This is a genomic window from Amycolatopsis sp. NPDC050768, from assembly GCF_040654155.1.
In the GTDB taxonomy this organism is placed as follows: Bacteria; Actinomycetota; Actinomycetes; order Mycobacteriales; family Pseudonocardiaceae; genus Amycolatopsis.
In genome coordinates this window covers 56,113-110,687 of record NZ_JBFAHL010000005.1, presented here as the reverse complement: position 1 = coordinate 110,687, position 54,575 = coordinate 56,113, and the positions used below count along the sequence as shown (strand labels likewise).

Genomic DNA, 54,575 nt, shown 5'->3' with positions numbered 1-54,575 from the left:
GAACGGGAGGACACATCATGACCGCACCCGGAAAGTCACCCGTCGTCGTGGCCGTGGACGCCTCGAAGGCCGCGACCGCGGCGGCGGTGTGGGCAGTCGGGGAAGCAGCGCGGCGGCACGCTCCGCTGGTCGTGCTCACCGCTTACGGGTTCGACGACACCTGGTTCGGCAGCGCAGCAGACATGCCATCGGATTGGATAGCCGTCAAGCGCGCGGAGGCAGAAGCATTGCTGCGCCGGACGCGCGAGACGCTCGAAGCCGTCGTGCCCGGGCTCGACGTCTCGACCGAAGCGACAGACCGAGGCCGTGTGCCCGCCCTCCTCATCGCGTCGGAACGCGCGAGGATCCTTGTGGTCGGCGAACCGATCGGGCCGCTGCTCGGCCTGTTCAGCGGCTCGCCGGGTGTCGATCTGGCCGCAAAGGCTCACTGCCCGGTGGTCGCTGTCCGCGGCCAGGAAACTGTTGACGGCCAGGTCGTTGTCGGCGTCGACGGCAGCCCGCTCAGCGAAGCGGCGATCGGCTGGGCCTTCGAGGAGGCCTCGTTGCGCAAAACTGACCTCATCGCCCTCCACACCTGGCACGACGGCGACCTCTCCCACACCGGCGTCGGCAGTGGCATGTTCCAGGGCGAGAGCCTCCAGGAGACCGGCCACCGCCTGCTCGCCCAACGCCTCGCCGGCTGGCAGGAGAAGTACCCCGACGTCTACGTCGAACGCCAAGTTGACCACGACAAGCCCCGCCATCGGTTGCTCGCGTTGGGCCACAACGCCCAGCTGCTCGTCGTCGGCAGCCGTGGCCGCGGCGGCTTCGCCGGGCTGGTGCTCGGGTCGACGAGCCAGGCCTTGCTGCACCACGCGGACTGCCCGGTCATGGTGGTGCGCTCGGAAAAGGGCTGAGATGTGGAGGCACCCCAGAGCGGGCCGGTGCGGGGGCTGCCGTAACGACGTTTCCCCACCGCCTGCAGCGAAACGCCAGCGCCAAGCCAGAACGACGAGGCGACCGGATACCCAGCGCGAACACGGCGAGCCCGCCGACGATCAAGTTTCACGGCAGGGTGGCCACCAGCGCCAGGTATCCGACGAGACAGCGATGTCAAGCCAGCGGAGCCAATAGCCAGCAGCGCGTCCGCGCGCTGCTACCGCAAGCTGTCTGTCAAGCCCCGGGTTTCATGGAGAGTGGATTAGTTGGTTTCCTGGGTTGCGGTGACCGGGTGGGTCATCGCGTGGAGCGTCTCGTATTCGGTGGGTGGGAGGTGTCCGAGCTCGCCGTGCAGGCGCCGGTTGTTGTACCAGTCGATGTACTCCACGGTCGCGATTTCCAGGTCGTCGAGGCCGCGCCAGGGGCCGCTGTTGCGGACGAGTTCGGCCTTGTAGAGCGAGTTGAACGCCTCGGCCATCGCGTTGTCGTAGCTGTCGCCTCGGGACCCGACCGAGGCGACGGCGTCGGCCTCGGCCAGGTGCTGGGTGTAGCGGATCGCTCGGTATTGCACTCCGCGGTCGCTGTGGTGGACCAGCCCGGTCAGGTCGGCGCGGTCGGCCTGGCGGCGCCAGATCGCCATCTGCAGCGCGTCCAGCGCCAGATCCGTGTAGAGACTGGTGGCGACCTGCCAGCCGACGATCAGGCGGGAGAACACGTCCAGCACGAACGCGGCGTAGGCCCAGCCCGCGGCCGTGCGCACGTAAGTGATGTCCGCGACCCACAACTCGTTCACCCGCGTCGCCGTGAAGTCACGTTCCACCAGGTCAGTCGGCCTTCCGGTCTCCGGCGCCGGCCGTGTCGTGCGAGGAGACTTGTCGCGGAGCAGGCCGCGTAACCCGGCCTCGCGCATAAGCCGCTCGACCGTGCACCGGGCCACCTCGACGCCGTGGCGGTTCAGCTCAGCCCAGACCTTCCTGGCTCCGTAGACGCTGTAGTTCGCCTCATGCACCCGTTTGATCTTCTCAGTCAGCTCCCGGTCCCGCGCCGCGCGGGCGGATTCGGGACGGGACTTGGCGGCGTAGTAGGTCGACGGTGCGATCTGGGCAGGCGTGCCCTCAAGCACCTGCAGGACCGGCTGGACACCGTGCTCCTTCCGTTGCGAGTCAACGAATTCGACCCCTCATCGCGACGGACGGTCCAGCTCCGCTGCGAAGAAAGACGCCTTAGATTCAACCCGTCAAGGCAACACACTCGGCCGGTGTGCGGTAACCCAGGCATTTTCGGGGTCGGTTGTTGAGTCGATCGGCGATCGCGTCGAGTTCGGTCTGGCTGTAGGCGGCGAGGTTGGTGCCCTTCGGTAGATATTGGCGCAGCAGCTTGTTCGTGTTCTCGTTCGTGCCGCGTTGCCATGGACTGCGGGGCGCGGCGAAAAACACGTCAACGCCTGTGGCGGTGGTGAATACGCGGTGGTCGGCCAGTTCCATCCCGCGGTCCCAGGTCAAGCTGCGGTGCAGCGTCTCGGGCATCGTGGCGTATCGCTCGATGAGCCCTGCGACGACAGTCTCGGTGCGCCGGTCAGCCAGCTGAACCACTGTGAGGTAGCGGGTTTTGCGGTCTACGAGCGTCGCTACCTGACTGCTCGTACCGCCGACGATCAGATCGCCCTCAAGGTGCCCGATGACGCTGCGGTCTTCGGCCTCGGCCGGCCGGTCGGTGATCGGGCGTGCATCGATGATCTGCGAGCGCCACTGCCCTTTCACACTGTGCCGCTTGTTCTTGCGGATCGGACGCCCGGTCCGCAGCTTCTTCGACATCGCCTTCGGGATGAGCTTCCAACGGCTGGTGTAGACGCTGCGGTAGATCGTCTCGTGGCTGACCATCATGTCCGGATCGCCCTCGTGTTCCAACCGCAGCCGCCGCGCGATCTGCTGGGGCGACCATTCTTGCTCGAGCCAGTCCACGACGCGGTTGCGCAGGATCGGATTCCTTGCCAGCAAGGATTGTTTAGGGCGCTTGCGCTGATCATCGGCACGCTCCTGGGCCGCGACGGCGCGATAGACGTCGCGGCCGCCATTGCGCCGGACCTCCCGGCTCACCGTCGATGCCGACCGCCCGAGACTCGCCGCGATCGCCCGGAATGACAACTGAGCGCTGATACCACGCGAAATCACCTCGCGCTCATCGACACTGAGGTGGTCCGCTCGGGAAACCGGCCGCTTGGGGGCGATCCCGCCATGATGCTTGAGCACGGTGAACACCGACCCAGGCGGCTTGTCCAGTGCACGTCCGATCACGCTGATCGACTCTCCGGCCCTCCACCGCCCCCACAACTCCTCCTTCATCGGATCCGACATGCCCGGCCGACCCAGACGCGCCACAAACCCCTCCTCAACCAGCCCCGATGCACCGACCGGTTGAATCTAAGGCCGCTGACTTCAGGATCTGGTTCGCCCGGCGCAGCTCACGCACCTCACGTTCCAGCTCGGCGATCCTGGCCGCCTCTGCCGAGGTCGTGCCCGGCCGTGCCCCTTCGTCGGTCTCGGCCTGCTTCACCCACGTCCGCAACGCCTCCGGGTGCACACCGAGCTGGTCGGCGATCCGCTTGATCGCACCACCAGCCGACGCAGGGTCTCGCCTAGCCTCGACTGCCAGCCGCGTTGCCCGCTCCCGCAACTCCTCGGGGTACTTCCGTGGTGCCGCCATGACCGTGAATCCTCCGGGTGTTCGATACCTCCATCAAACCCGGGGCGGGACAGTCGACGGGCCTGAGTACACCCTGTGCCCCTCGACGTCCGCCCGGCGGAGAGCTCACAGCTGAAGCTTGGTTGCCGGGGTATCCGCCGCGCATGGCCCAGCGCTGAATGCGGGGTGCAGAATGACAAGCCTGTCCACTGACCTGGTTGTCGGAGTCGACGGATCCGAGGCGTCAATCACGGCGCTGATATGGACCGCGCGGATGGCGGGGGAGTACCACCGCAGTCTCCGCGTCGTGTACGCCGTCGACGAGGTCCCGGTGGCCTATCCGCATGCTGTGTCGATGTACGCCGACGTGCAGCGACTCACCCGTGAGTGCGGGCGCCGCGTGCTCCAGCAGGCGCAGGAGGCGGCGGCTGAAGTGGCTCCGGGGTTGACCGTGAAAGTCGTGTTCCGGCCGGAGCGTCCGGCGGTGGCGTTGCGCGACGAATCCGCTTACGCCGGCCTGCTGATCCTCGGCACGCCCGGGCTTCGTCGTCTGGGCCGGATCCTGCTGGGATCGGTGTCGGTCGCGCTCGCGGCGCAGGGCGAGTGCCCGGCCGCGTTCGTCCGGCCACACGCCGGCGACGACGCGCCGCCAGTTGACGGGCCGGTGGTGGTCGGCGTTGACGCCACGCCGGTTGGTGAGGAGGCGATCGTTCTCGCTTTCGAGGAGGCATCGTGGCGCCGGGCTCCGCTCGTCGCGGTGCACTGCTGGCGGGAAGCGTTCTTGCCCTCGGTTTTCAAGGAGGGTGGCTGGACCATGGACACGCAGGCGATCGAGGAGCACGAGCGGGAACTGCTGGCCCAGTGACTGGCCTGCCTGCAGGAGAAGTATCCGGACATCGAAGTCACCCGCGTGGTGGCGAAGGGACGGCCATCGGAGGGCTTGCTCGTCTACCCCGACCGCGCACAGCTGCTGGTCGTAGGCAGGCGGGGCAGGGCACCGGGTTTGGCACTCGGCTCGACGAGCCAGAGCCTGATCTCCTACGCGCTCTGCCCGGTCATCGCCGCGCGTGGAACGCCTTCGGCTGACAGCGACGTTCGCAGCCGGGTCGGCATTCGGCCCGGCGAGTCTCGGGTGCGCGCGTTCAGCGGCGGCGAACAGACGTCGGCCGGACCGGGGTCCCGAACTCGAGCTCGCCGCGGAGGGCCGCCGGCAGAAGTGTGAAGACGTGCTCGAGCTGGCCTGGGGAGCAGAGTGAATCCAGCGCCGCCGAAACCGCGCTTGCGGCCGCCGGGACGTCGTTCGGACTGATCGTCGCTCCTTCGGCGAACAAAACGGTGAACGTGGCGGCGTCGTAGCGCACGGGGACTCTGCTCGGTTTCCAGCCGTCGAAGTAGACGCCGCGCAGCAGCTCGGGCAGTTGGGCCGCGAAATGTGCGGCGCTCTGGACGGTGAGCCGGTCGCGGACCAGGTGCAACCACGTTCGCAGCACCCGGTAGACGTAGTGGTGGTCTTCGGTACCCAGCTGCTCGGCGATGGCGGTCAGCCAGCGGCGGGCCGTCTGATAGGCGGGTGCGAGCGGATCGGAGTGCGTCGTCATCGGTTTTCCTTTCGAGTCGGGGGTTCTGCGCATTCGTCAATGGGCTGCGGGTGCAAGGCGTCGACGGGTCATTCGCCGGGGCGCACGAACCGGCTCGGGTCACCGGCGGCCCGCGCTCCGCTGTCCAGCCATTTCGCGAACCCCTGCCGGTCGCGCCGCTCCAACTCGTCGAGGTAGGCCTGCCGGGCGGAGACGACGATGTGCCGCCCGCGCTCGTCACCTGCGTGTTGCAGCTGCACGAAGCTCCGCCGCCACGCCAGGCAGAGCTCGTCGAGCGAGAGGGCGCTGACCGGCATCGGGCAGGGCACGCCTGTGTGCGACGCCGATGTCGTCTGTCGACTCCGGCTGCCTCGCTGCGGCGCTCTGAAGAGAGTTCGCCACCCGGACCAGGCTCCCGCTAACAGCAGAACAGCGGTCGTCGTGAAAGCCGGCCCCGGACCGGCGATCACTGCGATCGTGGCGGCGAAGACACCTACGACCATCAGACCCAGCGCCAATGCCATCGCTGCGCGCCGGGACGCGTGGTGGGGGCCGAACGCACGTTCCACCCAACGCACCCCGTCCGCGCACAGCCAGACGAGCGAGGCCAGTGCCAGTGCCATCGAGGCTATGGCGATGACCGCCGCGGCCGGCACGACCAGGACACCGAGCGCGCACACCAGACTCGTGAAGCAGATCGTCGACCACCACGCGACGTGAGCGAACACGGCACACCTCGGAAGTCTGTTGGGTTCCTGGGATCGGGAGGGGCGAAGCCGGTTCCTCGCGGGCCGTCCTGGGTGTCCGCGAGCGGTGTGTCTCCTCACAGGTATTCCGCAATGTTCACGCCCAGCTTGAGTTGGCTGGGGAATTCGCGGATAGGGTCCTATGTCTTTTCGCCCGGGCCTTACGTCAGTGTCGCGAGCGTGCACCGTGCCGGGCCCTTGGTCCTCGGCACCGGTGTCCACCGGCCGTTTCCCCCACCGGAGGGAACCGCTGTCCTTGAGTCGGCAACTGTGCCTCGGCGGAAGGTCACGGCAATGGCAGAAGTCAACGATCGGCTGGTGGTGGGTCTCGACGGATCGGATGCCGCCGACGTTCAAGCCGTGACGGCGTGGGTGTACGACCCGATGCTCGACGACGAGTCGGTGAACCGGAAGGCGGCTGAGGCGAGGGAAGAACACCTGCGGCAACTCGAGGAGTACGTGGCCTCGGCTTGCGCGGGCCGGCCAGGCGTGGAGGTGCGGTGCGTGGCTGCCGAGGGCGATCCCGCTGATGTGCTCGTGGAGTGCTCGCGTGACGCGCTGATGCTGGTGGTCGGCAGCCACGGCTGGGGAAAGTGGCGCGGCCTGCTGGCCGGCTCCGTGAGCGGTTCCTGTCTACGGCACGCGCACTGTCCGGTGGTGGTGATCCCTCCGCGGGCGTGGTTGCCGGGCAGCGCGGTGGGGCGGCTGGCGCCGTCCAGGCACTGGCGGGGGTCGATCTCGATGTTCCAGCCGGGCAAGTCACCGCGCTCGTCGGGGACAACGGGGCGGGGAAGTCCGTGCTGATCAAGTGCATCGCGGGGATCCACTCGCTGGACAGCGGTGAGTTCCGGTGGCAGGGACGACCGGTGCGTCGGCCGCGAACTCGTATGCCACGGCGTGTTGGACGAAGACACGATGCAGCTCTCGACGCGCAAGACGCTTGCCGAGCTCGGCGTGACGACGGTGCCTTCGGTGCGCCAGCCCGTCGGCCTGCTGACCGGCGGGCAGCGCCAGGCGGTCGCGATCGCGAAATCCCTGCTGTGGAAGTTGAGGCTGGTGCTCATGGACGAGCCGACGGCGGCGCTCGGCGTGCAGCAGACCGAAGTCGTGCTGCGGCTGGTGCGGACGCCGGCCGACCGCGGACCGGCGGTGATCGCGATCTCTCACAACATGAACGGGGTCCTGCACGTCGCGGACCGGGTCGCTGTCTTGTATCTGGGCCGGCTGGCGGTGGGGCACCCGGCCAGCGACGTCGACAAGGAAACCCTCATCGAGCTCATGACCACGGGCCGGTCCTCCCGGATCGAGCCACAAGGAACGGAGTAACGCCATGAACCCTTGGATCATCACCGGGATCGCCGTGGCGGTCCTGCTTGTGCTGGGCCTTTCGATCAGGATCGTCAAGCAGTACGAGAAGGGGGTGCAGTTCCGGCTCGGGCGAGTGATCGGAGTACGCGAGCCAGGGCTACGGCTGATCATCCCTGTGGTCGATGTGCTGCGCCGGGTGTCCCTGCGGATCGTCACCATGCCGATCCAGTCGCAGGGCATCATCACTCGGGACAACGTGAGCGTGGACGTCTCGGCGGTCGCGTACTTCCGAGTGGTCGACGTGGTGAAGTCGGTCGTGGCGATCGAGAACGTGCACGCGGCGATCAATCAGATCGCGCAGACGACTCTGCGGAAGGTGATCGGGCAGCACACGCTCGACGAAACCCTGTCGGAAACGGACGCGATCAACTCCGACATCCGGCGGATCCTCGACGACACCACGACCGAGTGGGGTGTCGACGTGACGTTGGTGGAGCTGAGGGACATTCAGCTGCCGGAAGCGATGAAGCGTGCGATGGCCAAGGAGGCCGAAGCCGAACGGGAGAAGCGGGGGAAGATCATCAACGCCGAGGGTGAGGCGCTGGCGGCGACGAAGCTCGGCGAGGCGTCGGACACGATGATGGCGCACCCACTTTCGCTGCAGCTGCGCAACTTGCAGAGTTTGGTCGAGATCGCGGTCGATCACAACAGCACTGTCGTGTTCCCGGCTCCGTTGATGAGCACCATCGGCGAGCTCGGGTCGTTCCTCGCGCACGAGGCGGCCGCGGCCAAGCCGCCCATGCCGCAGGCCGCCGAACCGAATGGAAAACCCGCCGTCTCCGTGGGTCCCTGAACCCGCCGTACCGGAAAGGACATCCGTCATGACACCACGTCCACCGCTGGCCGAGCTGGGGCTGAACACCGGCAAGAAAACTCGGCTGCACCGGATCCTGCACGAACACGGCCTGCGCAACGGGACCGCCTTCTTCCTGCCGTATGACCAGGGGCTCGAGCACGGGCCGCGGGACTTCTTCGCCAATCCGCGGGCCGGTGACCCGAAGTACATCCTGAAGCTGGCTGTCGAGGGCGGCTTCAACGGGATCGCCATCCAGATCGGGCTCGCCGAGAAGTTCTACTGGGACTACGCGGGCGAGCTCCCGCTGGTGCTGAAGCTCAACGGGAAGACCGAGATCCCCTCTGATGCCGAGGCGCTGTCGCCGCTGCACGGCAGCGTCGAGGAAGCCGTGCGGCTCGGCGCTGACGCTGTCGGCTACACCCTCTACGTCGGCACGCCCGCACAGGAACACGATTTCGCGCAGCTACGCCAGGTCCGCGTGGACGCCCACCGGCTCGGCATGCCGCTGATCGTGTGGGCCTACCCGCGCGGCGCGGCGATCGAGGCCAAAGGCGGGCGGGATTCCTTCTACGCCGTGGACTACGCCGCGCGGACGGCCACCGAACTCGGTGCCGACGTCGTGAAGGTGAACTTCCCGCACCCGGACAAGAATTCGCACGTGCCACGGGCCTACGACGCCGAGTTCACGAGCCAGCAGGCCATTGACGCCGTCGTGCGCTCGGCCGGGCGGACCCTGCTGCTCGTCTCCGGCGGGTCCAGAGCGGGCGACGACGCGATGCTCGAGAAGGCGCAGCAGGCGATGGAAGCCGGGGCGACCGGCCTGATCTTCGGCCGCAACGTCTGGCAGCGCGAACACGACGAATCGCTGCGGTTTGTCTCCGCGCTGCGCGAAATCCTCGCCAAGTATCCCAGCGTCTGATCCGAAGCAGGCGGTTGGGCGGGAGAAGCCACTGGCTGGTAGGCATCTTCATCGGCGAGGACGGCACGCCCGGACCCGTGCGGCCGCTCGGCCGCAACCGGCTCGCCGGGAGGCCGCGACTCGAAAGCTGAGGAGGCGTGATGCGGACCAGGGTCTTGCGTGAACGGAACCAGCTCGTCGGTGCGACGGCAATCCACCGCGGCGACGCTTGATGGCCGCGCCGAGCACCGGAGCGCTCGACGCACCGCACGCGATCCCGTTGGAGGTGCTGGTCGAGAAGCTTCGGACCGACCCGGCAGCCGGGCTGGACGCTGGTGAGGCTGCTGCCCGGCTGGTCAGTCACGGGCCGAACCAGCTCGAGACGGCGCAGGGACCGGGACTCCTGAGGCGGGTGCTGGCTCAGCTTCGTGACCCGCTGATCTACGTGCTGCTGGCCGCAGGCCTCGTCACACTGGCGTTCGGCGGCTACGTCGACGCCGCTGTCATCGGTGGGGTGGTCCTGCTCAACGCACTGATCGGGTATGTGCAGGAGTCTCGCGCTGTGCACGCGCTCGACGCGCTGGCCCGGTTGGTGCCGGTGGAAGCGACGGTGGTTCGCGGCGGTCGCGGGCAGCGGGTGCCGGCCGAGGAACTCGTGCCCGGCGACATTGTGGAGCTCGCGGGTGGTGACCGGGTCCCGGCCGATGTCCGGTTCGCCGAACTGCACGCGCTGGAAGTCGACGAGTCGGCACTGACGGGCGAGTCGGTACCGGTGTCGAAGACCGTGGCGGTCCTGCCCGATGACACCATCGTCGCCGATCGGACGAATACCGCGTACTCCGGGACGGTCGTCACACGTGGCTCGGCGCGCGCCTTGGTCGTGGCCACCGGCGCGGCGACGCAGCTCGGCGGCATCCAGCGGATGGTCAGCGGTGCCGGCACGGTCGTCACCCCGCTGACCCGCAAGCTCACCGGATTCTCCCGGCAACTGACCATCGGGATTGTGGCCGTGACTGTGGCCGCGTTCACGGTCGGCCTGGTGCGGGGGATGTCGGTGGCCGAGATTTTCACCGCCGCCGTCGCACTTGCCGTGGGCGCGATCCCGGAGGGGCTGCCTGCGGCGGTGACCATCGTGCTGGCCATCGGCGTCGTGCGGATGTCACGGCGCGGTGCGATCGTGCGCCATCTGCCCGCGGTGGAAACCCTCGGGTCGACCACAGTGATCTGCACCGACAAGACCGGAACTCTGACGCGCAACCGCATGACCGTCGTCGCGATCGCAGCGGGCGGACGGGTAGCTCCGCCGCAGGATGCCGGTCTGGATCCCGCGCTGCGGGAGTGCCTGATCGCGGGCGTGCTTTGCAACGACGCTGAACCCGAGGAAGGTGACCCGACGGAACGTGCGTTGCTCGCCGCTGCGGCCGCCGCGGGTTTGGACGTGTCGGCGCTGCGCGCGACCGCACCGCGGACCGATGTGGTGCCGTTCGAGCCGGAGCGGCGGCTGATGACCACAGTGCACGGCGATCGGGGGTACGTGAAAGGCGCGGTGGAGGAGGTGCTCGCCCTGTGTCGCGAAGGACTGGATACTGACGGAGCCGACCGAGTCGTGCGCACACACCACGAGTTGGCCGCGCGTGGGCTGCGAGTGCTGGCGTTCGCTTGGTTCAGCTCGGCGGCGAGCCCACGACCGGCTTTTCTCGGCCTGCAGGCGATGCAGGATCCCCCGCGCCCGGAGGCAGGGGAGGCCGTGGCGGCGTGTCACGAGGCCGGTATCGACGTAAAGATGATCACCGGCGACCACCCCGGAACGGCACGTGCGATCGCATCCTCCGTCGGGCTGGGTGCGGAGCCAGTGGTGATGACCGGCGCCGAGCTGGATCGGGTCGCCGGGGACCGCTTCGACTCCGAGGTGGCGCGCACGCAGGTGTTCGCCCGGGTGTCACCGGGTCAGAAGTTGCGCCTGGTGCAAGCGTTGCAGCGCCGCGGCGAGATCGTGGCCATGACCGGCGACGGCGTGAACGACGCACCCGCGCTGCGCCGCGCGGACATCGGCGTCGCGATGGGCCGGACCGGCACGGACGCCGCCCGCCAGGCTGCCGACATGGTGCTGACCGATGACGACTTCGCCTCGATCGCCGCCGCTGTGCGGGAAGGACGAGGCGTCTTCGACAACCTGCGCAAGTTCATCGCCTGGACGTTGCCCGCGAACATCGGCGAGGGCGTGGTCGTCCTCACCGCGGTCCTGCTGGGTGTGGCCCTGCCGATCGTGCCGGTGCAGATCCTGTGGATCAACATGACCACGGCGGTGTTCCTCGGGCTCACCTTGGCGTTCGAGCCGCAAGAGCCGAACTTGATGCGCCGCCCGCCGCTCTCGCCGCGGCAACCGTTGTTCACTGCTGCCCTGCTGCGGCGGGTCGTCCTGCTCTCGATCCTGCTGGTGGCCGCCGCGTTCTGGGCCTACCGCGGTGAACTCGCTGCCGGCGCAGCGATCGCGGAGGCGCGTACCAGCGCGATGAACGTGTTCGTCGGGGTGCAGATCGCCTACCTGATCAGCTGCCGTTCGCTGAACCGGCTCGTCGTGCTCGCGTGGCCCCGACACAGCGGAATACTGGCCCTCGGCATCGGAGCCACCGCGGCGCTCCAGCTGGTGCTCACCTACGTGCCGGTGATGAATACGCTGTTCCACACCGCGCCGGTCGGAGCCGGGACGTGGTTTCGGGTCCTGGTCGCTGGGGCGGTCACCTTCGTGGCGGTCGAGGCCGACAAGGTCGTCTGGCGCGGTTGAGCGAATCCACCCTTGACGGTCAATGCGGCGGTCGACCGGGACCGGTCCTTCGGGCCCTTCCCGGGTCAAGGGGCCGATGCGAACCTTGAGATCCTCGTCCGCAGGAGGCCACGATGTCCGACCCCTTTGCACACGCGGAAAGCACCGCGCACGACTGGCTGGCCGTGGTCCGTGACCACCTCGGCGCGAAAGACGACCGGGACGCGTACCGGATGCTCCGTGCCTGGCTGCACACGGTGCGCGATCGGCTGACTGTCGAGGGCGCCGCGAGGTTCGCGGCCCAGCTGCCAGAGCTGCTGCGCGGCTTGTTCTACGAGGGCTGGCATCCGGCCTTCGTACCGACCCGGTACGCCGTCCCCGGTTTTGTGGCCCGGTTCGCTGGGTCCGCCGACTCCACGCGCGCCGAGGTACCGGCGGCGGCCGCGGCGGTGACGGCGGCGGTCGGGAGCCTTTGCCGCCTCGACGGCGTTCTGGAACTGCTGCCCGCGTCGGTGGTCGAGCTGCTCGGCGGTGGGCCCGGGGCAAGAAGGCCCCTCGCGAGATGACCGACGCCGCGGAACAAGCTCGACATTCTCACGGTCCGTGCTGCCGCTGTTGCTGCTGTGCGGGCTTTTCGTGGCACGGACAAGACGGGCTGGTGCCTGTCGCGGCTCTCGTGCCGCCCGGACGGCGGTGCTCGCGCCTGCCGATGCCGGCCGCCGCAATGCTGCGCCGCAGGACGCGCTGAGGCCGTTCGTCACCCGGACGGGGGCCGTACGGCCACATCGGCGCACCGGTCGGCCGAGGTGTGCTGGGGACGAGACGGGTAGGCGAAGGAGAAACGAATGGCTGCACTTGGCCGAGTGCATCGGAGCGAAGTGGCGACGGAAGGCGGAGGGGCACCGTGACCCACCCGCTCGGAGATGATTCGGATCGGGAATACGCGTTCCTGTGCGGTCTGTCGGGCTACGTCGCCGCCGTGAGTGCCGCGATGGGCGTGGGCGAGGAGTCGTGTACCACCGACGTGAATCCGCCCTTCTCGGCGTACATCGCGCTGGAGACGCGCCTGCCCCAACACCCCGATCGGGACGTCGCGCTGTTGTGGGACGAGCATCACGGCTGGGCGGTGGCGATCGAGACACACTCGGGCGAAGATCTCTTCATCGTCGCCTACGCCGGCGTGCAGCTTGTACCGGAGCCTGCGCGCCTGTCGCGGTTCCTCGCGGAGCTCAGTGGCGGCGATGTGCCGGTCCTCACCACAGCACCCGAACTGGGAGGTCCGGAGGAACGCTTGCTCACCTGCCTGCAGCGTTATCGCCGCGACCTGTGGACCGCGGGTGCAGGTCGGCTCAGCCGGAAGGGGTGAGTGCCGTGGAGACTGGTGTCTGGACGAGCGCCGAGACCGAGCACCTCGCCCGGGCCGTGCTCGGCGCACCGTCGGTGCACAACCTCCAGCCGTGGCTGCTGGACCTCGCACCGGGACGGGCGTGGCTGCGTGAACGGGGCGACCTCGTTCTGCCGCACCACGACCCGGACGGTCGGGATCGCGCCGCGTCGTGCGGTGCAGCCGTCGTGAACCTCGAGCTCGCGGTCCGAACGCTGGGCCGGGCAGCTGACGTCGTCCTGCTGCCGAACGAGCACCGCCCCGAGATTGTTGCCCGGGTGGATGCCCACCGGTCGTCGGCGCCCACGCACGAAGAGGTCCGGCTGCACCGCGCGATCGCCCACCGAACGAGCCATCGGAGGCCGTTCGGCCTGCAACCGGTGCGCGACAGCGCGGCCCGGCGGGTTGTCTCGGCCGCCAGGACGTTGGGCGTCGATGCCCGGCTCGTCACCCGTGAGCCCGACATCGCGGCCGTCGCAAAGCTGCTGCACGTCGCCGCGGAGAAGTTTCAAGCAGACAGCGGGTACCAGCGTGAGCTGTCGTTGTGGACGATCCGGGACGAGGCGACGCACCGCCACGGCGTCGGCATTCCCGCGGGTCGCATCCCGGCCGGTGCGGTGCCGTGGGCGGGACTGGTCCGCCGGGCGACCGAGGTCCCGCACTGGACCGAGATCGAAGAGCGGCTGGCGGCCGGCGTCCTGGTCGTTCTCGTGACGCCCGGCGATACCCGCCTGGACCACTTGCGGGCCGGATACGCCTTGGAACTCGCGTGGCTCACGGCAGTCGACCTCGGCCTGGTGGGCGCCGTGCTGACTCAGCCCCTGCACCTCGAAACGGTGCGCGCGAAACTCGGTGAAGAGCTCTCGTTGACAGGCGTACCGCAGGTGCTCGTGCGGATCGGACACAGCTCGGAATCGGAACCGCCGCGGGTGCGGCGGTCGACCGAAGAGCTCGTGCAGCACGTCGAGGACTGACGGCCCGGCTGTCAGCTCGGGTCGTGCGCGACCTTGACCCCGCCGAGCACGGCTGTGGCGTTGACCTTCAGGACGGGTGCGTTGTCCGGCAGAGCTGTGTCGTCGGAAGTTTTGTCCTCGTAGCCGCCGAGGATCGGCAGCCCGCCGACCTGGACGCGCCAGTCTTCGGGCACCAGCACGTCGACGCCGCCGAAGAGCGCGAACGCGTCGACCGTCGCCCGGTCGTCGATGTGGGCGTGACGCAGGTCAAGGGTGGATCCGCCCAGGACCGCCGCGACGTCAGCATGGGTGAAGTGCCCGGACCGGTCAACGGTCTTCGCCCCGCCCAGCAGCGCCAGCGATACGGTGCGCGGCTGGGAGCGGGACCGGCTTGGCCGCAAGCCCGGCGAGTGCCACGGCGCCTGCGAGGAGCAGCAGCGACGGCCAGAACAACGTCTTTTGCGTCCACTGCAGCTGCCCCGCGAGCAGCACCAGCCCGACGACGGTCAGCAGGCCCGGACCGAACGAGACCCGTCGCTGCGACCACATCGCTGCGAGACCCAATCCGATGATCGCCAGCGGCCACCACCGCCCGGCAGTGACGCTCCATTCCGCGACGCCGACGGTGTCCAGGATTCCCAGCACGCCCAGGGCCACCAAAACGAGCCCGAACCACATGCGGACCAGTTTCATGATGACCTCCTTGTGCCGGTGGGGTTACCAGCTTTCGCCGGATGCAGGGGCGCGACGAGGGCTGGACCGCCTTCGTCGGCGGGGCGAATGGCCGCGCGTGATCTTCTCGACGCGCACCGCATCGCGGTGGCGTCACGACCGAGACTCGAAGCACAGAAGTCCCCGGCCGTCGAAGGCGGCAACTGTGTGGCCAGGTCGTCGACCACGCACACCACCGCGGGCAGCTCGCGCCGACGACGAGTGAGCACAGCTCTCCCAGGGGCTTGACCGCCGTCAGCGATGTGCTTCGCCGAGGAAGTCGGCGGCTGAGTCCAGGGTGGCCAGGTGGTCGTAGTCGTCCTCCTCGATGCGGCGTCCGAGCTGTTCCGACAGCCGTTCCACGAAGGTCAGGAAGTCCATCGAATCGAGTTCGAGGGCTTCGCGGAGGTTTTCCGACGGTGACAGTTGCTCGAGTTCGGCTTCGCTGGCGAAGCCGGCCAGCGCGGCGTGGAGCGCGCTTTTCGCTTCGGCACGGGTGAGTGGCGGGGTCATAGTTCCTCCGGTTGCTGCAGCAGGGCGGCGATGCGACTCAGGAAGCGCGCACCGGTCGCGCCGTCGCTGGCGCGGTGGTCGGCCGACAGCGTCGCGGTGACAAGAGGGCGGACGCCGAGCAGGCCGTCGACTGCCCACGGGCGCGAGGTGATCGTGCCGAACCCCACGAGGGCGACCTGCGGCGGGTAGATGACGCCGTGAACCGACTCGACGCCGTTGTCGCCGAGATTGGTCACGGTGATGGTGCCTGCCGTGAGGTCCGTGGAGCGCAAGGCCCCCGTCCTCGCCCGGGTCACAGCGGCACGCAGTTCGGCCATCAGCTCCGATGCGGAGCGATCCGCCGCGTCGAGAATCACGGGCGTGAGGAGTCCACCTCCGCGCAGGGCGACTGCCGTCCCGAGGTGCACGGAGTCCGCCGGGTGGAAGCTGTTGTCGACCCAGTGTCCATTGAGCTGAGGTGCGCGCCGGGCGGCCAGCGCGGTCGCCTTGAGCAGGAGCGCCGCGGGCAGGATCCGCTCGGGTATCGGAACGTGCAAGTTGTGCTCGCGCAGCCACTCCACCGCGGTGTGCAGGTCGATCGTGGTGGACAGGTAGTAGTGCGGGATCTCGCGCTTGGCCCGCGCCATCAGGGCGCCGATCGCCCGGCGCATGGCTTCCGCGTCCTGGCCGTGGCGCGCCGGCGCTCGTTCCGCCCGGCGCTGGGCCGCTGCTCGTACATCGCGAGCGTGGATCGCCCGGCCCGCCTGCGCCGGGAGGAGGGAGGACACGGCCACTCCCAGTTTGACCGCCAGCTTCCTGGCGTAGGGGGAAATGCGGACGCGGCCTGCCGGCAGCGGGGTCCGTGCGGCGATGGCCCGTGCGACGTCGGCGTGAGTCACTCGTCCGTCGCGGCCCGAGCCGTGCACGGTCGCGAGGTCGACTCCGGACTGTGCGGCGAACTTGCGGGTCGGCGGTGTCGCGAGCGCCACTTCGGCTGGAGGACCTGGCTCTACGTGCGGAACGGTCTCAGGAGCAGGTTCACGCTCGTCCTGCGTAGTTGGTCCGACTTCAGTCATGCCGGGACCCGCGGCGAGTACAGCCAGCGGTGTCCCCACCGGAACGCGCGTGCCCACAGGCACGAGAACCTCGCTCACGGTGCCGCTGGTGAAGCACTCGACCTCGATCGCGGCTTTGTCGGTGTCCACTACAGCAACGATGTCACCCTTGCGCACGGTGTCCCCGGCTTTCACCAGCCATTCCAGGATGGTGCCCTCGGTCATGTCCGCGCCGAGCGCGGGCATCAGGAATTCAGCCACCTCAGCCCACCGCCCGCCGGGCTGCTGCCACGACGTCCGCCGGCTGCGGCAGGGCGGCGTACTCGAGTTGCTGCGCGTAGGGAATCGGCACCTCGGCGGTGCACACGCGTTCGATCGGGGCGTCGAGCTCGTAGAGCGCCTTTTCCGCGGCCCGTGCTGCGATCTCGGCGGACAGGCTGCCGCTGCGCCAGCCTTCGTCGACGACGACCAGCCGGTGCGTGCGGGCGATCGAGTCGAGGATCGTGGGCTCGTCGAGAGGTCGCAGCGTACGCAGGTCGAGGACTTCGGCGTCGACGCCCGAATCGGCGAGTTCGCCGGCGGCGTCGAGTGCGGTGCGCAGTGTGCCGCCGTAGGCGATCAAGGTGACGTCGGTGCCGGGACGCCGGATCACCGCGTGGTCGATGTCCACCGCGCCTGCGTCCGGCGCCAGCTCACCGGACACGTTGTACAGCGTGCCGTGTTCGAACAGCAGGACCGGGTCCGGATCCTGCACCGCGGTCCACAGCATCCCACGGGCGTCCTCCATCGTCGCGGGGGCGACGATCCGCAGGCCCGGGATGTGGGCGTACCAGCCTTCGAGGCTGTGGGAATGCTGCGCCGCGAGTTGCCGGCCGGCACCGGTTGTCATCCGGATCACCAGCGGCACGTTGAGCTGACCGCCGGACATGTGCAGCAGCGTCGCGGCGTTGTTGAGGATCTGGTCCAGCGCCAGCAGGCTGAAGTTGACCGTCATGATCTCGACGATTGGCCGCATCCCGCCGAGTGCGGCGCCGATCCCGGCGCCGACGAACGCGGACTCCGACAGCGGGGTGTCGCGGACGCGCTCGGGCCCGAACTCTTCCAGCAGGCCGAGGCTGACCGCGAAGCACCCGCCGTAGCGGCCGACGTCCTCGCCCATGAGGAACGTGCGCTCGTCGTGTTCGAGGGCGTCGCGCAGGCCGGCCCGCAACGCTTCGCGATAGGTGGTCATGGCTGCTCCGAGTAGACGAACCGCGTGAGGTCCTCGACCGGCTCGAGCGGGCCGGCCTCGGCCGCTTCGATCGCGGCGGCGATCTCCCGGTCCACGTCGGCCTCGATCGCCGTCGCCCGGCGGCCGGTCAGTTCGCCGTCCTCGGTCATCCGGTGCATGAGGCGGGGGATGGGGTCGGCTTCCTTCCAGTGCTCGATTTCCGATTTGTCGCGGTACCGGTCCGGGTCGTACATCGAGTGCGCGCGGAAGCGGTAGGTGCGCAGCTCGAGGAACTGCGGGCAGGGTTCGGTGCGGATCTTCTCGACGGCCTGATCGGCGGCTTCGGCGACGGCGAGCACGTCCATGCCGTCAACTGCGCGAGCCTGCATGCCGTAGGAGGCGGCGCGGGCGGCGAGATCGACCTCCGCCTGGGCCCGGTCCAGCCGCGTGCCCATCGCGTACAGGTTGTTCTCGCAGCAGAACAGCACCGGCAATCGCCAGAGCGCGGCGAGGTTGAGGCATTCGTGGAACTCGCCTTCGGCCACGGCGCCGTCGCCGAACAGGCAGACGGTGACCTGGGGTCGGCCGCGCATCGCGTCGGCGAGCGCCAGGCCCACGGCGACCGGCAGTCCACCGCCGACGATCGCGTTGCCGCCGTAGAATCGCCGGGACGCGTCGAACAGGTGCATCGAGCCGCCTCGGCCGCGGCTGCACCCGGTGGTGCGCCCGTACATCTCGGCGAGCACCGAGTCCATCGGCAGTCCGCGTGCGAGCGCGTGCCCGTGTTCGCGGTAGGTCGACACCACGGCGTCGTCGGGACCGACGGCCTGCAGAATTCCGGCCGCCACCGCTTCCTCGCCGATGTAGAGGTGCATGAAGCCGCGGATCCGCGCCGTGCTGTACAGCTCGACGCAACGTTCTTCGAACCGCCGGATCCGGATCATCTGGCGCAGCAGTTCCGTGCGGTGTTTCGCGCGAGCGCTCTGCGCGGCCTGTCGTCTGCTCATCCCGGGACCTCCAAGGTGGACACGTCGCCCTCGGGGAGTCCCAGCTCCCTGGCTTTGAGCAGGCGGCGCATCACTTTGCCGCTTCGGGTGTGCGGTAGCCACTGGTCGAACACGAGCTCCTTGGGTGCGACCGCGCCGAGCGCGTGTCGCCCGAAAGTCAGCAGTTCCCATCGGAGCGCGTCGGTGGGTTCGTAGCCGGGGCGCAGCGTCACGAACGCCTTGACGAGTTCGCCGGCCACCGGATCCGGTTTGCCGATCACCCCGGCCTCGGCGACTGCTGGGTGCGCCAGCAGCGCGTTCTCGACTTCGAACGGGCCTACGAGGTGGCCCGCGGATTTGATGACGTCGTCCGCGCGGCCGACGAACCAGTAATAGCCGTCTTGGTCCCGCCGGGCGATGTCGCCGGTGAGGTACCAGCCGTCGGCGAATGCGCGCGCGTAGCGCTCGGAGTCGTGCCAGTAGGCCCGGAACATCGACGGCCAGCCGGGTCGCAGGGCGAGCTCGCCTTCCATCCCCGGCGCGGTGATCTCCCGAACCCGGCCACCGGTGACGAGGGCGCGTCCGTCCGGTCCTCGTTCGAGCAGACCGGCCGTGACGCCGGGGAGGGGCCGCCCCATGGAGCCTGGCCGGATCTCCGCCGCGGCGAGGTTGGCGATCATGATCGCGCCTGTCTCGGTCTGCCACCAGTTGTCGTGTACCGGCAGGCCCAGTGCCTCCTGGCCCCACACCACGACCTCCGGGTTCAACGGCTCGCCGACACTGGCGACGAACCGTAGTGCAGCCAGATCGAAACCTCCGGGCTTTCGCGCGTCGCGCATCAGCATCCGCAGCGCGGTCGGAGCGGTGTACCAGACGGTGACGCGCTGCGCGGCGAGGATTCGGTACCAGCGAAAGGCGTCGAATTCTCCTTCGTCGCTGATCAGCGTGGCGCCGTGCGTCAGCGGAGCGATGACACCGTAGGACATCCCGGTCACCCAGCCGGGATCGGCGGTGCACCAGAACACGTCGTCCGGCCGCAGGTCAAGGGCGTAGCGGGCGGTGACGTGGTGCGCGAGCACGGATTCGTGGACGTGGAGGGCACCTTTCGGCGTGCCGGTCGTGCCGCTCGTGAAGTGCAGCAGCGCGGGGTCTTCCGGTTTCGTGGGTACGGTGTCGAACTCGGAATCCGCTGCGGACAAAGCAGGACCGAGCGCGATCGTCCCGGGTTCGGCGTCGCCGCCGACGAGGAGTACGTGGCTGAGTGACGGCAAGGAGTTCCGGATTCCGCGTACCTTCCGCCGGTACAGCGCAGGCGTGGTGACCAGTACGGAACCTTCGCCGAGGCGCAGCCTCTCGCGGATCGGTTCGGGACCGAACGCGGAGAACAGCGGCGACACCACGCATCCGGCCTTCAGCGTGCCCAGGGCCGCTACGTACAGTTCGGGTACGCGGCCGAGGAGGGTGAACACCCGGTCGCCGCGGCGCACCCCGAGTTCGCGCAGCAGGTTCGCGAACCGGTTGGTTCGCTTGCGGAGTTCGCTGTAGCTGAGATCGTGCGCACGGTCGTGGCGGTCGATCCAGCGGATCGCCGTCTGCCCTCGCCTCGGTTCGGCGGCGTGGCGGTCGACCGCCACGCAGGCGATGTTGAGGCTGTTCCCGCTCGGCAGACCGGATAGCTCCCGACGCGCTTCGTCCCAGCGGAACTCGCGGCGCGCCCGTGCGTAGTCGCGCAGGTTGGCCGCAGCCTGGACCTGTTCGGGCTTTCCGATCCGTGCCCAGGTCACGGCCGGCCCCGACCATGGCGCGGCGGCGTCTCGGTGGTGTATGTGGGCTCCGCGGTGCTGAACCCCATCAGTTTCTCCTCGTGTCCGGGTGCTCAGACTCTCTCCGCGCGCCGGTCGCCGTGAGAGGCGTTGGTCCCCGCACGGGGGACTTTCGGACGCCGTGTGGCTGGTGCCGGGACGCTGTGGGCTTTCGTCCCTAGCAGGTTCGCCGCGCGGCGCGACCTTGGTTTCGCGTTGCTCAGTGCGGCAGAGCGATGGGTGGTCAGGGTTCACGCTTCCGCACGACGTGGCCTGATGACCCTCGTATGGCCCGTCGGGTGGTTGCCGCGCACGTTCTACGAGACGGAGCTCGCACGGCTGCAGATCGAGCTGGTGGACCTGCCGGAGGCAAAGGGAGCACGCTCAAACGCTTCTCCGAGCACCTCAACCCCCGTGCGGTGAAGATCGAGGCGTTGCCGAAGCGCACCGAGCGCGGGCGCGCGGGTGGTACTTCTAGCGGTACGTGGAACTGCTGACCGCCGCGGGGAAGGTCCTGCTGTTCGACCGCAGCTAGTACAACCTGCGCCGGCGCGGAGGACATGTTGGCGTTCTGCAACCCCGAGGAGTACCCGCAGGTTCCTGCAGGCGTACCCGATCTTCGAGCGATTGTTGGTCGGCGCCGACAACCTGCTGCGGAAGTACCGGTTCCAGGTTTCGAAGTCGGACGACTGCTCTCGCCGGTGAAGAACGGCACGGCCGTGCACACCGGTATTCCCGAGGCGCCGTGGTACGTCGATAGCGCCCAGCAGCGGCGCGGGCGGATCAACATGATCGCGACCTGCTCGCGCGTGCCCCTACCCCGCTCTCCTGCGGGAGGCCTGACGCTGCCGCCCAGGACACGGGACAGTGGTTACACCCCGCACCGACCGGCGCCTGCAGCGTGAGGTGCCTGTCTACTCGGCCACGGTGCTGAAGGGTTCCGCGCTTTCGTCCCACGGGGAAGGGACTTCGGCCCCTGACTGGTCTGGTCGCCACTGGGAGACCGTGGGATCACCGCCGGAACCGCAGGCGGGGAACGGAGGCAGGACGTGATCGGAAGGGTAGCCCGCCCACCAGTGGTGGCGGGAGTCGACGAATCGGAGGTGGCGCTGGCCGCCGTCCGGTGGGCGGCGGAGGAAGCCGCGCGTCGCGGTTGCGCGCTGCAGCTGTTTCACGCCGGGCTGTTCGAGACGGCGGACCTCACCGCACGGCAACGGTCGCCGGAAGTCCCCCTGCTACTCGAGCGGGCCCACCGCTGGATGCGGCGGGCCGCGCAGGTCGCGGAAGAGACGGCGCCGGGCGTTAGGACGGAGTACTTGGTGCGCCTCGGCCTCGCCGCCGACCTGCTGATCGAGCACTCGGCGGAAGCCTCGCTCGTCGTCGTCGGCTCGCACGGCGTTGGCGGGTTGCGCGGCGTCGCCATCGGTTCGGTCGCGCTCCGGGTGGCCGCCGGCGCTCACTGTCCGGTGGTAGTGGTGCGCGGGCGGGTGAATCCGGACGGCCCGGTGGTCGCCGGCGTCAACGAGGACGACTGCGCGCTCCAGTTCGCCTTCGAGGCCGCTCTGAGCCGGGGCGTGCCGGTGATCGCCGCGCACGCGTGGCACGAGGGCCTTCTGGATGAACAGGAGATCGTCGAAGCGGAGTCGCAGACCGAAGAAGAGGAGCTTCGCCGGCTGGTCGGCACCTTGGCGCGAAAGTACCCCGAGGTGCAGGTGCGGAGCCGATTGGTCCGCGACCGCTCTGCCGCGCGGGCACTCATGGGGTTCGACGATGCACAGCTGATCGTCATCGGCACTCGTGGCCGGGGCCCCGTATCCGGCGGGCTCTTCGGCTCTACCGGCAACCGGCTGCTCGCGCAAGCGGCGTGTCCAGTCGCGGTCGTCCACTGAGTCGGAGGAGGGACCTCGTGCGCGCACGGGACATCATGAGCCGCCCTGTGGTGCGGGTCGGGCCCACTACTCCGGGGCGGGAAGCGATCGCGTTGCTGACCGGGCACGGCATCGCCGCGCTGCACGTGGTCGATGACAATAATCGCGTCCTCGGTCTTTTCACGGAGTCGGATGCCCTGATCGGGGTGTTGACGGGCGAGCCCGGTCGGGCCGGGTCTGCGCGTGGAGTCGGTGATTACCAAGCCGGTCGAGGTCGTGGGCCTCGACATCGAGGTCAGCGACATCGCCGTCGGGATGCTCGTCGCCCGGCTCCGCAGTGTCCCGGTAGTGGACGGCGGGGGGCTCGTGGGCATTGTGAGCCGGTGCGACCTGCTCCGCCGGCTCGTGAGCCACGACGACGCCATCGCATCGAAGGTACGCAGCCTGTTCAGCGACTACACCGGACACCGAGACCTTTGGTCGGTGTCCGTCACGGGCGGGCTGGTGACTGTCTCCGGGACTTTCGCCGACGAAGCCGAATGGCGACTCGTCATCGCGCTCGCGAAGACAGTCGACGGAGTGACGGGGGTGGAACTGTCGGGACCGGCGGCGGTCGCCGGCGCAGATCTCGAGGAGGAGTGACTGATGCACGCACAACCGGGCGACTGGCTCATCGTGAAGGGGGTTCGGGTAGACCTACCCGAACAGCGGGGCCGGATCCTCGCTGTCGGCGGGCCGGACGGGACACCGCCCTTCACCGTCCGCTGGCTCGCCGACGACCACGTGTCGACGGTATTTCCCGGACCGGACGGCGTCGTCCTGACCGAAGCCGAGATCACCGAGCGCGACGAACAGGACCGGCTCCGGTTCGAGCGCCTGCGCGCCCTGCGGCGGGCGGGAGGTGCACGCAATGTCCGGGCGTGACGAACGCGTGGTGCTGGCCGGGATCGATGGCTCCGATTCGGCGCTGCACGCCGCAGAGTGGGCCGCGGCGGTGGCCGCGCGCCGGGGCGCCGTGCTGCGCCTGGTGCAGGCCTACATCGTTCCTCCACCAGGGGTGTCGGGGATGGCAGTTCGCGCCGTCAGGGCCGGGTTCCGGGCCCAGGCCGAGTCCTGCCTCGCCGAGGCCGAAGGCGCCGTGCTCGCACGCTGGCCTTCGCTGAAGATCCAGCAGACCGCCGTCGAGGGCAGCGCGGTGGGCATCTTGCTGCGGGAGTGCGCGAGTGCCGAACTGGTGGCGTTGGGTTCCCGCGGTCTCGGCGGGTTCACCGGGCTGCTCCTCGGCTCTACAGCGGTCTCGCTCGCCGCCCACGCGCCTTGCCCCGTCGTCGTGGTTCGTGGCCGGAAGCCGGACGACCCGCCGCCGGCGGGTGGTCCCGTTCTGGTGGGGCTCGACGGCTCTTCCGACAGCACCGATGCGCTCGGCTATGCCTGCGAAGAAGCCGCCGCACGGGAAACCACTCTCGTGGCGATCCACACCTGGAGCGAGATCACTCCGGACGGGTCGCTGCGGAAACGGGACTTCGACCCGGAGGCCGATGCCGCCGCCGAGCGCCGGCTGGTGAACGAGCAGTTGGCTCCGTGGCGCGAGAAGTTCCCTGATCTGCCGGTTGAGATGGTGGTCGTGCGCGGCAGGCCGGTCCGGACGCTGCTGGAACGCGGCGCCGAGGCCCAGCTGATCGTCGTCGGAAGCCGCGGGCGCGGCGGATTCACCGGGATGCTGCTCGGCTCCACGAGTAAGGCACTGCTGGTGCACTCCGCGTGCCCGGTCGCGGTGGTCCGGCCGGGAAGCAGGAAATGATCGCGAAGCTTCCGTCCCTCGCGAGTGACGCGCGCTTGCGCGTGCCCTTCGACAGCATCTTCCGCGATACCCCGCATTGCGGTTGCCGTGTCACGACCTCGTGCTGAGGCAAGTCGGAACGTGGTGGCGGCTCGGTCGCAGTGACGGCGCGGGGTGCCGGGTCGAAGCGCCGCCTGCGGGCGGGAACTCCGAGAAACTGCGGTGGATTGTCCGCGCGAGCAGCCGCGACTCGGAGCTCGTTCGTTGGCCGTCCGGGTGCTGCCCGTGTGTGCCAAGAGAGCGTCGGCAAAACGGCCTGGGGTGGGTGCTCGGTCACCGAGCTGAGGACGTTGGTCCTTCGCGCCGGTGACTCCGGACCGGAGTGCCGGATGCCGGGTGTTGCCTATTTTCGGTGTAGCACAACGAAAGGGAGAACCCGATGCGTGCACGAGACCTGATGTCCGCGCCGGTGGTGACGGTCCATCCATGGGCGCCGGCAAAAGAGGCCGCGGAGGTGCTGTCCGAGCACGGATTCACCGCACTGCCGGTGGTCGACGACGACGAACGTCTCATCGGCATCGTCACCGAAGCCGACCTGATCCGCGGCCGGATCCCGGCCGACACCCGGTCGGCGCATCTGCGTCCCGAACCTTCTGCGCCGGTCGACACGACCGTGGAGCAGGTGATGAGCACGCCGGTCACCGCGATGTCTTCCGGCACCGACGTGGCCGATCTCTGCCAGGCCCTGGTCGACGCGAAGATCCGGGCGATGCCGATCGTCGACGGCAGCCGCGTGGTGGGCATCGTCACCCGGGGAGACGTGGTCCGGGTGCTGGCGCGCGAGGACGCCGCGATCGCGGTGGACGTGCGTCACCGGCTCGAAATCTACGGCGGGACGGGCCGCTGGAAGGTCGAGGTCCACGACGGGCTCGTGCGCATTGTCGACCGCTACGACGACACAACCGACCGTCACGTTGCCACCCTGCTCGCGCTCGCGGTGCCCGGCGTAGTCGGCGCCGAAACAGTTTCGTCCGGAGAGGACCCTTGGTCATGACAACACGCAACAGCACCACCGTGGTCGTGGGCGTCGACGGTTCCCCCGGCGCCGACGAGGCGGTCCACTGGGCCGCGCGGCTCGTGTCAGGTCGGGCCCTCGAGCTGGAAATCGTGCACTGCCTGCAGGTGGCGGCTCTCTACTACGGCGGTGCGTCGGCCGGCAGCGACGTGTTGTTCGACCAGCTCCGGCAAGAAGGTGACCGGATCGTCGCGAAGGCCCGGGAACAGGCGCTCTTCGTCGACGCGGCTCTCACCGTGCGCACAGAGGTGCTCACCGACGCCGCGCCCGCCAGTTTGATCGAGCGGTCGCGGCGCGTGCGGATGATCGTGGTCGGCCGGAGTGGGACCGGCGGGTTCGCCGGCATGCTCGTCGGTGCCACGGCCGCGACCGTCGCGAGCCACGCCTACTGCCCGGTGGCGGTGGTCCGCGGGCGGCACGGCGAGGGTCCGGTGCCTCTGGACGGCCCCGTCGTGGTCGGGGTTGACGGCACCCCGAACAGCGAAGCCGCCATCGGGGTCGCGTTCGAAGAAGCCGACTTCCGCAGTGTTCCGCTCGTGGCGGTGCACGCGTGGAACGACGTCACGTACGACTCGGCCGACAGCACCGCCCGGCTGATGCCGCAGCCGGAATCCCTGGAGCCGACCGAGGAACGCCTCCTGGCGCAGCGGCTCGCCGGCTGGCAGGAGAAGTACCCCGAGGTCGAGGTCCGCCGGACGCTCGTGCAGGACCGGCCGCGGCACGCCCTGCTTGCCGAGTCCGACCGGTCCCAGCTGGTGGTCGTCGGCAGCCGCGGGCGCGGCGGGTTCGCCGGGATGCTCCTCGGTTCGACGAGCCAGGCGCTGCTGCACCACGCGTCGTGTCCGGTGCTCGTGGTGCGGCCGGAGCCGAAGCGGTGACGGCTCTCGACACCACCGCCGCGACGCTGTCGCCGGTCGAGCTGGCTCAGGTCGACTCCCAATGGCGGGCGGCCAACTACCTGACTGTGGGGCAGATCTACCTCATGGCCAACCCGTTGCTGAAGGAACCGCTTGTGGCCGGGCAGGTCAAACCGCGCCTGCTCGGCCACTGGGGGACCTCGCCCGGGCTGAACTTCGTCTACGCGCACCTCAACCGCGCGATCCTGACTCACGACCTGGACGCGATGTTCGTCACCGGTCCCGGCCACGGCGGGCCCGCACTGCGGGCGCACACGTGGCTCGAGGGCACGTACTCCGAGCTGTGGCCCGAGGTTTCCCGCGACGAGGAGGGATTGCATCAGCTCTTCCGGCAGTTCTCCTTCCCCGGCGGCGTGCCGAGCCACGTCTCCCCGCACGTCCCGGGCTCGATCCACGAAGGGGGTGAGCTGGGGTATTCCCTCGCTCACGCGTTCGGCGCCGCGTTCGACAACCCGGGCCTGCTCGTCGCCTGCGTCGTCGGTGATGGTGAAGCCGAGACGGGACCGCTGGCCACCAGCTGGCAGGCGAGCCGGTTCCTCGACTCGCGCCGCGACGGCGCCGTGCTGCCGATTCTGCACCTCAACGGCTACAAAATCGCCAACCCCACGGTGCTGTCGCGGATCCCGCCGTCCGAACTGGATTCGCTGCTGCGCGGGGCCGGTTGGGCACCGGTGTACGTGGAGGGCGACCAGCCGGCGGCGATGCACCAGGCGATGGCGGCCGCGCTCGACGCCGTAGTCGCCGATCTGGCAGTGCAGCAGCGGAGTCGGAGCAGGCGGCCCTGGCCGATGATCGTGTTGCGGTCTCCGAAGGGTTGGACTGGGCCGGCCACTGTGGACGGTAAGCAGGTGGAGGGAACCTGGCGCGCGCACCAGGTTCCGCTCGCGCGGGTGCGAGAGGACCCCGAGCACCTGCACGCGCTGGAGGTGTGGTTGCGGTCCTACCGGCCCGACGAGCTGTTCGACGCACGCGGCCGGCCCACCGCTGCGGTCACCGCGTTGGTTCCCCGCGGGCACCGGCGAATGGGCGCGAACCCGCACGCTAATGGCGGCGTCCTGCTGCAACCGCTGGCTCTTCCCGAGGTCGCTGAGCACGCGATGCCCGTGAGCGAACCGGGAGCGACGTCCGCGGAGCCGACGCGGGTGCTGGGACGGTTCCTGCGCGAGGTGTTCCGGCGCAACGCAGAACAGGCGAACTTCCGGCTGTTCGGGCCGGACGAGACGGCGTCCAATCGCCTCGATGCCGTGTACGACGTCACTGCCAAGGCCTGGCAGCTGACCGTCGTCGGGACCGACGAGCATCTCGCGCCGGAGGGCCGTGTGCTGGAGGTGCTTTCAGAGCACCTGTGCCAGGGCTGGCTGGAGGGCTACCTGCTCAGCGGCCGCCACGGCCTGTTCTCCTGTTATGAGGCGTTCGCGCACATCGTGGACTCTATGGTCAACCAGCATGTCAAGTGGCTGCGCACACACCGCGATATCCCGTGGCGGCGGCCGGTGGCATCGCTGAACTACCTGCTCACCTCCCACGTGTGGCGGCAGGACCACAACGGCTTCTCCCATCAGGATCCCGGATTCGTCGACCACGTGGCGAACAAGAGCCCGGAGGTCGTGCGCGCGTACTTCCCGCCGGACACCAACACCTTGCTCGAGGTCGCCGCGCACTGCCTGCGCAGCCGGGACTACGTGAACGTGATCGTGGCGGGCAAGAACGAGACGCCCGACTGGCTCGACGCGCAGGAGGCCGCGCTGCACTGCGCCCGAGGCGTCGGCATCTGGGAGTGGGCGAGCACCCACCTCGACCGTGAGCCCGACGTCGTCCTCGCCTGCGCCGGCGATGCCCCCACACTGGAGGTTCTCGCCGCCGCCTCGATCCTGCGCGCAGAACTCCCGGACCTGGCGGTGCGCGTAGTGAACGTCGTCGACCTCATGCGGCTGCAACCGGCCGCCGAACACCCCCACGGCCTGGGCGACCGCGAGTTCGACGCACTGTTCACCCCCGACCGTCCAGTGATCTTCGCTTACCACGGCTACCCGTGGCTCATTCACCGGCTCGCCTACCGCCGGACCAACCACGCCGAATTCCACGTCCGCGGCTACACCGAACACGGCACCACGACTACACCGTTCGACATGTTGGTGCTCAACTACATGGACCGCTTCCAGCTGGTGATCGACGTGATCGACCGCGTGCCGGGTCTCGTCGCGACGGCTGGCGTGCTGCGGCAGAGGATGACCCAGGCGCAGGACCGACACCGGCGGTGGATCAACGAGCACGGCGAGGATTTGCCTGAGGTGTTGGAATGGAAGTGGGTGGGCTGATCGGGCGCAGTCTCGCATTGTGTCGGCGGTCCTGTGTCCTGCGCCCGCCGTGACGGACCTTCCCGACCATGAACGTCTGGCACTTTTACTCGTTGATCGCGCAGTTTTGAGATCTACGGTCGGGATGCGCTGGGTTGACGTCGTTGCCTGAAGGTGCCGACACTTGGGCGCTGCGCGGTTTCATCCAAACGCGGGCTTTCGAGACAGCGGGAGCCGGGGTGAGCGAACACGACGAAGCCGACCCTGGCCGGTTGACGTTCCCCGACCAGCCTCGGCTTGAGCTGGACCAGCTGCTGGCCCAGCTGATCGAACGCGCCCAAGAAGTCATCGGCACTCAGGGCCGCCTGAGAGGCCTTCTGCGGGCGACCCAGATGATCACCAGCGACCTCGCTCTCCCGGCGTTGCTGCGGCGGATCGTCGACGCCGCGCACGAGCTGATCGGCGCGCGATACGCGGCACTCGGGGTGATCGGTGCGGACGGGCGGCTCGAGGAGTTCGTGCACGTCGGCATGGACGCGGACGCCCTCACCCGGATTGGGCACCTGCCCGAGGGCAAGGGCCTGCTCGGCGCACTCATCGACGACCCGCGGCCGATCCGGTGGACTCGGCTCCAGGACGACCCACGTTCGATCGGGTTCCCCCCGGGGCACCCGCCGATGGAGAGCTTCCTCGGGGTGCCGATCCGCGTGCGGGAAAGCGTTTTCGGGAACCTGTATTTTGCTGACGGGGAGCGGGGCCGGTTCAGCCCGCAGGACGAGCAGCTCGCGCTCGCACTGGCTGCCGCGGCGGGCAGTGCCATCGACAATGCGCGGTTGTACGAGACCGCGCGGAGCCAGCAGGCCTGGCTTCGCGCATCGGGCGCCATCGCGCGTGAGCTCCTGTCGTTCGATCCGGGAAGTCCTCTGGATCTGGTCGCGAACCACACACGGGAACTGGCCGTCGCGGATCTGGTCACGATCGTCCGTCCGAGCGGCGACCCCCGCTGGCTGCGGGTTGATCGCGCGGTGGGACTCCAGTCGGAGGCCTTGCTCGGCATGCTCGTCCCCGCTGAGGCCACGATGTCCGGGACGGTGATGGCGACCGGAAAACCGAGGGCGGGCTCATGGCCGCAGGAACGAGCACGATTGAGCCGCGCACCGGTGATCGAGCTGGATATCGACGCCGTGTTCGCTGTGCCGCTGACCAGCAATGGCCGGGTGACGGGGGTCCTGACTGCCGCGCGCCGCGCCGGTCGGCCGGCGTTCACCGACGAGGATCTGGAGATGGCCGCGGGGTTCGCGGACCAGGCCGCGGTGGCGATCGAACTGGCGGAGGCGCGGGCCGAGCAGCAGCGCAACGCGTTGCATGACGAGCGCGACCGGATTGCCGCCGAGTTGCACGATGAGATCGTGCAACGGCTGTACGCGGCGAGCCTGTCCTTGCAGACCACGCGGGCTTTGGCGAAGGCGCCTGTCGTTGCCGAGCGCCTGCGCGACACGATCGCCGACCTGGACGACGTCATCAACCACGTCCAGGCGACCGTCTTCCGGCTCGACGACGTGTCGCCTGTCCGGCAGGTGCTGCTGCGCAACGAAGTGCTGCGCGTGGTGGCGGAAGCTGAATCGTCACTGGGGCTCGTTCCGGCCACCCGGTTCGCCGGAAAGCTGGACACCTATCCCGTCGACGCTGTGGTCCCGTTCCTCGGGGAGGCGTTGCGGCTGGTCGCCGCTCACGCCGCGGCCACGGCGGTGAGCGTGGAGATCACCGCGGATGCGCGCCGGCTCACCGCCGTGGTGGGGTGTGACGGGCCGGGCGACATCACGCAGGTGGCGGCGCCGGAGCTGGCTGCTCTGGACCAGCGAGCGCGGGAACGTGGCGGCATGCTGAACCTCGAACGCGGAACGGGGCAGACCCGGCTGAGCTGGTCGGTACCGCGCTGAAAGGGACCAAAGGTGGGCCGGCGGGGACTTCGGTCATCGCCGTCGAGCGGCAATCCGGCCATAGGCTTTCCGAATACCGCACGGCTCATACCGCTGTGCCCGAGTACGAGGAGTTCCGATGCTGCGGGTGTTCCTGGTCGACGACCACGAAGTGGTTCGGCGAGGGGTTGCCGAACTGCTCGAGGACGACGACGAGCTGACCGTTGTCGGACAGGCCATCAGCGTGTCGCAGGCGTTGGCTCGCATCCCGGCGCTGCGGCCGGACGTCGCGGTGCTGGACGTGCGGTTGCCGGACGGCAGCGGCATCGAGCTGGCGCGCGAGCTGCTGTCGAAACTGGTGGGGCTGAAGTGTCTGATGCTCACGTCCTACACCGACGAGCAGGCGATGCTCGACGCCGTGCTCGCCGGTGCCAGCGGCTACGTCATCAAGGACATCAAGGGCCTCGACCTGGTGTCCGCGGTGCGTGAGGTGGGGGCCGGCAAGTCCTTGCTCGACGCCCACGCGGCGGCGGCGCTGATGGCGAAGCTGCGCGACACTGCGGAAAAGAAAGGCCCGTTGGCGCAGCTTTCCGAGCAGGAACGGAGCTTGCTGGAACTGATCGGCGAGGGGCTGACCAACCGGCAGATCGCCGAGCGTATGTTCCTGGCGGAGAAGACTGTGAAGAACTACGTCTCGCGGCTGCTGACGAAACTCGGGATGGAGCGGCGTACCCAGGCCGCGGTGCTCGCGACGGAGTTGCGGGGTAAGAGAGGGTAGTCATCAGGCCGACAGCGACGGCCGTTCAAGGAGCATGTCCGCGAGGGCCCGTCGCGGCGTCCACGCCACCGGCTCGCCGTAGCCGAACCGCAGCACGATCTGCGGCCATAGCCCGTCACCAAGCAAGTGCCGCAGCCGGATCCGGGTGGCGCGGACCTCGACCGGCTGGGAGATGAACGAGGCGTCGAGCCCGTGCATGGTCGCCGTCAGCAGCACCCGCTGCATCGCCTGGCCCGCGCGCACGCGGTCGGCCGGCGAATCACCGAAGGACCCGAGCACCACCACGAGTGGGGGAAAGGGTGTAGCGGCCGATGCGGCGCGATCCCCGAAGTCGCGCAGTACCCAGGTGTCGTCGGCCGCCGCGGTGCCGCCGGCGGTGAAGGGCACGCCGTCGCGGCTGGAGGGCGCTCGACCAGTCCACCGTCGCCACTCGGCGAGGAACGCCGGGTCGGCCGACTGCACGTGGTGGCTTTCGCGGACGAGGTCGTTGAGGCCGGCGAGCTGGTCTTCGTCGAGGCGCGGGAGCCACGCCGATTCCGTTTCGGCGGCGTGCCGGAGGAGCCCGACCAGGTCCGAAGGAACCGGTTTCGCCGCGAACGGCGCACGGTTGGTGTGCCGTCGAGGGATCGCCCGGGCCAGCGCAGCAGACCGGGAGTCGATCGACGCCGCGCTTCGCGGCCGGATTACGGCGAGCAGGTCGGGGTCGCCGCGTCGGGGGAACAGCGTCGTGTCCGGGTGGACGCCGCGCGCACGGATCGCGGTGCGCAAGTTGAACAGCGCCGCGCCGCACGAGAGCAGGAGTTCACGCCGGTCTCCGTCGGCGACCGGGAGTGCGCGGTCGGGATCCGCGTAAAGCTCGATTGCGTCGCGGTCGCTGGTGAACAACCAGGGCTGGGTGTTGTGCGTTGACGGCGCCAGCGTGGCGGCGCGCAGCACCGAGGTCACCTGCTCGGTGCTGAGCTGCCCGGCCGGAGCCACGTGAAGAGTCATCGGTCTCCAGAGCCGCGGGAAGCGGCACACTGTGTGGTGTGTGTTCGTCGAAGTCCAGCCTGTGCGCGACGCAGGCGGGACCACAGAGGAAAAAGTCATTTCCTCCGCATTGTCGTCGATGGCGAGGAGGGCGCGATGTCGGCCAAGACGTCCGCAGGCGGCGACCGGAGGTTGTCCGAGACCCTGTCGCAGCTGAAGTTGCGGGAAACCCTGCGCGACCTACAGGACCGCATCGAGGTGCTGATCGGTACGCGGGACAAGATGGACGGCCTGCTCGACGCGGTCCTCGCGGTCGCATCGGGACTTGAGCTCGACACCACTTTGCGCCGGATCGTGCAGGCCGCAGTCGATCTGGGTGAGGCGCGCTACGGCGCGCTGGGCGTGGTTGGAGACGGCACCGGCCTCGCGGAGTTCGTCTACCTCGGCATCGACGCGGAGACGCGCGAGCGAATTGGGCACCTGCCTGAGGGACACGGCTTGTTGGGCCTGGTGATCGACGATGCGAAGCCGCTTCGGCTGGAGGAGATTTCGGGGCACCCTGCGTCGGTCGGTTTCCCCGTGAACCATCCGCCGATGCACTCGTTCCTGGGGGTTCCCGTCCGCGTGCGCGACGAGGTGTTCGGCAACCTGTACCTCACTGAGAAGCAGGGGGCGGAGGCGTTCACAGACGACGACGAGGCGATCGTCCAGGCCTTGGCCGCGGCGGCTGGAATCGCGATCGAGAACGCGCACCTGTACGAGCAGACGCGGATCCGCCAGCGGTGGCTCGGCGCGACCAGCGAGGTCACCACAGAGCTGCTGGGGGGAACCGATCCGGTCGACGCGCTGGACCTGATCGCGAGCAGGGCCCTTGAATTGACGTCGTCCGACGTGACGATGCTCGCGTTGCCCGGGGGCGGCCGACTCGACACCGACGATGACGCAGAGCCCGATGACCTCACGGTCACGGTGTGTGTAGGTGACCCCGCGGATCCGCTGACCGGCCTGCGTATCGACGTCGCCGGCACCGTGCCCGGTGCGGTGTTTCGGGACCGCACTCCTCGGCGCTTCTCCGAACTCCGGCTCGCGCCCGATCGCCAGTACGGTCCTGCGCTCGTGGTTCCGCTGCGCGCGGCGGACCGGACCTCCGGAGTGCTGATCGCGATGCGGGAACCCGGTGCGCCGGAGTTCGAGACGGCGCAGCTGCGGGTGGTGGCGTCGTTCGCCGACCAAGCCGCGCTGGCGCTGCAGCTGGCGGCGCAGCAGCGGGCGGCCCGGGAGCTTGATGTCCTGTCCGACCGCGACCGCATCGCGCGGGACCTGCACGATCACGTGATTCAGCGGTTGTTCGCTGTCGGGCTGACGATGCAGAGCACGCGGCGGCGGGCGAAGGACCCGGACCTTCAGCACCGGCTCCAGGAGAGCATCGACCAGATGCACGAGATCGTGCACGAGATCCGGACCGCGATCTTCGACCTGCACGGCGGGGAGGCAGGGGAGATCCGGCTGCGCCATCGGCTGCACGACGCCATCGCCGAACTCACCGACGACGCACCCCTGCACCCGACGGTGAGCATGTCGGGCACGCTCGACACCGTGCCGCCACAGCTGGCCGACCACGTCGAGGCGGTGGTGCGCGAGGCCGTGAGCAACGCCGTGCGCCATTCCGCCGCCACGACGCTCACCGTCGCAGTGGCGGTAAGGGAGGGAAAGGTCACGATTTCGGTGGTGGACGACGGAACCGGGCTGCCGGCGGAAGTCTCCGTCAGCGGCTTGGGCAATCTCCGGGAGCGCGCCGAGTCAGTGGGCGGCACGTTCGCCCTCGACTCCCGGCCCGGGTGCGGGGTGCGGCTCGACTGGGCCGCTCCGTTGCGTTGAGTCAGGCGGTCGTGGTGGGGACGAGCCGGCGTGCCGCTTCGGGGGTGACGACTACGACGGGGCAGCGGGAGTAGCGCACGCACTCACGCGAGACGCTGCCCAGCAGGAGCTGTTGCGTCCGTCCCGCACCGCGGGCACCGACGACAAGGAGGTCGGCATCAGTGGACGCGGTGATCAGCTCGGTGGCCGGATCGCCCTGTGGGGTCGAGATCATGACTTCGGCTTGTCCCGGGAAATCCGAGCGGATGCTCGCGATGTGTTCACGCGGTGAGTACTGGCCGGGCGGACGCCGGCCGTGCGGCTGGAGCGCCCACGACGTACCGGGGAGGAGGACCTCAGCGGGCCGCACCGCCACCGCGTGTACGGAGTCGCCGGGCTGCGCGGCAACGCCGAGCACCCAGCGCAGTGCCGCGTCGCTTGAGGGCGAGCCGTCGAAGCCGACGACGATGAAGCGGCCGGTGGCCGGGGTCGCGGAACTCATCGGATTCGCCTTTCCTCGGGTACGGGTCGAGCGTCGGTGAACGGGGCGACCGGTGGCTAGGGACGTCCGCCGCCGGGGCGAGGACTTTGGGCCCCTGCGGGGGTAATCGGCCGCGGTGAGCATGGGATGCGCCGGAGTACCCGTCTCCGGGAGCAGGAGTGAAGATGACGACGACGCCGTCGACGGCGGCCTTGGCCGCTTCCGAAATCACGGTGCTCGCCCGTGCGGTGAGCCGGGCCCCGTCCGTCCACAACACGCAGCCGTGGCAGCTGCGTGTCCGCAAATCCGACGTCGACCTGGTCGAGCGCACTGCCCTCAGGCTGCCCGCACACGACCCGGAGGATCGCGACCGGTTTCTGTCCTGCGGCGCGGCGCTCGCGCACCTGCAGCTGGCGGCCCGCGTGCTCCGGCGGCGTGACACGACGTCGTTTCCGCCTGAGGGCGCGGTCGTGGCCACCGTTCACGCCGTCCCCGGGGCGAGCCCGGACTCCGCGGACCTCGCGCGCTACCACGCCATCGGGCGCCGCAGGAGCCACCGCCGGCGGTTCAGCGCCGCGGCAGTGTCCGAAATGGACTCCATGGCTGTCGCGGCGGCTGGTGCCGAGGCGGACGTCCATGTGATCGAGCCCGGGCACCTCGACGCGCTGGGCGAGATGCTGGGCTTTGCCACGCGCGTGTTCCGCGCCGACCCGGCGTACCAGCGTGAGCTGCACTGGTGGACCGCGCGCACGTTCGGCTTCCGCGCACTGGGCGCCGAAGACGGTGTGCCCGAAGCGGCGCTGAGCGATGATGCCCTGCCGGCCGCGGGCCTCGTGCGGTGGGACACGCCGGTGCCCGACGACGCGCGGCTGACCGAATACCTCGAGGCGGAGCGGCTTCTGGTGTTCTGCGCCGACGGGGACACCAGGCAGCAGCACCTGGCCGCAGGCGCTGCTGTAGAACGGGCCTGGCTGGAAGCCACCGCACGCGGTCTGGCGGGATCGGTACTCACCCAGCCGCTGCACCTGCGCGGCTTCCGCGAGCTGCTCGCCGAACGGCTCGACCTGCCCGGTGTGCCGCAGGCGATCTTCCGGTTCGGCCACCCGGCCGTGCCGGTGCCTCCGTCACCTCGACGTCCCCTCGCCGACCTGCTGCCGGACGACTTTCCCGGCCCGCGGACCGGACCGGACAACCCGACCCGGAGCACATGATGAGCACGGCCTTCCCCTCCGCGGTCGAACAAGCGCTGGCGGCGGCGGTGCGTGCCCCGTCGCCGCACAACACCCAGCCGTGGTGGTTCGTCGTGGATGGGCCGCGGATCGAGGTGTGGCTCGACTGGAGCCGGGTGCTGACTGTCGCCGATCCGGCCGGGCGTGAGGCGCGGCTGTCATGCGGCGCGGCCGTCTACAACCTCGTCCTCATGTTGCGGAGCAACGGGTACGGCACCGCGCTGCGGATCCTGCCTGACCCAGCCGTACATGATCTCCTGGCGGTGGTGCGGTTCGATGGGAACGTGCATCCGGCTCCCGCGGACCGACGCCTGGCGGAGGCCATCTTCCGCCGGCACACCAACCGCCGCCCCCTGTCCACGCAGCCGGTCTCGACTGCGGCACGCGTCCGGCTCAGGTCAGCGGCGCTGGCCGAGGGTGGCCTGCTGGAATTCCTCGACACCTCGAGCCGCTACTCGAAGGTGACCGCCCTCGTCCGGCGCGCGGAGGCCGATCAAGCCATCGACACGGCGTTCCAAGCCGAGTCGGCCCAGTGGACCGGCCGCGAGCCGGAGAGCCCCGACGGCGTGCCGACGGTCGCGTTCGGACCACTGCCGGACTTGCCGGGTGCGCTGCCCCTGCGGGCCTCGCACCAGAATCCCGCCATCCCGTCGCGGTCGTTCGAGCAAGACGCTTTGCTGGCCGTCGTCTTGACGCGTGATCACGGCGCGGCTGCGGACGTGCGTGCCGGTCTCGTTCTGCAGCGGGTCCTGTTGACCGCGACAGCCGATGGCCTGGCCACGTCCTTCGTCTCCCAGCCCTTCGAAACGAAGGCAACCCGCGGGCCGCTGCTGGAACTCTTCCGCGGGATCGGGCAACCGCACACCCTGTTGCGCGTCGGCCACGGCCTCCCAACCCGGATGACGGCGCGCAGGCCGGCAGCCGATGTGACGACGGTGCGCGCGACGCCGGACGCGCCAATAGGCGGGACGGCCTCAGGAGTTTCCGGTGGCGGGCACGGCACGGAGCACGTCTCGGAACGTCACCATGCCGACCAGGATTCCGTTGTCCACCAAGGGTAATGCGCGCACGCCCGCCTCGGTCATGCGATGGGCGAGTTCGGTCGGATCGAGACCTCCTGGCACAGCCAAGCCGGGGGAGCGCATGACGGTCGCGACCGTGCGGTGGCGGCCCAGCATCGCGCCCGTGTCGGGATCACCGGTGGCCGTGGAGTCGCTGGGAAAGCCGGCCTGCACGAGATCGACCTCGCTGACGAGCCCGACCAGTTTGGCGGCCTGGTCGACGACCGGGAGCGTGGTGAAGCCGTGTTCGGTCATCACACCTGCGGCCTCCGCGAGTGAGGCGGACGCGGTCACCGCGATCACGGGGTGGTCATGATGTCGTGCGTCTGCATGACGTGTCCGTTCTTCCTGATCCGACCCTGCCGGTCGCGTCGACGAGAGGCCAAGGGTCTTTGGCCCTCATCTGACGGGCAACGCGGCCGGTTGCGGGGCCGGCGGCCCGCCACCGCGGGTACAAGGCCTCTTCGGCCTGGCCGGTGTTCGGCCCATGCTGGGGGACGAAGCCCGTTGCGCGGCAAGGAGAGGTGAGAGACATGAACTCGTCGGCGAACCCTTTGCTGCGGTGGTGGCATCTACTCGTCCCCGGACACGGCTCGGTGGCGCGGACCTCGGACCGGGTGCAAGCCGCCTTGGTGCTTGTGACGATCCTGGTGGCGCTGGCCGCGATCCCGTTCTCCGCAGCGGCCGGCTCGGCGGTCTACGCCGCGCAGAAGGAGCAGTCCGCCCGGGAGCTCGCCGAAAACCGGCCGGCGACCGCGACGCTGCTCGCAGATGGGCCGCCGGTCTCAATCGGGGGCCGCAGCGGGGAAGTCGGCAGTCCGATGCCGACCGACGCCATGTGGTTTGGTCGCGATGGAGCGCGCCACCTCGGACAGGTGAACGCGAACGCAGGCACACACCGCGGTGACGTGGTGCCGATCTGGGTGAACAGCTCCGGGACCGTCGTCGCTCCGCCGACGTCTTCTGCGGGCGCGGTGGTCAACTCGGCTGCCGCCGCAGTCGGCCTGTACTTCGTCACATGCTTGGCGCTGGCGGTGGCCTACGGGATCTCTGTGATTGCGCTGAACCGTTATCGCGCCCGGAAGTGGCAGCAGGAGTGGTATGCGGAGCTGGCGAAGAAGGCGCATTCCTGAGCCGCTTTGCCTCAGTGCTGTGACTCACGCCGGGGCGGCGGCAACCCGGTTGCGTAGCCGGGCGGCGGCTCGTTCCGGAGAAACAGTGACCACCGGGATCCCCGTCACGAGCTCCAGCCCGGCGGCAATGCCGAGCCGGGGGAGCAGCTGAAGGGACCACGCGAGGAACGGTGCGTCCTCGAATCCGCTCGGTGCGGTGCGGACGACCAGGTTGTAGGCAGGATCGCCGAACTCGGCCCGTGCGGCGGAGAGGACCGCGCGCAAGCAGCGAGCGAGCGCGTCGATGCTCGCACGGGGCGCCACTGCGAAGTCGGCGTGCGGCTCGTGGAGGGTGAACCGCACTTCACAGTCGGCGGCCGGCGCGAAAGGGCTGAACGCGACGACGTGCTCGTCGGCGTAGACGATTCTGGTGCCGGTGGTGAGTTCGGCCGTCAGTTCGTCGTTCGCGATACACCGGCCGGTCGAAGCGTGGTGCTCGCGGGCGATCTCGAGCTCGCGGCGGGTGGCCGACGACAGCACGGGGAGGCCCGCTACCTGCGAGTGCGGGTGGGAAAGGGAGATGCCTGCGGCCGGGCCGTAGTTGCGGAAGACGGCGACCTGGGCCGTGTCCACCCGCAGCGCACGGTGCCGTGCCTGCCACGCGGACAGCACGTCGGCGACCTCGGAAACCGTAGCCGTTGCCGGATCCCAGTCGTGGCGCGGTGATTCGATCACGACTTCGTGCCGGTCGGAGAGCGCGAACCGGTTGCGTACCGCGCGCACACGCCAGCCGTTGCCGTCGGCGAGCCGCCAGGTCTCGGCGGGGGTGTCCTCGCTCGGCCCGGGGCAGAACGGGCAGCACGCGCGGGTCGGCAAGTGCGGCCGGGCGGCCCGGTCGGGCGCCAGGATCGACCACCCGTGGGTCTCGGCGTTACGGCGCAGTTCGCCTCCGTGCCAGGGCTTCGCAGTCATCGGTTCTTCCTCCCGGATGCGAGATACGCGGTGCGGCACGCCTGCGAGCAGAATCGGTGGAGCACCCCGTCTCGGAGTGCGGTGAAAGATTCGTCACCGGGCGTCGTCGACAGTCCGCAGATCGGGTCCCGGTGCCCGCTGCGTGTCATCAAGGCGCCGGGCTGGTCTCCGTGGGCTAGGCCGTCGAGCAGGGTCAGCTCATCGAGTACGAGGCGGGGCACGAGGAAGTGGCGGTGGACCCGTTCGTGGCCGGCAGCGGCCAGCGCGGCGGACCGCACGTGGTCAGTCAACAGCTCGGCCAGCGCTTTTGCGCAGCCTTCCGTCGAGTCGACCAGTACTCCGCCCGAATCGTCGGCGACTTGCAGAGGGATCCCGCCGGCCCGGCCCGCCACGACCGGTGTGTTCTTCCACAAAGCTTCGGAGACGACCAGGCCGAACCCCTCGCGGATGGACTTCTGCACCATCACCGCGGACGTGCGCTGGAAGGCGTTGACCTCGATGTTGCCGACGCCAGTGAGGTTTGTGAACACGTGGACGCCGCTGTCGGTCCGGGTCGCGTCGCTGATCGTGCGGTAGACCTCCCAGGCTTCCGGGTCGTCGAGCGCCATTGAACCGACCAGGGCGAGCTGTAAGTCCGGCACCTCGTCACGGACCAGCCGATACGCCTCGATCACGCCGAGCGGGTCCTTCCACGGGTCGAAACGAGAAACCTGCGTGATGAGCGGTTGCGCGGGCTCGATCCCGATCCAGTTCAGGACCGCGTGCGCGGTGCGTTCGTCGAGCGACATGTTCTTCGGGCTCAGCGGGTCGATCGCCGGAGGAATGACGTCGACGCGGTCACTGGACAGCGACGGAGGGACGAACTCTGCGAGCGTGAAGACCGTCGCGTCGTAGGGGGCGATGAACCTCTCCAGGTATCGCCACGCTTCGGGGTGCGGTTGCGAGGTGTCGATGTGGCAGCGCCAGATCCAGCGGGCCCGCGAATCGCTCGCGAAAGGACGCAGGGCAGCCGGTTGCGGATCGTGGACGAAGACGAAGTCCCACGACGCGAAGTCAGGGTCCTCGCCGAGGTCGGCGGCGTTGCGACGGGTGGTCTCCTCGTAGACGGCTCGGTCGGTGGCGGTCAGCGGATCCGGTGCGCCTTGCAGGGCGTTGTGGAGTTTCTTGGTGGCGGCGAAGAAGGCCGGTTCGCCGTTGATGATCTGCCATTCCGTGTGCAGGCCGAGGTCGTTGTAGAGCGGGACGACTGACCGGAGGAGTTCCGACACGCCGCCGCCGTAGGGCGTGGCGCTCAGGTGCAGCACGCGTGCGCCACGCAGGCGTTCCGCCACGGAGACCAGGGAATCGAGGATCCATTCCGGTGCGACGGCGTGGTAGGCGTCGAGCGCTAAGTCACCGGTGTCAACGGTCTGCATCGGACGCACCTCTCGTCGCGGTTTCCACGGCACAGCCAACCGGTGGACGCCGTGACGCGGAAAGAGGCGAAAGCCCTCTGATGTCGCGCAGCGGTGACCATCGTCGTCGCGACGAGGGCCGTGTGACTTTCCGGACCCGGGCGAGACCGCTCGTAGCTTGGGGGTGCGGACGACTTCGCGGAGGTGGAAAGGATGAACGCGCTGCGCACTGACCTCTACGAGATCCGGATGGCCGCGAGCTACCTCCGCCGCGGCATGACTGCCCCGGCCACGTTCAGCCTGTTCGTCCGCGACTTGCCCCGCGACCGGGGTTTCCTGATCGCGGCCGGGCTCGCGGAATGCCTCGACCTTCTGCGCGACGAGCCCGAGGAACTGGCGTATGTGGGACAGGAGCTCGGTTTCCCGGCGACCGACGTCGAGGCGCTGTCCCGGCTCCGGTTCACCGGCGACGTCCGCGCGGTCCCTGAAGGCCGGGCGGTCTTCGCTGGGGAGCCGCTGCTGGAGGTCACCGCACCGCTGCCGGAGGCGCAGCTGGTGGAGACGATGCTGCTGAACTCCGTGACGTTCGCGACTGCCGTGGCTACGAAGGCTGCCCGGTGCCGTCTCGCAGCTCCGCGCGCCGAACTGGTCGACTTCTCGGCGCGGCGCGCGCACGGGGGTGACGCGGCGCTGGCCGCGGCCCGGCTGACGGCGCTGGCCGGGTTCAGCCGCACCAGCAACGTCGAAGGGGCCGCTCGCTACGGCCTGCGCGCCGCCGGGACCGTTGCACACTCGTACATCCAGGCGTTCCGGTCCGAACCCGACGCTTTTCGCGCCTTCGTCGAAGACTTTCCGGCCGCACCGGTGCTCCTCGTCGACACCTATGACCCGGTCACGGGGATCGCCCGTGCAATCGAGGTGTTCCGCGAGTTCGGAGTTCAGCCCGCGGCCGCGGGAGTGCGGCTCGATTCCGGCGACCTCCTCGCGCTGTCGGAGATCGCACGCAAGATGCTGGATGAGGCCGGGTTCCGCGCGGCCCGCATCATGGCGAGTGGCGGGCTGGACGAGTACGAGCTCGAACGGCTCACCAGTGCGGAGGCTCCGATTGACGTCTACGGGCTGGGCACAGCGGTGGGCGTCTCGGCGGACGCGCCGACGCTGGACACCGCGTACAAGCTCGTCGGCTACGACGGCAGGCCGGTGGTGAAGCTGTCGACCGGGAAGCGGACGCTCCCCGGCGCCAAGCAGGTCTACCGGGGTGCCGCGGGAGAACCGGACGTGCTCGCGACGACGGGCGAGCCGCCGTGCTCCGGCCGCGACGTGTTGCTGCTTCCGGTGATGCTGGGCGGCCGCAGCCTCGGACAGCCCAGCGTTTCCGGCTCGCGCCGCCGGTGCGAGCACGACCTCGCCTGGCTTCCGCCGCCGGCGCGGCGGCTGCGTCGCCCCGAGCCGGTCGGCGTGGTGCACTCGACCGCGCTGGCGAGCCTTGCCGCCGACGTGGCCGGACGCGTGGGCGAAGACCACGAGCACGCAGCCCCGGTGGCTCGATAGTGCCGATCGGGATCGCGATGTGCCTGAGATCGGCGACGAACTCGCGGCAGCGCGAGCCTTGAGCGAGCTGGCACAGCGGCTGTTGGAGGTGGCCGCCGGAGACATCGAGGGCGTGACCCACGAGCCGGTGCGGCTCGAGCGCTGACGGGAGGTCGGGATGGGCGCGGCGATCGTGTACGAATCGATGTTCGGTACGACCGAGGAGCTTACCCGCGCTGTGGCCGAGGGGCTCGGTGCAGCCGATGTCGTGCCCGTGGACACGGCACCCCACGACCTGGCGGGCCGCGACCGGCTGGTCGTGGGCGTGCCGACGCACGTCCACGGCTTGAGTCGGCCGGCCACGCGCAAGGCTGCGGCCGAGCAGGCGCCGGAGGGGACCCAGACGCACGAGCCGGGGATGCGCGAGTGGCTGGCCGCGTTCCGGATACTGCCCCCGGGGCTGGACACGGCCGTCTTCTGGACCCGGCTCGCCAAACCGCGGTGGCTCACCGGGTCGGCGGCGCGAGCGGTGGCGAAGATCTTGCGCCGGCTCGGCCACGCGCCGGTGGTTCCGCCGGCGAGCTTCCTCGTCGAGGCGGCAGGGAGCGAAACCCGGCTTGTCGAGGGAGCACGGGCCCGAGCACGGGTGTGGGGCGCGAGCCAGGCCGCAGCCCGGCGTGCGTGGCCCGGCCGAGCCTGAGCCCGCTCAGCGGACGGTCTGGCTCTCGGTCCGGGTTCCAGTGGTGTTTTGGTCGTGCACCACCGCACTCACCCCAGCGACGGCCAGGACGAGGCCCAGCCCGGACAGCCACCACCACCCGGGGCGGATGCGGTCGCCGAGTAGCAGCATCGCCAGTGCGCCTGGGAAGACGACACCGGTCACGGTGGTGACCGCACTGGGCACCGATGGTGTGGTGCGGCGCAGCGACGTCGCGTACATGGCGATGCCGAGCGCGGTGAACACCGCCACCAGGTACGCCAATGGCTGTCGCCAGAGCACCACCAGAGTGATACCGGGGATCTGAAGGAGGGCACGGACCGCCACCCGCGAGCTGCCGTAGGCCAGCCCCGCTACGACGGCCCGCGGCACCGCGCCTTCGCGCGTCCTCGCCGTCAGCGCGGCGGCCACGAGGCCCGCGGCGAGCGCGGCCAGTACACCGAGCACCACCGGGCCGGGCGCGACCGGGCCCGTCCGGGTGGTCGCCCCCGCGGCGATCAGGCCGAGACCGCCGGCTACGCAGCCGATCGCGACGAGGTCGCGTGCCGACACGGAGGTCTGGAAGGCACGTCGGGCCAGCACGGCCGCGATAGCGATCTGGGTGCCGAGCACGGCTTGCACGGCGAAAACCGGCAGGAACCGCAGCGCGACCACCGTCATGACCCAGCCGAGGAAGTCGACCGTCAGACCGACGCCGTATCTCGCTACCCGGCGGCGTGTCTGCCGCCCGGTCGTGCGGGCCGCGCGGGATTCGAGGAGCGTCGCGAGCCCGTCGAGCGCGGCGGCGACCCCGGACGCGCCGAACCCCACCGCGACGCCCAGCTGCGGAGTCATCGCGCGTGTCCGGAGGTGGAGGTGCGCACTAGGTCACGATGGCCGATTGACATCACGCGCGGGAGCGTCCGAACGTCGCCGACGCGAGGGACCTTGGCCTCCTTCCAGCGCCTGCTGCGGTGGGCACCGTGGAGCCCATGAGTGACGAGCGCGAGTCCGCCGGCCCGGTGGAACCGGGTGTTCCGGAAGCGCTGCCGTCGTCGATGACCTTGGTAAGCAGAAGCGAGGTATCCGGTGTCAGCACGGCTTCGGCGACCCCGAGCGCGGCGCTGGCGCCGGAGCCGGGCTTTTCCTTGCGAGTCGCGGCGATTTCGGTACTCGATGGGTAGGGCCTGATCGAGCCCACGGCGGGCGTGACGCTGAACCTTCCGAGTGCTGAGCGCGGAAGTTCCTCGTGGGTGACGAGCTGACTTCGATGATGAAGGTCAAGCGGTCCCGGGTGCTCGAGAAGTACGCGGCCAAGGCGGCGGCGCTCGGCGCCTCGACGATGAGGTGGTGACGACGCGGCTCACGGCTGCGAGGACGTTTGCTCCCCGGCGTGGGTGATCAGTACCGGACAGGAAGCGTGGTGCACCAGTGCCTGAGCGGTGGAGCCGAGCAGCAAACCGGGGAACCCGCCGCGGCCGCGGCGACCCAGGACCACGAGCTGTGCGTGTGCGCTGCGTTCGAGCAGTTCGTGGCGGGGTCGGCCGGCCACCACAGTGTGCTCGACGTGAACGTCGGGATGGCGGCGACCCGGCTCCTCCAGGACCTCGTCCAGCGCGGTGGCCGTTTCGCCGACATCGGGGTCGCTCTTCGCGTGCAGCACCAGCAATGTCGCGCCGAGAGAGGCGGCTTCGGCGAACGCCGCCGCGACGACCGCGGCGGTGTCCGGGCCTCCGTCGATCCCGGCGACCACCGGGCCGCTTACCGTGGGGGCGTCCCAGAGGTCTCCGCGGGCCACCACGACCGGACGAGGTGCGTGCGCGGCCAGTGCGGTCGCGACCGAGCCGGCGAGTAGCGCGCCGAACCGGCCGCGACCGTGGCCGACGACCACTGCCGTGGCCTCTCCGGCGAGGTCCAGCAACGCCTGTGCCGGCCGGTCGGGGTCCAGGCGCTCCCGAACATCTGACGCTCCGGCGCCGCACGCCACTTCGTGCGCCGCGCGCAGGAGATGACGGCCGTGCCGACGGATGAGGTCCTTGGTCTCGTCGGTGGGCGGGACAACGCTGGCGACCAGCAGGTCGGTGAACGCTGTGGCGTGGACCAGCTCGAGCGGCAGGTGGTGGCGGAGTGCGGCACGCGCGGCCCAGCGGACGGCATCGATCGCCTCCGCCGAACCGTCGACTCCGGCGATGATCGGGACACGACCATCAAGTGGAAGATTCACAACTTGAGGGTAGGAAGCGGTGCCGCTATCACGCTGTGGCCGGAAGTCCCCCGGTGGTGGGACTTCCGGCGTCAGTTCTCTTTCCGGTTACGCCGCTGAGCGTAGGCGGGGCCCCGTGCGATCGTCGCGCCGAGGACGATGCCGAAGACGAACCCGAAGTCATAAAGGTGGCCGTTGTTGTTCACCTCGTAGATCCCCACGTCGTCGTTGAACAGCGAGATCAGGAAGGTGATCGGGCAGATCAACCCGTGCCAGATCCCCAGCCAGAAGCCCGGGGCCGCGGTCCCGGCGTCGGGGTTCGCACTGGCCGCACAGGACGTCAGCACCAGCGCACCGCCCAGCACGAGGATGGCCCCCACAACCCACCTGTGGTGTTTCCGGATTCGAGTGCTCACCCCGCCACCGTGTCCGGCCAGGGTTTCACGCAGAAGAGCCGAACGTCCCCGGACGACGGGACCTGCGGACGTCGCGTCACCGCCGGGCGCCCGCCGATGCTGGGCCCGGTGTCCTTGATGGGAGGGGCGATGACCGAAAAAGCGTGGTCATGGCGAGTCCGTTCGCCGGGGTCTGTGGCGACCGGTCCCCTGAGCTGGGAACTCGGCGCTGTACCGGAACCCGCTCCGGGCGAACTGCTGGTGCGGATGCGCGTGTGCGGGGTGTGCCGGACGGACCTGCACGTGGCCGAGGGAGACTTGCCGGTGCATCGGGCCAAGGTGACCTCGGGCCACGAAGTCGTCGGCGAAGTCGTGGCGCTGGGAGCCGGCGAAACGGGCGGGTTCGGGCCCGGTGATCGCGTCGGGATCGCCTGGCTGCGATCCACATGCGGCCGCTGCCGGTTCTGTCTCGCGGGCCGGGAGAACCTGTGTCCCGAATCGGCTTACACCGGCTGGGACGCAGACGGCGGGTATGCGCAGTACGCGCTGGTGCCGGCCGCCTTCGCGCACCACCTGCCCGCCGGGTACCCCGACGCGGAACTGGCGCCGCTACTGTGCGCCGGCGTGATCGGGTCCCGCGCCCTTCGGAGGGCGGAGGTTCCGACCGGTGGGCGGCTGGGTCTCTACGGGTTCGGCGGCAGCGCGCACCTTGCCGCGCAGGTCGCGCTGGCCCGTGGCGCGACAGTCCATGTGCTGACGCGAAGCGCAGGCGCCCGGCGGCTGGCGCTCGAGCTCGGCGCGTCGTCGGCCGGGGGACCCACCGACCGCCCTCCGGAGCCACTGGACTCGGCGATCCTGTCCGCCCCCGCGGGCGAGCTCGTCCCTGTTGCGCTGGAGGCGCTCGACCGCGGCGGCACGCTCGCGGTCGCCGGGATCCACCTGTCGGACATCCCCAGGCTGAACTACCATTGCCACCTGTTCCAGGAACGCCAGGTCCGCACCGTTACGGCCAACACCAGGGCTGCCGCGCGCGAGTTCCTCCGCTTCGCCTGCGAGCACACCCTCCATGCCCGCACGGTGTCCTACGCGCTGGCTGACGCACCGCAGGCCCTGGCGGACCTGGCCGCGGACCGGGTCACCGGTGCCGCGGTGCTGTACGCGGACTGAGCCGGTCGACCATGGAGCACACCTCCGCTCCACCGGATGGGCGGTCCCGGCCGTGGTGGCTGCGCGAGTCGGCACTTCTTGTCGCCGCGGTCGCGTTGCTGCTCGCCGGTGGCATTCTCTGGTTTTCCGGGGTCGCCGGTGCCGGCGCGTGCTGGGCCGCGGCGACCATCGTTGCGTTGGTACCCACGGCCTGGTGGGTCGCCCGGGACCTGCGGGCGCGGCGCTGGGGAGCCGACTCGCTGGCCGTGCTGGCGCTGGCGTCGACGCTCGCGGTGGGCGAGTTCCTCGCCGGCGCGGTGATCGCGGTGATGGTCGCGACCGGGCGGGTACTCGAGTCAGGGGCCCGGCGGCGAGCCGGGCGCGACCTCACGGCGCTGCTCGACCGCGCCCCGCGGGTCGCTCACGTGCGCGCCGGTTCGGAGCTCCGGTCCGTTCCGGTGGGCGACGTGCGGGCGGGCGACCAGGTCGTGGTGCTGTCCGGCGAGGTCGTTCCCGTCGACGGTGAACTTCCGGAGGGCGGGCTGTTCGACGAGTCCGCCCTCACCGGAGAACCTTTACCCGTCTCCCGCCCGGCAGACGACACCGTCCACAGCGGAGTGGTCAACGCCGGAGCCGCGGTGGAGGTCCGTGCGACGGCGAGCGCTCGTGACAGCACATACGCCGGGGTCGTGCGGCTGGCCGAGACGGCCGCGGCGCACACGGCACCGGTTGCCCGCCTCGCCGACCGGGCCGCTGTGTGGTTCCTGCCCGCAGCCCTGACGCTCGCCGGCCTCGCCTGGCTTCTCACCGGCGTCGTCGACCGGGCGGTGGCGGTGCTGGTGACCGCAACTCCGTGTCCGCTGCTGCTGGCGGTGCCGATCGCCGTGACCGCGGGGATGTCGCGCGCGAGCCGGGCGGGCGTCGTGGTGAAGGATGGTGCCGCGCTGGAGTCGCTCGGGCGGGCGCGGGTACTGCTGCTGGACAAGACCGGCACGATCACCGTCGGACGCCCGGACGTCGTCGACGTGATCTGCGCGCCGGGCGTGGTGGCGGAGGAGGCGCTCCGGCTGGCCGCGAGTGTCGAGTTCTATTCCCCGCACGTCCTAGCCGCCGCGGTGGTCCGGGCCGCCGAGACCGCGGGCGTCGAGCGCCAGCCCGGTGGGGATGTCCGGGAAGAGCCGGGCACCGGCGTGTCCGGCCGGGTCGGGGGCCACGCTGTGCGTGTCGGCCGGTGGCCGGCAGCGCGGGCGGTGCCGGCCTGGGCGGAGAGTGCTGCGCGCCGCGGCCGGCTCGACCTCGCGACGGTGCTGTGGGTGGACCGTGACGGTGAACCGATTGCGGCGCTGCTGGCGAAGGACCGGGTCCGGCCCGACGCCGCTCGCACGATGCGTCGGCTGCGAGCCGCGGGCATCACGTCGATTCGTCTCCTCACCGGGGACCGCGTTGACAACGCGCGGGAGGTTGCCGCGCTCCTGGAACTCGACGACGTGCGGGCCGAGGCCACCCCGGGGGACAAGCTCGAAGTGGTCGCCGCGGCCCGTGCGACGGGGCTGACCGTGATGACCGGCGACGGGATCAACGACGCCCCCGCGCTCGCGGCCGCCGACGTGGGGGTGGCACTCGGGTCGCGGGGAGCAACCGCGGCGGCGCAGGCGGCCGACGCCGTGATCCTCGACGACCGGCTGGCTCGGCTCGCCGACGCTGCCGAGATCGCGCGCCGCTCGCGGAGCCTGGCCGTGCAGAGCGCACTCGCCGGAATCGGGTTGTCGTTCGTGGCGATGGTGGCCGCGGCTTTCGGTTTGCTGCCGCCAGTCTGGGGCGCGCTCGTGCAAGAGGCCATCGATGTCGCCGTCATCGTGAACGCCTTGCGAGCACTGAGGGTGCCCGGTGCTGCGGATCCAGCACCCGCCCGTCTGGTGCGGCGGTTCGAGACGGAGCACGAGCGGCTTCGTCCAGCGCTGGTGGCGATCCGGCAGGCAGCTGATGCGCTCGGCGGCGGGCCAACCGCCGAGGCCGACCGCGTCGTGCGGCGGGCGCGTGACGTGTTGTTCCGGCAGATCCTGCCACACGAAGCTGCCGAAGAGCACGAGCTGTACCCGGCGTTGGCGGGACCGCTCGGTGGCGTGGAGGGCACGGTGACGATGAGCCGCACTCACACCGAGATCGCCCGCCTCGCCCGCCGGCTCGACCGGCACCTGCGGGAGTCGCCGGAGATGATCCAGCCCGACCAGGTCGACGACCTCCGCGCGACGCTCTACGGCCTTGACGCGGTGCTGACCCTGCATTTCACGCAGGAGGAGGAAGCGTTCTTCACGCTGCCCGTTTCGTGAGCGGTCAGGACTCGGCGGGCCGGCGTACGCGGGCTCCGAGCGCGACGAGTTCGACCGCGCGTGCGAGGTCACCCGGCGCGACGACCCCGGCGAGTGCGCCGTGGTCGACGACGAGTACGAGGTTCTGTCCCGGCCGCAACGCAGTCCTGCCGAGCACTTCCGTCAGGGGCGTTTCCGGTGGTCCGGCGAAGCATGCCGGGGGCTTCGTGCACACCGCCTCGAGCCGGGTGGACGTGCGAGTGGTTTCTGGCACGCGGGCGAGCTGCCCGAGGCTGACGACCCCGACCGGCTGTCCGTCGAAGGACACCACGGGAAAGGTGCGGAAGGGTAGCTCCGCCGCGAGATCGAGGAAACCCTGCACCGTGTACCAGCCGGGAGCGGCCACGGGGGAAGTTGTCATGATGTCGGCCAGCCTGATCCGGGAGAGCGCTTCCCGTAGCGGCGCCGCGACGAGTTCGTTGCGCGCTGCGAACATCAGGAACCAGCCGATGACCACGAGCCACAGGCCTTCGAACGAACCCGTCACCAGGAACGCCCACATCCCGCCGCCGACGAGAACGGCCGCCAGGAGCTGCCCGCACCGGCCGGCGATTTGTCGCGCCCGGCCACGATCGCCGGTGACCTTCCACGCGACGGCTTCGGTGATGCGGCCGCCGTCAAGCGGCGTACCCGGTAGCAAATTGAAAACCGCGAGGACTGCGTTAGTCCAGCCGAGCCAGGTGAGAGCGACTACGACCACCGGCGGCAAGGCTCCCGCCGCGAGTACGGCCATACCCAGGAAAACCCCGGCGAGGGCCACGCTCGCGGCCGGGCCGGCTGCGGCCACGAGCAGCGCGGCCCGGGGCGTCCGCGGTTCCTCGGGAAGCTCGGCTGCGCCGCCCAGCAGCCAGAGCGTGATGCGCTCGGCTTTCAGACCGCACCGCCTCGCGGTGAAGGCGTGACAGAGCTCGTGCACGAGCAGGGACGCGAGGAACACGACCGCGCACACGGCCGCGGCCGACCAGCACAGCGGTGGCGGCGTGCCCGGCGCACCGGCTGGGAACACGTTCGTCGCAAGCAGATACGCCAGCAGCCCCGCGATGATCAGCACGGACCAGTGGGCACCGATCCGGATGCCGGCGATGCGGCCGAGTGGGAACGTCGCGGGTGTCATCACCCGATCCTGCGGCGAACGCCGCCACACGGGCAGGGTCGCACCACCTCGTCGTGAAGGACCAAAGACACCGGGCCCGCGGACATCCGGATCCAGTGCCGCGGCAGGCGGCCTCCTACCGTCGGCGCAACGCCACACGCAGCCCAAGGCCAGGAGGCACCCCATGGACGAGAAGGAAAAGGCGCGGATCGAGGGAGAAGCGCGCCGTGACGTCGCCGAGCGCGGCCGCCGCAGCACAGCGATCCGCCGCTACCTGCAGGCTGCCGAGCGGCGCGCAATCGACGAGAACGAGAAGGACGTGGTGCCGGAGTCGGCACCCGAGCCCGGAGCATGACGGGCGAGCTCGAGCCGGTTCCCGATGGCGGGGCGGGAACCGGCTCGAGTGGTGAGTTCAGTCTGTGCGGCTGTAAGCGGCGAGGCTGCGTTCGCGCGCATCTTGGGAGATCGTGTGCAGGAGCGTCGTGTGGGCGGCCTGAGTGAACGGGTGGGCCACCCGCCAGTACCGGCGGAACTTCAGCCAGCTCTGCGGGTCGGTCAGCTGTACGCGCGTGTCGATCGTCAGCAGACTGCGGTGGGCACCATACGGGCGGACCCCGAAGGTGATCACGAGCTTCCCGTACCCCGGTTCGGCGAAGTCCGCGAAGTCCTCGGGCTCGACGCGCCGCCAGGCGATGACGGGACGCCAGAACTTGCCTGCCACACCGACGGCGAACTCGGTGCCGGGGTGCTCACCGAGCAGGGCCCAATCCGATCCGCTGTCGAGATCGTCGACGGTCAGGCGGGTCGGCTGTCGTGGCGGACCGTGCCGGCGGCCGCGCCAGCGCGCGGGCAGCTCGCGTAGCCGTTCGGCCGTCGTGAAAAGGCCACTGTGGATGTCAGTCACGTCGAGGTTGCGAGCCGCGGCATAGGTTTCCTTGATCGGTGCGTCGACGATGGTGTGGCGCACGAGCGTGAACTGCGGGTGCGGGGCGAAGCCGTCACCGAGCAGTTCGGGTACTTGCGGCTGGTCCTGGGTCATGGCGCCTCCTGCGGACTGGCTTGGAGTTCCAGACTGGAGCGGTGTTTCCCGCGTCCGCTAGGAGCGGAAGGTGTGGCCGGAGCCGATTTCGTCACCACCCGAGGGGACTTCCTGCTCTCCCGTGCCGAGGGCACGGGCGGGCACCGTGGGTGTTCTCGACCGAAAGGCGTTCCGCCATGAGGATTCTCGTCGCGGTGGCGACACGGCACGGGGCCACCAGGGAGATCGCCGAGCAGATTGCCGCCACGGCCACGATGACGCTCGAACAAACCGGTGTCGCGGCGCAGGCCGAGGTGCTTGACGCCGAGCACGTTACGTCATTCGCGGCGTATGACGCGGCACTGCTCGGCAGCGCCGTCTACCTCGGGCATTGGCTTGAAAGCGCCCGGCGGCTCGTGCGCGAGCACCAGGACGAGTTGCGACGGATCCCCGTGTGGCTCTTTTCGAGCGGGCCGGTGGGACAGCAAACGCGCGCTGGTGAGGACCCCGTCGACGTTTCCGACGTCCTGGTCGCCACCACGGCCCGCGAGCACCGGCTGTTCGGCGGCCGAATCGAACGGGCGCGGCTGCGCTTCCCCGAGCGAGCGGTGGTCACGGCCCTGCGGGTGAAGGACGGGGACAACCGCGATTGGCCGGTGATCCGCGCCTGGGCCCGGGCCATCGCCAGCGAATTGGCCGCGGTGCCCGCGGGTGAGCAGCGCGAGCGGTGATCGCCCCGTATCCGGTCCGGGGCGAGGCAGAGCTGGAACTGCCGTTGTCCCGCCGGCGGCGGCCCTTAAATGGGTGCTGCTCATCTCGCACGTCATCGTGCTGGCGTTCCTGTGGCTGGTCTACCTCGTCGTGAGGATCTGGGCCTTTGCCGCGGTCCTGGTGACGGCCCGGTATTCGCGGTCGCTGTTCGAGTTCACGGTGGGCGTTCTGCGCTGGAGCTGGCGGGTGTTCGACATCGTGCTCGGACGGTGGGCGCTACGCGTCGCCGCATACGTCGCGCTGCTGACCGACGAGTACCCGCCGTTCCGGTTGGACCCCGGCGGCGCCGAGCCGGCGTGGGTCCCGGCCGCCGCCGGTTGGCTCGGCGGGGACCTTCGGCCTTCGCCTTCGGGCAGTCCGGCCGCGTCGCCGACGCGGCGCACAAGAGTTTCCTGGCCGTGAAACCGAAAACGAGGAGAGGAGTGAGCATGACTGGACTGTTGCCGGGTTCCCGGATGGCGCTGCCGAGCATCGCCGCCTGGCTGGACCACCCATGGCCGTTCGCCGAGCACAACCCGGTACGGATCGAGGAGTCCACCGAGGAGGGAAAGTACACGATTCGCGCGGAACTGCCGGGGTTCGAGCCGGACAAGCACATCTCCGTGACGACGCACGACGGAATGCTGACCATCGAGGCGGAGCGCGAGGCGAAGGAGACCAGCGGGGGGCACAGCGAGTTTTACTACGGGAAATTTAGCCGGACCGTGCCGCTCCCGGCGGGGGCCGAGGCTACGAAGGTGAAGGCCACATACGCCGACGGCATCCTCGAGATCACCATGCCGCTGGCCGCGCAGCCGCACGAGAAGCAGATCAAGATCCACGTCGACAAGGCCTGAGGGCCGCGTGTGGTGGGCGTGGTCGCGGCCGCGCCCACCACCGCTGTGCACGAGGGGAGCCATGACCACAGACTTACCCGTCAGGGTGCTGCTCGCCGACGGCGAGGTCGGTCTCGTCCGGACGCTGCGTCCGGCGGATGCGGATGCCGTGCTGGCGCTGCACACCCGCCTCGACGAACGCGACCGACGGTGAACACCGGAGTCCGAGAATCGAAGCGGCATGGGGATGACCGACCTCGACGTGGCCTGGATCACGGAGCTGAGCGTCGCGCCGGCCGAGTCCGCCGCGAAGCGCAGTCGAGGAGTGCGGCGCCTGCGGCATCCGTCTGCTGCTCGGCGACATCGTGTTCGAGGTGCTGATCGCTGCTTGCTGATCTACACCCCGGGGCTCCAAAGCGTGTTCGACTTGGCGCCGCGTCCGGCGTGGGTGTGCGCGATGCTGCTCCCGATGCCGGTGCTCGTGTGGGGCGCCGATGAAATCTTCCGCAGGGCGACGCACCGTCGACTGGGACGTCTGCCCCACGCCGGGTGACTTTGTGCTCCGGTATCGCAGCCCGCGTTGAGGCGAGCATGGGGAATGTCAGGGCGGCTGTCTCGCCCGCGGTCCGGGAGGACTCTCATGACCCACGTACGGAACCTGGCCGACCTCCGGCTCACCGACGCCGAGGTTGCCGGCGGCAAGGGTGCGAACCTCGGTGAACTGATCGCGGCCGGCTTCCCGGTGCCGCCGGGCTTCGTGATCACCCGCGACGGCTACCGAGCGGCGCTGGAGACGGCCGGCGTCCGGGCCGAAATCGCGGACGTGCACGCCAAGGCGCTGACCAACGTCGACGATGCCGCGGCGCTGGCCGAAACCTGCGAACGGCTGCGAGTCTTGGTTCGCTCGGCAGGTCTGACCACGGAGCTGGCCGAAGCAGTATCCACCGCCTACCGGGAACTAGGTGACTCCGTCACCGTCGCCGTGCGGTCCTCAGCGACCGGCGAGGACGGCGCCGAGGCGTCGTTCGCCGGGATGAACGCCAGCTTCACCAACGTGGTCGACGAGAGCACCCTGGCCCAGCGCGTCGTCGACTGCTGGGCGTCGCTGTTCTCACCGCGGGTCGTGAGTTACCGCGCGAGCCGCGGATACGCGGCTGAACCCGCGATCGCGGTGGTCGTGCAACAGATGATCCCGGCCGACCGCGCGGGCGTGATCTTCACAGCGGATCCGCGGACCGCGGAGCGGGACCAGGTCGTGATCGAGGCCGTCTTCGGCCAGGGCGAGGCGATCGTCAGCGGGGCCGTCGAGCCCGACACCTACGTGGTCGCCAAGCAGGACCTGCGGGTGCTCAGCGCTCGCATCGGCACACAGTCGCTCAAGATCATCCCGGAGGTCGGCGGCGGCGACGTAACGATCCCCCTGAGCGCGCAGGCCGGCGGTCGCCGGGTGCTCGACGATGCAACCGTGCTCGAGCTCGCCCGCCTGGCTTCGCGGGTCGAGGACCACTACGGCGTGCCGCAGGACGTGGAATTCGCGATCGAGGACCACCGGACGTGGCTCGTGCAGTCGCGGCCGATCACCGCGCTGCCGCCCGACCGCGAACCCGAGCCGGGCGCGTTGGTCACGGGACTGGCTGCCTCACCCGGTGAGTCGAGCGGGGCGGTCCGTGTACTGCGTGATCCGGCGGAAGCCGTGCAATTGCGGGATGGCGAGGTGCTGGTCGCGCCGATGACGAATCCGGACTGGGTACCGGCGATCCGCCGCGCGGCTGCCCTGGTGACCGACGGTGGCGGGATGACGTGCCACGCGGCCGTGGTCGCTCGGGAGCTGGGTGTGCCGTGCGTGGTCGGGACCGGCGATGCGACCCGGGTGCTGGCGGACCGGACGCTGGTGACGGTCGACGGGAGCCAGGGCGAGGTGCGGGCCGGTGCGGTGGTGCACGAGCCGGCACACGCGACGCCGACGGCAGCTCCCGCAGCTCCCGAGACGATCGGGACCCGGCTCTACGTGAACCTCGCGATGCCCGAGCACGCCGCGGAAGTCGCGGCGCAGGCCGTGGACGGAGTCGGGCTGCTCCGGGCGGAGTTCCTCCTCACCGAGGCCCTCGGGGGCCGTCATCCTCGTGACCTGCTCGCCCGGGGCGAGCAGGAGTCCTTCGTGACCGCGATGGCGGATTCCCTTGCCGCGATCACGACGGCGTTCGCCCCGCGCCCGGTGGTCTATCGCACCACCGACCTGCGCACGAACGAGTTCCGGGGCCTGGCCGGCGGGGAGGCGTTCGAGACCGAAGAGCGCAACCCGATGATCGGCTACCGCGGCTGCTACCGCTACGTTCGCGAGCCCGACCTGTTCGCGCTCGAGCTGCAGACGCTCGCACGGGTGCGGGAGCGCACACCGAACCTGCACCTGATGATCCCGTTCGTGCGCACGAAGTGGGAGCTGGAGGCGTGCCTAGAACTGGTGGACGCCAGCCCCCTGGGCCGGCA

The 54,575-nt window shown here is 69.8% G+C and carries 56 protein-coding genes and 4 pseudogenes (1 of these 60 running past the window's edge); 38 read left to right on the top strand and 22 right to left on the bottom strand.

The window, feature by feature from the left end:
* Positions 1-17: 17 nt before the first annotated feature.
* Entirely contained in the window at positions 18-896 is an 879-nt protein-coding gene (locus tag AB0H62_RS16535; protein ID WP_220241582.1) for a universal stress protein, read from the top strand.
* A 284-nt stretch (positions 897-1,180) separates the two neighbouring features.
* On the opposite strand, the pseudogene AB0H62_RS16530 reads toward AB0H62_RS16535, so the two are convergent.
* The 3 genes and pseudogenes from AB0H62_RS16530 to AB0H62_RS16520 all read right to left on the bottom strand — a co-directional run.
* Positions 1,181-2,083, bottom strand: a pseudogene (locus tag AB0H62_RS16530) (IS3 family transposase); the annotation flags it as partial.
* A gap of 64 nt (positions 2,084-2,147) precedes the next feature.
* Positions 2,148-3,296, bottom strand: a complete 1,149-nt coding sequence (locus AB0H62_RS16525) for an IS30 family transposase (protein ID WP_220241580.1) — start codon at positions 3,294-3,296, stop codon at positions 2,148-2,150.
* Between the two features lie 10 nt (positions 3,297-3,306).
* Positions 3,307-3,621: a transposase gene (locus tag AB0H62_RS16520; protein ID WP_220241579.1), complete on the bottom strand. Its 315-nt coding sequence runs from the start codon at positions 3,619-3,621 to the stop codon at positions 3,307-3,309.
* A gap of 172 nt (positions 3,622-3,793) precedes the next feature.
* On the opposite strand from AB0H62_RS16520, the gene AB0H62_RS16515 reads away from it, so the two are divergent.
* Both AB0H62_RS16515 and AB0H62_RS16510 read left to right on the top strand, forming a co-directional pair.
* On the top strand, positions 3,794-4,465 hold the full coding sequence (locus tag AB0H62_RS16515) for a universal stress protein (RefSeq protein ID WP_255638118.1): 672 nt from the start codon (positions 3,794-3,796) through the stop codon (positions 4,463-4,465).
* Positions 4,466-4,822, top strand: a complete 357-nt coding sequence (locus AB0H62_RS16510) for a universal stress protein (protein ID WP_360587080.1) — start codon at positions 4,466-4,468, stop codon at positions 4,820-4,822.
* On the opposite strand, the gene AB0H62_RS16505 is transcribed toward AB0H62_RS16510, so the two are convergent.
* Complete coding sequence (locus tag AB0H62_RS16505; RefSeq protein WP_220241578.1) at positions 4,743-5,198, bottom strand: DUF2267 domain-containing protein; 456 nt, start codon at positions 5,196-5,198, stop codon at positions 4,743-4,745. The two genes, AB0H62_RS16510 and AB0H62_RS16505, sit on opposite strands and share 80 nt — an antisense overlap.
* A gap of 68 nt (positions 5,199-5,266) precedes the next feature.
* Entirely contained in the window at positions 5,267-5,905 is a 639-nt protein-coding gene (locus AB0H62_RS16500; RefSeq protein WP_220241577.1) for a hypothetical protein, read from the bottom strand.
* Positions 5,906-6,217: 312 nt separating this feature from the next.
* Between AB0H62_RS16500 and AB0H62_RS16495 the strand changes: the two genes are divergently transcribed.
* The 8 genes and pseudogenes from AB0H62_RS16495 (at position 6,218) to AB0H62_RS16460 (ending at position 14,107) form a co-directional block, all read left to right on the top strand.
* Positions 6,218-6,727 carry a universal stress protein gene (locus AB0H62_RS16495; protein WP_255638117.1) on the top strand — a complete coding sequence of 170 codons (510 nt, stop codon included), beginning with the start codon at positions 6,218-6,220 and terminating at the stop codon, positions 6,725-6,727.
* Positions 6,646-7,249: pseudogene (locus tag AB0H62_RS16490) on the top strand (ATP-binding cassette domain-containing protein). The gene AB0H62_RS16495 and the pseudogene AB0H62_RS16490 overlap by 82 nt, the downstream one beginning before the upstream one ends.
* Before the next feature lie 4 nt (positions 7,250-7,253).
* Positions 7,254-8,084: a slipin family protein gene (locus AB0H62_RS16485; protein ID WP_220241576.1), complete on the top strand. Its 831-nt coding sequence runs from the start codon at positions 7,254-7,256 to the stop codon at positions 8,082-8,084.
* 28 nt (positions 8,085-8,112) lie between these two features.
* Complete coding sequence (locus AB0H62_RS16480; protein ID WP_220241575.1) at positions 8,113-9,006, top strand: fructose-bisphosphate aldolase; 894 nt, start codon at positions 8,113-8,115, stop codon at positions 9,004-9,006.
* Between the two features lie 211 nt (positions 9,007-9,217).
* Positions 9,218-11,770, top strand: a complete 2,553-nt coding sequence (locus AB0H62_RS16475) for an HAD-IC family P-type ATPase (RefSeq protein ID WP_220241574.1) — start codon at positions 9,218-9,220, stop codon at positions 11,768-11,770.
* Between the two features lie 113 nt (positions 11,771-11,883).
* Positions 11,884-12,315 carry a DUF2267 domain-containing protein gene (locus AB0H62_RS16470; protein WP_220241573.1) on the top strand — a complete coding sequence of 144 codons (432 nt, stop codon included), beginning with the start codon at positions 11,884-11,886 and terminating at the stop codon, positions 12,313-12,315.
* A gap of 338 nt (positions 12,316-12,653) precedes the next feature.
* Complete coding sequence (locus tag AB0H62_RS16465; RefSeq protein ID WP_255638116.1) at positions 12,654-13,115, top strand: DUF6292 family protein; 462 nt, start codon at positions 12,654-12,656, stop codon at positions 13,113-13,115.
* A 5-nt stretch (positions 13,116-13,120) separates the two neighbouring features.
* A complete protein-coding gene (locus tag AB0H62_RS16460; RefSeq protein ID WP_220241572.1) occupies positions 13,121-14,107 on the top strand; it encodes a nitroreductase in 987 nt (328 codons plus the stop codon).
* 11 nt (positions 14,108-14,118) lie between these two features.
* Here the strand turns inward: AB0H62_RS16460 and AB0H62_RS16455 are convergent, their stop codons facing one another.
* The 7 genes from AB0H62_RS16455 to acsA form a co-directional block, all read right to left on the bottom strand.
* A complete protein-coding gene (locus AB0H62_RS16455) occupies positions 14,119-14,487 on the bottom strand; it encodes a LiaF domain-containing protein (RefSeq protein WP_255638115.1) in 369 nt (122 codons plus the stop codon).
* Positions 14,414-14,779, bottom strand: coding sequence for a DUF5668 domain-containing protein (locus AB0H62_RS16450; RefSeq protein WP_255638114.1), 366 nt, complete (start codon positions 14,777-14,779; stop codon positions 14,414-14,416). The genes AB0H62_RS16455 and AB0H62_RS16450 overlap by 74 nt, the downstream gene beginning before the upstream one ends.
* Positions 14,780-15,052: 273 nt before the next feature.
* Positions 15,053-15,310, bottom strand: coding sequence for an acyl carrier protein (locus AB0H62_RS16445; RefSeq protein ID WP_220241571.1), 258 nt, complete (start codon positions 15,308-15,310; stop codon positions 15,053-15,055).
* Complete coding sequence (locus tag AB0H62_RS16440; protein WP_220241570.1) at positions 15,307-16,605, bottom strand: dihydrolipoamide acetyltransferase family protein; 1,299 nt, start codon at positions 16,603-16,605, stop codon at positions 15,307-15,309. The genes AB0H62_RS16445 and AB0H62_RS16440 overlap by 4 nt, the downstream gene beginning before the upstream one ends.
* A 1-nt stretch (position 16,606) precedes the next feature.
* Positions 16,607-17,575, bottom strand: coding sequence for an alpha-ketoacid dehydrogenase subunit beta (locus AB0H62_RS16435; protein WP_220241569.1), 969 nt, complete (start codon positions 17,573-17,575; stop codon positions 16,607-16,609).
* Positions 17,572-18,561 carry a pyruvate dehydrogenase (acetyl-transferring) E1 component subunit alpha gene (pdhA, locus tag AB0H62_RS16430; protein ID WP_220241568.1) on the bottom strand — a complete coding sequence of 330 codons (990 nt, stop codon included), beginning with the start codon at positions 18,559-18,561 and terminating at the stop codon, positions 17,572-17,574. Before pdhA ends, AB0H62_RS16435 begins: the two co-directional genes overlap by 4 nt.
* Entirely contained in the window at positions 18,558-20,324 is a 1,767-nt protein-coding gene (gene acsA / locus AB0H62_RS16425; protein WP_220241567.1) for an acetate--CoA ligase, read from the bottom strand. Before acsA ends, pdhA begins: the two co-directional genes overlap by 4 nt.
* A gap of 254 nt (positions 20,325-20,578) precedes the next feature.
* Here acsA and AB0H62_RS16420 point away from each other — a divergent pair, with 254 nt between their 5' ends.
* The 11 genes and pseudogenes from AB0H62_RS16420 to AB0H62_RS16370 all read left to right on the top strand — a co-directional run bounded on the left by AB0H62_RS16420 (position 20,579) and on the right by AB0H62_RS16370 (position 30,976).
* On the top strand, positions 20,579-20,839 hold the full coding sequence (locus AB0H62_RS16420; RefSeq protein WP_360586723.1) for a hypothetical protein: 261 nt from the start codon (positions 20,579-20,581) through the stop codon (positions 20,837-20,839).
* A 552-nt stretch (positions 20,840-21,391) separates the two neighbouring features.
* Entirely contained in the window at positions 21,392-22,231 is an 840-nt protein-coding gene (locus tag AB0H62_RS16415; RefSeq protein ID WP_255638112.1) for a universal stress protein, read from the top strand.
* 35 nt (positions 22,232-22,266) lie between these two features.
* Positions 22,267-22,350, top strand: a pseudogene (locus AB0H62_RS16410) (signal transduction protein); the annotation flags it as partial.
* A gap of 136 nt (positions 22,351-22,486) precedes the next feature.
* Positions 22,487-22,852 (top strand): BON domain-containing protein, encoded by a 366-nt coding sequence (locus tag AB0H62_RS16405; RefSeq protein WP_360586720.1) that lies wholly within the window; start codon positions 22,487-22,489, stop codon positions 22,850-22,852.
* 3 nt (positions 22,853-22,855) lie between these two features.
* Positions 22,856-23,134 carry a DUF1918 domain-containing protein gene (locus AB0H62_RS16400; protein ID WP_220241565.1) on the top strand — a complete coding sequence of 93 codons (279 nt, stop codon included), beginning with the start codon at positions 22,856-22,858 and terminating at the stop codon, positions 23,132-23,134.
* A complete protein-coding gene (locus AB0H62_RS16395) occupies positions 23,121-24,011 on the top strand; it encodes a universal stress protein (RefSeq protein ID WP_220241564.1) in 891 nt (296 codons plus the stop codon). Before AB0H62_RS16400 ends, AB0H62_RS16395 begins: the two co-directional genes overlap by 14 nt.
* 418 nt (positions 24,012-24,429) lie before the next feature.
* On the top strand, positions 24,430-25,044 hold the full coding sequence (locus tag AB0H62_RS16390; RefSeq protein WP_360586717.1) for a CBS domain-containing protein: 615 nt from the start codon (positions 24,430-24,432) through the stop codon (positions 25,042-25,044).
* Complete coding sequence (locus AB0H62_RS16385) at positions 25,041-25,943, top strand: universal stress protein (protein ID WP_220241562.1); 903 nt, start codon at positions 25,041-25,043, stop codon at positions 25,941-25,943. Before AB0H62_RS16390 ends, AB0H62_RS16385 begins: the two co-directional genes overlap by 4 nt.
* Positions 25,940-28,300: a phosphoketolase family protein gene (locus AB0H62_RS16380; protein ID WP_220241561.1), complete on the top strand. Its 2,361-nt coding sequence runs from the start codon at positions 25,940-25,942 to the stop codon at positions 28,298-28,300. The genes AB0H62_RS16385 and AB0H62_RS16380 overlap by 4 nt, the downstream gene beginning before the upstream one ends.
* 218 nt (positions 28,301-28,518) lie before the next feature.
* Positions 28,519-30,219 carry a GAF domain-containing protein gene (locus AB0H62_RS16375; protein ID WP_220241560.1) on the top strand — a complete coding sequence of 567 codons (1,701 nt, stop codon included), beginning with the start codon at positions 28,519-28,521 and terminating at the stop codon, positions 30,217-30,219.
* Positions 30,220-30,337: 118 nt separating this feature from the next.
* On the top strand, positions 30,338-30,976 hold the full coding sequence (locus AB0H62_RS16370) for a response regulator transcription factor (RefSeq protein ID WP_220241559.1): 639 nt from the start codon (positions 30,338-30,340) through the stop codon (positions 30,974-30,976).
* 3 nt (positions 30,977-30,979) lie between these two features.
* Here the strand turns inward: AB0H62_RS16370 and AB0H62_RS16365 are convergent, their stop codons facing one another.
* Complete coding sequence (locus tag AB0H62_RS16365; protein ID WP_220241558.1) at positions 30,980-31,966, bottom strand: hypothetical protein; 987 nt, start codon at positions 31,964-31,966, stop codon at positions 30,980-30,982.
* A 135-nt stretch (positions 31,967-32,101) separates the two neighbouring features.
* Between AB0H62_RS16365 and AB0H62_RS16360 the strand changes: the two genes are divergently transcribed.
* Complete coding sequence (locus tag AB0H62_RS16360) at positions 32,102-33,823, top strand: GAF domain-containing sensor histidine kinase (RefSeq protein ID WP_220241557.1); 1,722 nt, start codon at positions 32,102-32,104, stop codon at positions 33,821-33,823.
* Between the two features lies 1 nt (position 33,824).
* Here AB0H62_RS16360 and AB0H62_RS16355 read toward each other — a convergent pair whose 3' ends face one another.
* On the bottom strand, positions 33,825-34,304 hold the full coding sequence (locus AB0H62_RS16355) for a universal stress protein (protein WP_220241556.1): 480 nt from the start codon (positions 34,302-34,304) through the stop codon (positions 33,825-33,827).
* Between the two features lie 164 nt (positions 34,305-34,468).
* Here AB0H62_RS16355 and AB0H62_RS16350 point away from each other — a divergent pair, with 164 nt between their 5' ends.
* Positions 34,469-35,494 carry a nitroreductase family protein gene (locus AB0H62_RS16350; RefSeq protein ID WP_220241555.1) on the top strand — a complete coding sequence of 342 codons (1,026 nt, stop codon included), beginning with the start codon at positions 34,469-34,471 and terminating at the stop codon, positions 35,492-35,494.
* The gene (locus tag AB0H62_RS16345; protein ID WP_255638111.1) at positions 35,494-36,573 is read left to right on the top strand and encodes a hypothetical protein; all 1,080 of its coding nucleotides are present in this window, start codon (positions 35,494-35,496) and stop codon (positions 36,571-36,573) included. Before AB0H62_RS16350 ends, AB0H62_RS16345 begins: the two co-directional genes overlap by 1 nt.
* On the opposite strand, the gene AB0H62_RS16340 is transcribed toward AB0H62_RS16345, so the two are convergent.
* Positions 36,487-36,828 carry a CBS domain-containing protein gene (locus tag AB0H62_RS16340; protein ID WP_255638110.1) on the bottom strand — a complete coding sequence of 114 codons (342 nt, stop codon included), beginning with the start codon at positions 36,826-36,828 and terminating at the stop codon, positions 36,487-36,489. The two genes, AB0H62_RS16345 and AB0H62_RS16340, sit on opposite strands and share 87 nt — an antisense overlap.
* Positions 36,829-37,106: 278 nt before the next feature.
* On the opposite strand from AB0H62_RS16340, the gene AB0H62_RS16335 reads away from it, so the two are divergent.
* Complete coding sequence (locus AB0H62_RS16335) at positions 37,107-37,706, top strand: hypothetical protein (protein ID WP_220241554.1); 600 nt, start codon at positions 37,107-37,109, stop codon at positions 37,704-37,706.
* 24 nt (positions 37,707-37,730) lie between these two features.
* Here AB0H62_RS16335 and AB0H62_RS16330 read toward each other — a convergent pair whose 3' ends face one another.
* On the bottom strand, positions 37,731-38,657 hold the full coding sequence (locus AB0H62_RS16330) for a galactose-1-phosphate uridylyltransferase (protein ID WP_220241553.1): 927 nt from the start codon (positions 38,655-38,657) through the stop codon (positions 37,731-37,733).
* Positions 38,654-40,072: a glycosyltransferase gene (locus AB0H62_RS16325; RefSeq protein ID WP_220241552.1), complete on the bottom strand. Its 1,419-nt coding sequence runs from the start codon at positions 40,070-40,072 to the stop codon at positions 38,654-38,656. Before AB0H62_RS16325 ends, AB0H62_RS16330 begins: the two co-directional genes overlap by 4 nt.
* A 192-nt stretch (positions 40,073-40,264) precedes the next feature.
* On the opposite strand from AB0H62_RS16325, the gene AB0H62_RS16320 reads away from it, so the two are divergent.
* The 3 genes and pseudogenes from AB0H62_RS16320 (at position 40,265) to AB0H62_RS16310 (ending at position 42,281) form a co-directional block, all read left to right on the top strand.
* Entirely contained in the window at positions 40,265-41,602 is a 1,338-nt protein-coding gene (locus tag AB0H62_RS16320; protein WP_220241551.1) for a nicotinate phosphoribosyltransferase, read from the top strand.
* A gap of 7 nt (positions 41,603-41,609) precedes the next feature.
* A pseudogene (locus tag AB0H62_RS16315) lies at positions 41,610-41,747 on the top strand (dsRBD fold-containing protein); the annotation flags it as partial.
* Positions 41,748-41,759: 12 nt separating this feature from the next.
* The gene (locus tag AB0H62_RS16310) at positions 41,760-42,281 is read left to right on the top strand and encodes a flavodoxin (protein ID WP_360586710.1); all 522 of its coding nucleotides are present in this window, start codon (positions 41,760-41,762) and stop codon (positions 42,279-42,281) included.
* Between the two features lie 6 nt (positions 42,282-42,287).
* On the opposite strand, the gene AB0H62_RS16305 is transcribed toward AB0H62_RS16310, so the two are convergent.
* The 3 genes from AB0H62_RS16305 to AB0H62_RS16295 form a co-directional block, all read right to left on the bottom strand.
* A complete protein-coding gene (locus AB0H62_RS16305; protein ID WP_220241549.1) occupies positions 42,288-43,133 on the bottom strand; it encodes a hypothetical protein in 846 nt (281 codons plus the stop codon).
* A gap of 508 nt (positions 43,134-43,641) precedes the next feature.
* Complete coding sequence (locus AB0H62_RS16300) at positions 43,642-44,502, bottom strand: universal stress protein (RefSeq protein WP_220241547.1); 861 nt, start codon at positions 44,500-44,502, stop codon at positions 43,642-43,644.
* A 71-nt stretch (positions 44,503-44,573) separates the two neighbouring features.
* A complete protein-coding gene (locus tag AB0H62_RS16295; RefSeq protein WP_255638109.1) occupies positions 44,574-44,861 on the bottom strand; it encodes a hypothetical protein in 288 nt (95 codons plus the stop codon).
* A gap of 165 nt (positions 44,862-45,026) precedes the next feature.
* Here AB0H62_RS16295 and AB0H62_RS16290 point away from each other — a divergent pair, with 165 nt between their 5' ends.
* Both AB0H62_RS16290 and AB0H62_RS16285 read left to right on the top strand, forming a co-directional pair.
* The gene (locus AB0H62_RS16290; RefSeq protein ID WP_220241546.1) at positions 45,027-46,043 is read left to right on the top strand and encodes a zinc-binding alcohol dehydrogenase family protein; all 1,017 of its coding nucleotides are present in this window, start codon (positions 45,027-45,029) and stop codon (positions 46,041-46,043) included.
* Positions 46,044-46,054: 11 nt separating this feature from the next.
* Complete coding sequence (locus tag AB0H62_RS16285) at positions 46,055-48,352, top strand: heavy metal translocating P-type ATPase (RefSeq protein ID WP_220241545.1); 2,298 nt, start codon at positions 46,055-46,057, stop codon at positions 48,350-48,352.
* A 4-nt stretch (positions 48,353-48,356) separates the two neighbouring features.
* On the opposite strand, the gene AB0H62_RS16280 is transcribed toward AB0H62_RS16285, so the two are convergent.
* A complete protein-coding gene (locus AB0H62_RS16280; protein WP_220241544.1) occupies positions 48,357-49,505 on the bottom strand; it encodes a site-2 protease family protein in 1,149 nt (382 codons plus the stop codon).
* Between the two features lie 163 nt (positions 49,506-49,668).
* Here AB0H62_RS16280 and AB0H62_RS16275 point away from each other — a divergent pair, with 163 nt between their 5' ends.
* Entirely contained in the window at positions 49,669-49,839 is a 171-nt protein-coding gene (locus tag AB0H62_RS16275) for a hypothetical protein (RefSeq protein ID WP_220241543.1), read from the top strand.
* Positions 49,840-49,896: 57 nt separating this feature from the next.
* On the opposite strand, the gene AB0H62_RS16270 is transcribed toward AB0H62_RS16275, so the two are convergent.
* Positions 49,897-50,523 carry a hypothetical protein gene (locus AB0H62_RS16270; protein ID WP_220241542.1) on the bottom strand — a complete coding sequence of 209 codons (627 nt, stop codon included), beginning with the start codon at positions 50,521-50,523 and terminating at the stop codon, positions 49,897-49,899.
* A gap of 149 nt (positions 50,524-50,672) precedes the next feature.
* Here AB0H62_RS16270 and AB0H62_RS16265 point away from each other — a divergent pair, with 149 nt between their 5' ends.
* From AB0H62_RS16265 to ppsA, 6 genes are all read left to right on the top strand, one after another.
* On the top strand, positions 50,673-51,233 hold the full coding sequence (locus AB0H62_RS16265; RefSeq protein ID WP_360586705.1) for a flavodoxin domain-containing protein: 561 nt from the start codon (positions 50,673-50,675) through the stop codon (positions 51,231-51,233).
* Between the two features lie 73 nt (positions 51,234-51,306).
* On the top strand, positions 51,307-51,675 hold the full coding sequence (locus AB0H62_RS16260; RefSeq protein ID WP_220241540.1) for a DUF4389 domain-containing protein: 369 nt from the start codon (positions 51,307-51,309) through the stop codon (positions 51,673-51,675).
* Positions 51,676-51,701: 26 nt separating this feature from the next.
* Positions 51,702-52,109, top strand: a complete 408-nt coding sequence (locus tag AB0H62_RS16255; RefSeq protein WP_220241539.1) for an Hsp20/alpha crystallin family protein — start codon at positions 51,702-51,704, stop codon at positions 52,107-52,109.
* 61 nt (positions 52,110-52,170) lie between these two features.
* Positions 52,171-52,302 carry a hypothetical protein gene (locus AB0H62_RS16250; protein ID WP_255638108.1) on the top strand — a complete coding sequence of 44 codons (132 nt, stop codon included), beginning with the start codon at positions 52,171-52,173 and terminating at the stop codon, positions 52,300-52,302.
* Between the two features lie 33 nt (positions 52,303-52,335).
* The gene (locus AB0H62_RS16245) at positions 52,336-52,641 is read left to right on the top strand and encodes a hypothetical protein (protein ID WP_220241538.1); all 306 of its coding nucleotides are present in this window, start codon (positions 52,336-52,338) and stop codon (positions 52,639-52,641) included.
* Between the two features lie 87 nt (positions 52,642-52,728).
* On the top strand, positions 52,729-54,575 hold the 5' portion of the coding sequence (ppsA, locus tag AB0H62_RS16240; RefSeq protein ID WP_220241537.1) for a phosphoenolpyruvate synthase. It continues 397 nt past the right edge of the window; only the first 1,847 of its 2,244 coding nucleotides appear in the window; its start codon is at positions 52,729-52,731; the stop codon falls past the right edge of the window.

What these genes read in the sequence shown, in the direction of transcription:
- AB0H62_RS16310 (WP_360586710.1), top strand. Translation starts at nt 41,760, where the DNA reads ATGGGCGCGGCGATCGTGTACGAATCGATGTTCGGTACGACCGAGGAG.
- AB0H62_RS16395 (WP_220241564.1), top strand. Translation starts at nt 23,121, where the DNA reads ATGTCCGGGCGTGACGAACGCGTGGTGCTGGCCGGGATCGATGGCTCC.
- AB0H62_RS16245 (WP_220241538.1), top strand. Translation starts at nt 52,336, where the DNA reads ATGACCGACCTCGACGTGGCCTGGATCACGGAGCTGAGCGTCGCGCCG.
- AB0H62_RS16330 (WP_220241553.1), bottom strand. Translation starts at nt 38,657, where the DNA reads ATGACTGCGAAGCCCTGGCACGGAGGCGAACTGCGCCGTAACGCCGAG.
- AB0H62_RS16350 (WP_220241555.1), top strand. Translation starts at nt 34,469, where the DNA reads ATGACGACGACGCCGTCGACGGCGGCCTTGGCCGCTTCCGAAATCACG.
- AB0H62_RS16400 (WP_220241565.1), top strand. Translation starts at nt 22,856, where the DNA reads ATGCACGCACAACCGGGCGACTGGCTCATCGTGAAGGGGGTTCGGGTA.
- pdhA (WP_220241568.1), bottom strand. Translation starts at nt 18,561, where the DNA reads ATGAGCAGACGACAGGCCGCGCAGAGCGCTCGCGCGAAACACCGCACG.
- AB0H62_RS16480 (WP_220241575.1), top strand. Translation starts at nt 8,113, where the DNA reads ATGACACCACGTCCACCGCTGGCCGAGCTGGGGCTGAACACCGGCAAG.
- AB0H62_RS16435 (WP_220241569.1), bottom strand. Translation starts at nt 17,575, where the DNA reads ATGACCACCTATCGCGAAGCGTTGCGGGCCGGCCTGCGCGACGCCCTC.
- AB0H62_RS16275 (WP_220241543.1), top strand. Translation starts at nt 49,669, where the DNA reads ATGGACGAGAAGGAAAAGGCGCGGATCGAGGGAGAAGCGCGCCGTGAC.
- AB0H62_RS16335 (WP_220241554.1), top strand. Translation starts at nt 37,107, where the DNA reads ATGAACTCGTCGGCGAACCCTTTGCTGCGGTGGTGGCATCTACTCGTC.
- AB0H62_RS16365 (WP_220241558.1), bottom strand. Translation starts at nt 31,966, where the DNA reads ATGACTCTTCACGTGGCTCCGGCCGGGCAGCTCAGCACCGAGCAGGTG.
- AB0H62_RS16270 (WP_220241542.1), bottom strand. Translation starts at nt 50,523, where the DNA reads ATGACCCAGGACCAGCCGCAAGTACCCGAACTGCTCGGTGACGGCTTC.
- AB0H62_RS16505 (WP_220241578.1), bottom strand. Translation starts at nt 5,198, where the DNA reads ATGACGACGCACTCCGATCCGCTCGCACCCGCCTATCAGACGGCCCGC.
- AB0H62_RS16360 (WP_220241557.1), top strand. Translation starts at nt 32,102, where the DNA reads ATGTCGGCCAAGACGTCCGCAGGCGGCGACCGGAGGTTGTCCGAGACC.
- AB0H62_RS16355 (WP_220241556.1), bottom strand. Translation starts at nt 34,304, where the DNA reads ATGAGTTCCGCGACCCCGGCCACCGGCCGCTTCATCGTCGTCGGCTTC.
- AB0H62_RS16515 (WP_255638118.1), top strand. Translation starts at nt 3,794, where the DNA reads ATGACAAGCCTGTCCACTGACCTGGTTGTCGGAGTCGACGGATCCGAG.
- AB0H62_RS16370 (WP_220241559.1), top strand. Translation starts at nt 30,338, where the DNA reads ATGCTGCGGGTGTTCCTGGTCGACGACCACGAAGTGGTTCGGCGAGGG.
- AB0H62_RS16450 (WP_255638114.1), bottom strand. Translation starts at nt 14,779, where the DNA reads ATGAAACTGGTCCGCATGTGGTTCGGGCTCGTTTTGGTGGCCCTGGGC.
- AB0H62_RS16290 (WP_220241546.1), top strand. Translation starts at nt 45,027, where the DNA reads ATGACCGAAAAAGCGTGGTCATGGCGAGTCCGTTCGCCGGGGTCTGTG.
- AB0H62_RS16340 (WP_255638110.1), bottom strand. Translation starts at nt 36,828, where the DNA reads ATGACCGAACACGGCTTCACCACGCTCCCGGTCGTCGACCAGGCCGCC.
- AB0H62_RS16420 (WP_360586723.1), top strand. Translation starts at nt 20,579, where the DNA reads ATGGGTGGTCAGGGTTCACGCTTCCGCACGACGTGGCCTGATGACCCT.
- AB0H62_RS16280 (WP_220241544.1), bottom strand. Translation starts at nt 49,505, where the DNA reads ATGACACCCGCGACGTTCCCACTCGGCCGCATCGCCGGCATCCGGATC.
- AB0H62_RS16520 (WP_220241579.1), bottom strand. Translation starts at nt 3,621, where the DNA reads ATGGCGGCACCACGGAAGTACCCCGAGGAGTTGCGGGAGCGGGCAACG.
- AB0H62_RS16305 (WP_220241549.1), bottom strand. Translation starts at nt 43,133, where the DNA reads ATGACTCCGCAGCTGGGCGTCGCGGTGGGGTTCGGCGCGTCCGGGGTC.
- AB0H62_RS16285 (WP_220241545.1), top strand. Translation starts at nt 46,055, where the DNA reads ATGGAGCACACCTCCGCTCCACCGGATGGGCGGTCCCGGCCGTGGTGG.
- AB0H62_RS16495 (WP_255638117.1), top strand. Translation starts at nt 6,218, where the DNA reads ATGGCAGAAGTCAACGATCGGCTGGTGGTGGGTCTCGACGGATCGGAT.
- AB0H62_RS16320 (WP_220241551.1), top strand. Translation starts at nt 40,265, where the DNA reads ATGAACGCGCTGCGCACTGACCTCTACGAGATCCGGATGGCCGCGAGC.
- AB0H62_RS16390 (WP_360586717.1), top strand. Translation starts at nt 24,430, where the DNA reads ATGCGTGCACGAGACCTGATGTCCGCGCCGGTGGTGACGGTCCATCCA.
- AB0H62_RS16325 (WP_220241552.1), bottom strand. Translation starts at nt 40,072, where the DNA reads ATGCAGACCGTTGACACCGGTGACTTAGCGCTCGACGCCTACCACGCC.
- AB0H62_RS16470 (WP_220241573.1), top strand. Translation starts at nt 11,884, where the DNA reads ATGTCCGACCCCTTTGCACACGCGGAAAGCACCGCGCACGACTGGCTG.
- AB0H62_RS16445 (WP_220241571.1), bottom strand. Translation starts at nt 15,310, where the DNA reads ATGACCCCGCCACTCACCCGTGCCGAAGCGAAAAGCGCGCTCCACGCC.
- AB0H62_RS16475 (WP_220241574.1), top strand. Translation starts at nt 9,218, where the DNA reads ATGGCCGCGCCGAGCACCGGAGCGCTCGACGCACCGCACGCGATCCCG.
- AB0H62_RS16345 (WP_255638111.1), top strand. Translation starts at nt 35,494, where the DNA reads ATGAGCACGGCCTTCCCCTCCGCGGTCGAACAAGCGCTGGCGGCGGCG.
- AB0H62_RS16255 (WP_220241539.1), top strand. Translation starts at nt 51,702, where the DNA reads ATGACTGGACTGTTGCCGGGTTCCCGGATGGCGCTGCCGAGCATCGCC.
- AB0H62_RS16250 (WP_255638108.1), top strand. Translation starts at nt 52,171, where the DNA reads ATGACCACAGACTTACCCGTCAGGGTGCTGCTCGCCGACGGCGAGGTC.
- AB0H62_RS16535 (WP_220241582.1), top strand. Translation starts at nt 18, where the DNA reads ATGACCGCACCCGGAAAGTCACCCGTCGTCGTGGCCGTGGACGCCTCG.
- AB0H62_RS16385 (WP_220241562.1), top strand. Translation starts at nt 25,041, where the DNA reads ATGACAACACGCAACAGCACCACCGTGGTCGTGGGCGTCGACGGTTCC.
- AB0H62_RS16485 (WP_220241576.1), top strand. Translation starts at nt 7,254, where the DNA reads ATGAACCCTTGGATCATCACCGGGATCGCCGTGGCGGTCCTGCTTGTG.